The sequence below is a fragment of the Mycobacterium sp. NGS64 genome, assembly GCF_059812245.1.
On record NZ_JCALCI010000003.1, the window covers coordinates 1 to 55103 of the forward strand.

General features: G+C 70.4%; 58 protein-coding genes and 2 pseudogenes (1 of these 60 running past the window's edge). 20 read left to right on the forward strand and 40 right to left on the reverse strand.

Translation table 11 applies throughout. The features are described from left to right. Positions 1-705 precede the first annotated feature (705 nt). Positions 706-1986 (reverse strand): annotated as a pseudogene (locus tag AC5Y4S_RS13840) (DUF7159 family protein); the annotation flags it as partial. Positions 1987-2277: 291 nt separating this feature from the next. On the opposite strand from AC5Y4S_RS13840, the gene AC5Y4S_RS13845 reads away from it, so the two are divergent. Continuing rightward, complete coding sequence (locus AC5Y4S_RS13845; protein ID WP_500033331.1) at positions 2278-3921, forward strand: DUF7937 domain-containing protein; 1644 nt, start codon at positions 2278-2280, stop codon at positions 3919-3921. Here AC5Y4S_RS13845 and AC5Y4S_RS13850 read toward each other — a convergent pair. Both AC5Y4S_RS13850 and AC5Y4S_RS13855 read right to left on the reverse strand, forming a co-directional pair. Further along, on the reverse strand, positions 3918-4949 hold the full coding sequence (locus tag AC5Y4S_RS13850) for an NAD-dependent epimerase/dehydratase family protein (protein ID WP_500033332.1): 1032 nt from the start codon (positions 4947-4949) through the stop codon (positions 3918-3920). The genes AC5Y4S_RS13845 and AC5Y4S_RS13850 overlap by 4 nt on opposite strands. Further along, on the reverse strand, positions 4946-5722 hold the full coding sequence (locus tag AC5Y4S_RS13855) for an S-methyl-5'-thioadenosine phosphorylase (RefSeq protein ID WP_500033333.1): 777 nt from the start codon (positions 5720-5722) through the stop codon (positions 4946-4948). The genes AC5Y4S_RS13850 and AC5Y4S_RS13855 overlap by 4 nt, the downstream gene beginning before the upstream one ends. Before the next feature lie 34 nt (positions 5723-5756). Here AC5Y4S_RS13855 and AC5Y4S_RS13860 point away from each other — a divergent pair, with 34 nt between their 5' ends. Beyond that, positions 5757-6629 carry a 1,4-dihydroxy-2-naphthoate polyprenyltransferase gene (locus tag AC5Y4S_RS13860; RefSeq protein ID WP_500033334.1) on the forward strand — a complete coding sequence of 291 codons (873 nt, stop codon included), beginning with the start codon at positions 5757-5759 and terminating at the stop codon, positions 6627-6629. A gap of 105 nt (positions 6630-6734) precedes the next feature. Here AC5Y4S_RS13860 and AC5Y4S_RS13865 read toward each other — a convergent pair whose 3' ends face one another. Further along, positions 6735-7079: a DUF4229 domain-containing protein gene (locus tag AC5Y4S_RS13865; protein WP_500033335.1), complete on the reverse strand. Its 345-nt coding sequence runs from the start codon at positions 7077-7079 to the stop codon at positions 6735-6737. 46 nt (positions 7080-7125) lie between these two features. Between AC5Y4S_RS13865 and AC5Y4S_RS13870 the strand changes: the two genes are divergently transcribed. Continuing rightward, positions 7126-7281, forward strand: coding sequence for a hypothetical protein (locus tag AC5Y4S_RS13870; protein ID WP_500033336.1), 156 nt, complete (start codon positions 7126-7128; stop codon positions 7279-7281). Positions 7282-7287: 6 nt separating this feature from the next. Here AC5Y4S_RS13870 and AC5Y4S_RS13875 read toward each other — a convergent pair whose 3' ends face one another. The 8 genes from AC5Y4S_RS13875 to AC5Y4S_RS13910 all read right to left on the reverse strand — a co-directional run bounded on the left by AC5Y4S_RS13875 (position 7288) and on the right by AC5Y4S_RS13910 (position 14938). Continuing rightward, on the reverse strand, positions 7288-8574 hold the full coding sequence (locus AC5Y4S_RS13875) for a MinD/ParA family ATP-binding protein (protein WP_500033337.1): 1287 nt from the start codon (positions 8572-8574) through the stop codon (positions 7288-7290). 44 nt (positions 8575-8618) lie between these two features. Further along, a complete protein-coding gene (gene ccsB / locus AC5Y4S_RS13880) occupies positions 8619-9605 on the reverse strand; it encodes a c-type cytochrome biogenesis protein CcsB (RefSeq protein WP_500033338.1) in 987 nt (328 codons plus the stop codon). After that, a complete protein-coding gene (locus tag AC5Y4S_RS13885; RefSeq protein WP_500034008.1) occupies positions 9602-11161 on the reverse strand; it encodes a cytochrome c biogenesis protein ResB in 1560 nt (519 codons plus the stop codon). Before AC5Y4S_RS13885 ends, ccsB begins: the two co-directional genes overlap by 4 nt. Before the next feature lie 47 nt (positions 11162-11208). Further along, positions 11209-12000 carry a cytochrome c biogenesis CcdA family protein gene (locus AC5Y4S_RS13890; RefSeq protein WP_500033339.1) on the reverse strand — a complete coding sequence of 264 codons (792 nt, stop codon included), beginning with the start codon at positions 11998-12000 and terminating at the stop codon, positions 11209-11211. Beyond that, positions 11997-12587: a TlpA disulfide reductase family protein gene (locus AC5Y4S_RS13895; protein ID WP_500033340.1), complete on the reverse strand. Its 591-nt coding sequence runs from the start codon at positions 12585-12587 to the stop codon at positions 11997-11999. The genes AC5Y4S_RS13890 and AC5Y4S_RS13895 overlap by 4 nt, the downstream gene beginning before the upstream one ends. Continuing rightward, positions 12584-13192 (reverse strand): histidine phosphatase family protein, encoded by a 609-nt coding sequence (locus AC5Y4S_RS13900; protein ID WP_500033341.1) that lies wholly within the window; start codon positions 13190-13192, stop codon positions 12584-12586. Before AC5Y4S_RS13900 ends, AC5Y4S_RS13895 begins: the two co-directional genes overlap by 4 nt. After that, positions 13192-14535 (reverse strand): glutamate-1-semialdehyde 2,1-aminomutase, encoded by a 1344-nt coding sequence (gene hemL / locus AC5Y4S_RS13905; protein ID WP_500033342.1) that lies wholly within the window; start codon positions 14533-14535, stop codon positions 13192-13194. Before hemL ends, AC5Y4S_RS13900 begins: the two co-directional genes overlap by 1 nt. A gap of 61 nt (positions 14536-14596) precedes the next feature. Further along, positions 14597-14938 (reverse strand): hypothetical protein, encoded by a 342-nt coding sequence (locus tag AC5Y4S_RS13910; protein ID WP_500033343.1) that lies wholly within the window; start codon positions 14936-14938, stop codon positions 14597-14599. A gap of 23 nt (positions 14939-14961) precedes the next feature. Here AC5Y4S_RS13910 and AC5Y4S_RS13915 point away from each other — a divergent pair, with 23 nt between their 5' ends. Beyond that, a complete protein-coding gene (locus tag AC5Y4S_RS13915) occupies positions 14962-15837 on the forward strand; it encodes a hypothetical protein (protein WP_500033344.1) in 876 nt (291 codons plus the stop codon). A 33-nt stretch (positions 15838-15870) separates the two neighbouring features. Continuing rightward, positions 15871-16266 (forward strand): nitroreductase family deazaflavin-dependent oxidoreductase, encoded by a 396-nt coding sequence (locus AC5Y4S_RS13920; protein ID WP_500033345.1) that lies wholly within the window; start codon positions 15871-15873, stop codon positions 16264-16266. On the opposite strand, the gene AC5Y4S_RS13925 is transcribed toward AC5Y4S_RS13920, so the two are convergent. The 4 genes from AC5Y4S_RS13925 to AC5Y4S_RS13940 all read right to left on the reverse strand — a co-directional run bounded on the left by AC5Y4S_RS13925 (position 16250) and on the right by AC5Y4S_RS13940 (position 21996). Further along, positions 16250-17605, reverse strand: coding sequence for an amino acid permease (locus AC5Y4S_RS13925; protein WP_500033346.1), 1356 nt, complete (start codon positions 17603-17605; stop codon positions 16250-16252). The genes AC5Y4S_RS13920 and AC5Y4S_RS13925 overlap by 17 nt on opposite strands. A 136-nt stretch (positions 17606-17741) precedes the next feature. Continuing rightward, positions 17742-19082 (reverse strand): MFS transporter, encoded by a 1341-nt coding sequence (locus AC5Y4S_RS13930; protein ID WP_500033347.1) that lies wholly within the window; start codon positions 19080-19082, stop codon positions 17742-17744. Positions 19083-19085: 3 nt separating this feature from the next. Next, a complete protein-coding gene (locus tag AC5Y4S_RS13935) occupies positions 19086-20231 on the reverse strand; it encodes an LLM class flavin-dependent oxidoreductase (protein WP_068181626.1) in 1146 nt (381 codons plus the stop codon). A gap of 91 nt (positions 20232-20322) precedes the next feature. Beyond that, positions 20323-21996, reverse strand: coding sequence for a phospholipase C (locus AC5Y4S_RS13940; RefSeq protein WP_500033348.1), 1674 nt, complete (start codon positions 21994-21996; stop codon positions 20323-20325). A gap of 107 nt (positions 21997-22103) precedes the next feature. Here AC5Y4S_RS13940 and AC5Y4S_RS13945 point away from each other — a divergent pair, with 107 nt between their 5' ends. Together AC5Y4S_RS13945 and AC5Y4S_RS13950 are read left to right on the forward strand one after the other, a co-directional pair. Then, entirely contained in the window at positions 22104-22952 is an 849-nt protein-coding gene (locus AC5Y4S_RS13945) for an alpha/beta hydrolase (protein ID WP_500033349.1), read from the forward strand. Between the two features lie 51 nt (positions 22953-23003). Then, entirely contained in the window at positions 23004-25121 is a 2118-nt protein-coding gene (locus tag AC5Y4S_RS13950) for an acyltransferase family protein (RefSeq protein ID WP_500034009.1), read from the forward strand. A gap of 226 nt (positions 25122-25347) precedes the next feature. Here AC5Y4S_RS13950 and AC5Y4S_RS13955 read toward each other — a convergent pair whose 3' ends face one another. Next, positions 25348-26043 (reverse strand): Rv0518 family GDSL lipase, encoded by a 696-nt coding sequence (locus AC5Y4S_RS13955; protein WP_500033350.1) that lies wholly within the window; start codon positions 26041-26043, stop codon positions 25348-25350. A gap of 168 nt (positions 26044-26211) precedes the next feature. Then, on the reverse strand, positions 26212-27450 hold the full coding sequence (locus AC5Y4S_RS13960) for an acyltransferase family protein (protein ID WP_500033351.1): 1239 nt from the start codon (positions 27448-27450) through the stop codon (positions 26212-26214). A 316-nt stretch (positions 27451-27766) separates the two neighbouring features. On the opposite strand from AC5Y4S_RS13960, the gene AC5Y4S_RS13965 reads away from it, so the two are divergent. Beyond that, a complete protein-coding gene (locus AC5Y4S_RS13965) occupies positions 27767-28198 on the forward strand; it encodes an STAS domain-containing protein (protein ID WP_500033352.1) in 432 nt (143 codons plus the stop codon). Here the strand turns inward: AC5Y4S_RS13965 and AC5Y4S_RS13970 are convergent. Next, entirely contained in the window at positions 28195-29148 is a 954-nt protein-coding gene (locus AC5Y4S_RS13970; protein WP_500033353.1) for a GlxA family transcriptional regulator, read from the reverse strand. The genes AC5Y4S_RS13965 and AC5Y4S_RS13970 overlap by 4 nt on opposite strands. Positions 29149-29222: 74 nt before the next feature. On the opposite strand from AC5Y4S_RS13970, the gene AC5Y4S_RS13975 reads away from it, so the two are divergent. Both AC5Y4S_RS13975 and AC5Y4S_RS13980 read left to right on the forward strand, forming a co-directional pair. Next, a complete protein-coding gene (locus AC5Y4S_RS13975; protein WP_500033354.1) occupies positions 29223-29879 on the forward strand; it encodes a DJ-1/PfpI family protein in 657 nt (218 codons plus the stop codon). Then, entirely contained in the window at positions 29880-30188 is a 309-nt protein-coding gene (locus tag AC5Y4S_RS13980) for a hypothetical protein (RefSeq protein WP_500033355.1), read from the forward strand. Between the two features lie 3 nt (positions 30189-30191). On the opposite strand, the gene AC5Y4S_RS13985 is transcribed toward AC5Y4S_RS13980, so the two are convergent. The 7 genes from AC5Y4S_RS13985 to AC5Y4S_RS14015 form a co-directional block, all read right to left on the reverse strand. Further along, positions 30192-30437, reverse strand: coding sequence for a hypothetical protein (locus tag AC5Y4S_RS13985; RefSeq protein ID WP_500033356.1), 246 nt, complete (start codon positions 30435-30437; stop codon positions 30192-30194). Further along, complete coding sequence (mce1N, locus tag AC5Y4S_RS13990; RefSeq protein WP_500033357.1) at positions 30434-30988, reverse strand: transport-regulating membrane protein Mce1N; 555 nt, start codon at positions 30986-30988, stop codon at positions 30434-30436. Before mce1N ends, AC5Y4S_RS13985 begins: the two co-directional genes overlap by 4 nt. A gap of 13 nt (positions 30989-31001) precedes the next feature. Next, positions 31002-31985 (reverse strand): porphobilinogen synthase, encoded by a 984-nt coding sequence (gene hemB, locus AC5Y4S_RS13995; RefSeq protein WP_500033358.1) that lies wholly within the window; start codon positions 31983-31985, stop codon positions 31002-31004. A 103-nt stretch (positions 31986-32088) separates the two neighbouring features. Then, positions 32089-33762 carry a bifunctional uroporphyrinogen-III C-methyltransferase/uroporphyrinogen-III synthase gene (locus tag AC5Y4S_RS14000; RefSeq protein WP_500033359.1) on the reverse strand — a complete coding sequence of 558 codons (1674 nt, stop codon included), beginning with the start codon at positions 33760-33762 and terminating at the stop codon, positions 32089-32091. A 22-nt stretch (positions 33763-33784) separates the two neighbouring features. Beyond that, entirely contained in the window at positions 33785-34729 is a 945-nt protein-coding gene (gene hemC, locus AC5Y4S_RS14005) for a hydroxymethylbilane synthase (protein ID WP_068126600.1), read from the reverse strand. Positions 34730-34742: 13 nt separating this feature from the next. After that, positions 34743-36113, reverse strand: a complete 1371-nt coding sequence (locus AC5Y4S_RS14010; protein WP_500033360.1) for a glutamyl-tRNA reductase — start codon at positions 36111-36113, stop codon at positions 34743-34745. A gap of 100 nt (positions 36114-36213) precedes the next feature. Further along, a complete protein-coding gene (locus AC5Y4S_RS14015) occupies positions 36214-36471 on the reverse strand; it encodes a glutaredoxin family protein (RefSeq protein WP_500033361.1) in 258 nt (85 codons plus the stop codon). A 57-nt stretch (positions 36472-36528) separates the two neighbouring features. Between AC5Y4S_RS14015 and AC5Y4S_RS14020 the strand changes: the two genes are divergently transcribed. The 5 genes from AC5Y4S_RS14020 (at position 36529) to cmaA2 (ending at position 39643) form a co-directional block, all read left to right on the forward strand. Further along, positions 36529-36840, forward strand: coding sequence for a WXG100 family type VII secretion target (locus AC5Y4S_RS14020; RefSeq protein WP_500033362.1), 312 nt, complete (start codon positions 36529-36531; stop codon positions 36838-36840). Continuing rightward, the gene (locus tag AC5Y4S_RS14025) at positions 36833-37123 is read left to right on the forward strand and encodes a WXG100 family type VII secretion target (protein ID WP_500033363.1); all 291 of its coding nucleotides are present in this window, start codon (positions 36833-36835) and stop codon (positions 37121-37123) included. The genes AC5Y4S_RS14020 and AC5Y4S_RS14025 overlap by 8 nt, the downstream gene beginning before the upstream one ends. A 118-nt stretch (positions 37124-37241) precedes the next feature. Next, positions 37242-38153 (forward strand): HAD family hydrolase, encoded by a 912-nt coding sequence (locus AC5Y4S_RS14030; RefSeq protein ID WP_500033364.1) that lies wholly within the window; start codon positions 37242-37244, stop codon positions 38151-38153. 42 nt (positions 38154-38195) lie between these two features. Further along, complete coding sequence (locus AC5Y4S_RS14035) at positions 38196-38711, forward strand: FAS1-like dehydratase domain-containing protein (RefSeq protein WP_500033365.1); 516 nt, start codon at positions 38196-38198, stop codon at positions 38709-38711. Positions 38712-38722: 11 nt separating this feature from the next. Then, a complete protein-coding gene (gene cmaA2, locus AC5Y4S_RS14040) occupies positions 38723-39643 on the forward strand; it encodes a cyclopropane mycolic acid synthase CmaA2 (protein ID WP_068114101.1) in 921 nt (306 codons plus the stop codon). Between the two features lie 13 nt (positions 39644-39656). On the opposite strand, the gene AC5Y4S_RS14045 is transcribed toward cmaA2, so the two are convergent. The 9 genes and pseudogenes from AC5Y4S_RS14045 to AC5Y4S_RS14085 form a co-directional block, all read right to left on the reverse strand. Continuing rightward, positions 39657-40748: a lysophospholipid acyltransferase family protein gene (locus tag AC5Y4S_RS14045; protein ID WP_068114098.1), complete on the reverse strand. Its 1092-nt coding sequence runs from the start codon at positions 40746-40748 to the stop codon at positions 39657-39659. Beyond that, positions 40730-41845, reverse strand: coding sequence for an SDR family oxidoreductase (locus tag AC5Y4S_RS14050; RefSeq protein WP_500033366.1), 1116 nt, complete (start codon positions 41843-41845; stop codon positions 40730-40732). The genes AC5Y4S_RS14045 and AC5Y4S_RS14050 overlap by 19 nt, the downstream gene beginning before the upstream one ends. A 71-nt stretch (positions 41846-41916) precedes the next feature. Further along, positions 41917-42018 carry a 30S ribosomal protein bS22 gene (locus tag AC5Y4S_RS14055; protein WP_003402602.1) on the reverse strand — a complete coding sequence of 34 codons (102 nt, stop codon included), beginning with the start codon at positions 42016-42018 and terminating at the stop codon, positions 41917-41919. A 127-nt stretch (positions 42019-42145) separates the two neighbouring features. Continuing rightward, positions 42146-42403: a cell division/environmental response transcriptional regulator gene (locus tag AC5Y4S_RS14060; RefSeq protein WP_067152205.1), complete on the reverse strand. Its 258-nt coding sequence runs from the start codon at positions 42401-42403 to the stop codon at positions 42146-42148. A gap of 140 nt (positions 42404-42543) precedes the next feature. Continuing rightward, on the reverse strand, positions 42544-43416 hold the full coding sequence (gene proC, locus AC5Y4S_RS14065; protein WP_500033367.1) for a pyrroline-5-carboxylate reductase: 873 nt from the start codon (positions 43414-43416) through the stop codon (positions 42544-42546). Positions 43417-43443: 27 nt separating this feature from the next. Further along, on the reverse strand, positions 43444-44283 hold the full coding sequence (locus AC5Y4S_RS14070; protein WP_500033368.1) for a thioesterase family protein: 840 nt from the start codon (positions 44281-44283) through the stop codon (positions 43444-43446). Between the two features lie 25 nt (positions 44284-44308). Further along, the gene (locus AC5Y4S_RS14075) at positions 44309-45151 is read right to left on the reverse strand and encodes a sugar phosphate isomerase/epimerase family protein (protein WP_500033369.1); all 843 of its coding nucleotides are present in this window, start codon (positions 45149-45151) and stop codon (positions 44309-44311) included. A gap of 16 nt (positions 45152-45167) precedes the next feature. Continuing rightward, positions 45168-45884, reverse strand: a pseudogene (locus tag AC5Y4S_RS14080) (Rv0497 family membrane protein); the annotation flags it as partial. 218 nt (positions 45885-46102) lie between these two features. Continuing rightward, positions 46103-47119 carry a Ppx/GppA family phosphatase gene (locus tag AC5Y4S_RS14085; RefSeq protein WP_068126571.1) on the reverse strand — a complete coding sequence of 339 codons (1017 nt, stop codon included), beginning with the start codon at positions 47117-47119 and terminating at the stop codon, positions 46103-46105. A gap of 23 nt (positions 47120-47142) precedes the next feature. Here AC5Y4S_RS14085 and AC5Y4S_RS14090 point away from each other — a divergent pair, with 23 nt between their 5' ends. Both AC5Y4S_RS14090 and AC5Y4S_RS14095 read left to right on the forward strand, forming a co-directional pair. Continuing rightward, positions 47143-47388 (forward strand): hypothetical protein, encoded by a 246-nt coding sequence (locus tag AC5Y4S_RS14090; RefSeq protein ID WP_500033370.1) that lies wholly within the window; start codon positions 47143-47145, stop codon positions 47386-47388. Continuing rightward, positions 47385-48170: a DUF3109 family protein gene (locus AC5Y4S_RS14095; protein ID WP_085186176.1), complete on the forward strand. Its 786-nt coding sequence runs from the start codon at positions 47385-47387 to the stop codon at positions 48168-48170. Before AC5Y4S_RS14090 ends, AC5Y4S_RS14095 begins: the two co-directional genes overlap by 4 nt. A 14-nt stretch (positions 48171-48184) precedes the next feature. On the opposite strand, the gene AC5Y4S_RS14100 is transcribed toward AC5Y4S_RS14095, so the two are convergent. Then, on the reverse strand, positions 48185-48907 hold the full coding sequence (locus tag AC5Y4S_RS14100; protein WP_500033371.1) for a FadR/GntR family transcriptional regulator: 723 nt from the start codon (positions 48905-48907) through the stop codon (positions 48185-48187). Between the two features lie 76 nt (positions 48908-48983). On the opposite strand from AC5Y4S_RS14100, the gene AC5Y4S_RS14105 reads away from it, so the two are divergent. From AC5Y4S_RS14105 to AC5Y4S_RS14115, 3 genes are read left to right on the forward strand one after another with little or no spacing between them, the layout of a single operon-like run. Continuing rightward, on the forward strand, positions 48984-49940 hold the full coding sequence (locus tag AC5Y4S_RS14105; protein WP_500033372.1) for a tocopherol cyclase family protein: 957 nt from the start codon (positions 48984-48986) through the stop codon (positions 49938-49940). Then, positions 49937-50266: a hypothetical protein gene (locus AC5Y4S_RS14110; protein WP_500033373.1), complete on the forward strand. Its 330-nt coding sequence runs from the start codon at positions 49937-49939 to the stop codon at positions 50264-50266. The genes AC5Y4S_RS14105 and AC5Y4S_RS14110 overlap by 4 nt, the downstream gene beginning before the upstream one ends. After that, entirely contained in the window at positions 50263-52119 is a 1857-nt protein-coding gene (locus tag AC5Y4S_RS14115; RefSeq protein WP_500033374.1) for a GMC family oxidoreductase N-terminal domain-containing protein, read from the forward strand. The genes AC5Y4S_RS14110 and AC5Y4S_RS14115 overlap by 4 nt, the downstream gene beginning before the upstream one ends. 103 nt (positions 52120-52222) lie before the next feature. On the opposite strand, the gene regX is transcribed toward AC5Y4S_RS14115, so the two are convergent. From regX to AC5Y4S_RS14135, 4 genes are all read right to left on the reverse strand, one after another. After that, entirely contained in the window at positions 52223-52906 is a 684-nt protein-coding gene (gene regX, locus AC5Y4S_RS14120; protein WP_046187060.1) for a two-component sensory transduction protein RegX, read from the reverse strand. Then, positions 52903-54123, reverse strand: coding sequence for a sensor histidine kinase (locus AC5Y4S_RS14125; protein ID WP_142282078.1), 1221 nt, complete (start codon positions 54121-54123; stop codon positions 52903-52905). The genes regX and AC5Y4S_RS14125 overlap by 4 nt, the downstream gene beginning before the upstream one ends. A gap of 149 nt (positions 54124-54272) precedes the next feature. Beyond that, the gene (locus tag AC5Y4S_RS14130; RefSeq protein WP_500033375.1) at positions 54273-55022 is read right to left on the reverse strand and encodes a phosphoglyceromutase; all 750 of its coding nucleotides are present in this window, start codon (positions 55020-55022) and stop codon (positions 54273-54275) included. 26 nt (positions 55023-55048) lie between these two features. Then, positions 55049-55103, reverse strand: the 3' end of a protein-coding gene (locus tag AC5Y4S_RS14135) for a type III secretion system chaperone family protein (protein ID WP_066930865.1). It continues 461 nt past the right edge of the window; only the last 55 of its 516 coding nucleotides appear in the window; its start codon lies beyond the right edge, outside the window; it ends in the stop codon at positions 55049-55051.

Consider the following 55103-nt stretch of genomic DNA (forward strand, 5'->3'; position numbering starts at 1 on the left):
CGTCGTGGTCGTCGTCGGGGGCGTGTACGTCGGGGGCGTGTAGGGCGGGTACGGGTTGTACGGGGGGCGCCAGCCCGGATACGGAACGATGACCGGGTACGGGATCGGTCCGTCCGGGTTGGGCATCAAACCGGGAACGGGCGCCGGGGCAACCGGGGCCGAACCGGGGGACGCCAGCTGCGGCGGGATGTAGCCGTTGGCGTCGGGGATAACGCCGCCCTGGAACCCCGCGTTGGGCTGATCGATCGGCGGCGGCGGCACCGGCGCCTGCTGCTGAGTCGGCAACAGCGGCATGAACTTGCCCGGGGCGGCATTCTGGTGGCCGATCACCGGCTGCGCGCTCGCGGTCGGCCGGATCGCGATGGCCACGGCGGCGGCCAGTGTCGCGAATCCGACCACGGCGAAGGCGATGACGGCGTTGCCGAGCACCAGCGACCGTCGGCTCAGCGGCATCCGACCGGTCTGTTCCGGATCCGCGGCGTCTTCGTCGAAGCCGCCGTACTCGTCTAACTCGCCGGCGAACGGGTCGGCGTCCTCGGCCTGCGAGTACGCCAGCTGCGGTTCCTCTCCGCCGGAGCCCGCCAGCTCGGAAGTCGGGGCGACCGCGGTCGCGGGGGCCATCGCCGTCGCGTCCCCGAGCACCCCGAGCGCGGGCGCCATCGCGGTCGCCGCGCCCGCGGTGACCGGCGGCTGGGGCGTGGTGGGCGCCAACCCGGCGGCGAGCGCCGCACCGCGCGCAAACGCGAACTCGGGCCGCTCGAGCACCTCCACCCGCAGGGCCGATCGGGCGCGAATCCGTTCGGCGAGGCTGGTCAGGTTTTCCAAAGTGCCCAGCACGTACGCGGCGCTCACGGCGAACGGCGCGGTCTGCAGCCAGTCCAGCAGCATGTCCGCCGCCGCGGCGACGGCGTCAACGCCCTGCAGGGCCGCGGTGGCCAGGATCTCGGCCGCACCGGCGGCGCCCAGCGCGACCAACGTCGCCGCCTCGGCGGTGACCACGAGTGCGACGGCGCCGGGCAGCGTGACGCCCCGGAAAACCGTGCGCAGCAGCGCCGCCACCGAGTCGGGCTGCGAAACCACCCCGACGTCGGGAATCCCGGAGTCGGCCAGCGCCTGGCGAAACGCCTCCGCCTGCGCGGGATCCGGCGAATACAGCCGAGTCGCGACCAGATGGCGGCCCTCGGCGGCCAGCGCCTGCTGCGCGCCGGTCACCGTCTGGATCAACGTTTCGAACGGCTCGATGGGCAGCTCGACCACCAGGTGCTTGATCGCCGCGTAGCCGCCCCCGACGGGCCCGACGAGCGCCAACCGGGCGATGGAACCGGCCACTGCGACGCCGAGCACCGCGTCCATCGCCCCCAGCCGTCGCGAGGTAAGGCCCACCGGGCCGGTTTGGGCGTCGTCGTCCTCGGGCTCGGTCAGCCATTCCATCGGGAGCAGGTCGGATTCCCCGGCCATCGAGTACGCCAGGTCGGCTCCCACCTGGCCGGCCGGGGGCATTCCCCCGACCGCGGGCGCCATCGCCGTCGCGTCCCCGGCCGACCCGACAACGGGGGCCATCGCCGTCGCGTCCCCGGCCGACCCGACCGCGGGGGCCATCGCCGTCGCGTCCCCGGCGGGCCCAGCCGCCATGGCCGCGCCGCGGGCCAGCGCGACGGTGGGGTCCTCGTCGGGCCGCGGCTGCGCGCCCGCCCCGGACAGCGCCTGCGCTTCCGACAGCACGGCGACGTTGTGGACGCCGGAGTCCTCCAACGCCCGCCGCAGCCGCTCGGCCCACTGGCGATCCGACCAGCACAGCCGGGTGGCGAGCAGCCGGTGGTTTTCCTCGGCCAGCAACCGATTCGTCCCGACGACCGTCTCGGTCAGTTTCTCGATCGGGCGATCGGCGAGGTCTACGACGGACTCGTCGATCAGGCCGGCGCCCGAACCGACAAGGGCCAACCGGGCACGAGGACCTGTGACCGCGACCCCCAGCACGACGTCCATCCCGACTCTCCTTCGGCGGCTACCCCACAGCCAGCATGTCCCGGCATCATTACACTGCGATACCGTCGGCGGTAACAGTCATTCGGGCGACGAGGTTTCGGTGTTCGCCTGTGAGCGCAGCGTAACCGCGTGGCGGCCACCCCGGAAACGCACACGTCCTCACCACTGCCGCGTCGCCCGAACGGAGATTATGTTTCCAAGTAAGCAACGCAGTCGATGCGGCAGGGGGTTCCCCCGCCGCGCCGCCAAAGTTGCGCCGCCAAAAGCCGTCCTCGACACCCGGGGGGAACCGTGAGTCAGAGCAGCGACGACGCCCCTACCGGGCCGATCCGCGGGCGGACGCAGCAGACGCGGCCGGCACCGCCGGGCGCGCAGCCTCGCCGGCGTTCGGACGTCGCGGTCGATCTGACCGCGGCCGCCATGCTCGTCGTGGCGCTGCTGTTGCCGTGGAATTTGTATTTCGGCTTGGGAATCGACGGCAGCAACAAGCCGCTGTTGGCGGTGCTGTTCGTCGCGACGCTGCTGTCGCTGGCATCGATCGTGCTGGCCGGTTCCTGGCGATCGGCAAATCCAAAGTTCAATCCCGCGCGGGCGGGCCGCCTTCGGCTGGCGCTCAACGTTCCCTACGTGTTGCTGGTCATCGGCTTCGTCGCGTTCGACGTGTTCGAGACCGTGCGGTTCGGTGGCAGCGTGAACGTGCCCGGCGGTGTCGGGCCGGGAGCGTGGCTGGGCATCGCCGGCTCGCTGCTGAGCGCGCGGCCGGTCGCGGCCGACTCAAATGACAACCCCAGGCCGGTGCGGATCATCGGTTACGCGTCGATGGTGGGCGCGGCACTGAGCTTTTGCTTCAACCTGTTCTGGCGGCTGAAATACGCGCTGCACGACGCGAGCGGCTCGTCCGGCTTCGGCAAGCAGAACATCGCGGTGATCGCGACGGCGCTGGTGTACGGCACGGTGGCGCTGCTCGCCGTGCTGGTCGGATCGAGGTGGGTGCTGCGCAGCACCAGGGCCTCCCGGCTGGCGACCGTGGCCCTGGGGGTCTCGACGCTGGTCGCCGGGGTTCTGGTGTGGATTCTTCCGGTCGGCCGCGACATCGACGCGTTCCACGGCATAGCGCAGAACACCTCGACGGCGGGGGTGGGCTTCGAGGGGTATTTGGCGTGGGCGGCGGCCGCGGCCATTTTCGCGCCCGCGGCGTTGGCGGCCCGCCGTGACGCGTCGGCGACGGAGGAGAACGCGTGGCGCGCGGCGGCCCGAAACGGGTTGCTGCTCATCATCGTTTGGTGCCTGGGGTCGATGGTCATGCGCATCACCGACCTGGCCGTCGCGGTGACTCTGAACTACCCGTTCTCGCGCTACGACAGCATGGTGCTGGCGGCCTTCGACCTGGCGACCGCGGTGCTGGCGATCTGGCTGCGCATCAACCTGGGCAACGACGCCGTCTCCCCCAGGCTGATCTCGTCGCTGTGCGGACTCGTTGCGACACTGGGCATTTCCCGCGTCGTGCTGGGCGTCGCGCTGGCGCCGCGGTTCGAGGAGGCGCCCAACGCGCCCGCGCCGAATCCGGTGTACGGCAACAACCTCGCCCAACAGATCACCAGCACCTTCGACGTCGTCCTGTGCGTGCTGGCGCTGTGCATCCTCGCGGCGGCCATCATCACCGGTCAGCTCGCCGCGCGGCGCGCGCGACGCCAGCGCCGCCGCCCCGCGCACACGCGTGGCGGCCCGGCCGGCACCCACCCCGGCCCCGGTGCGCCGACGACGCGCATCCCCGTGGGCCACGCGGCCCCGTCGGCCGCGGCGACGACGCGCATCCCGGCCGGCGGCGCGACGCGCCAGCTCGCCGGTTCGCCGCGGATCTTCCGGGGCGACGACTCGGCCACCCGGCAGATCCCCGTCCAAAAGCCCCGGATCTTCCGCCCGCCAGAGGGTTAACGCAAAGGCGCGAAAGCGAATTCGCGCAAGCCCTCGCGCGGGTCGATGGCCGCGCGGAACCCCAACACCTCGGCCGCCCGCGAGGGATCGGCGACGATGTGGCGCACGTCGCCGCTGCGGTACTGCCCCGTGACCACCGGGGAGACCGAACCGTCCCGCGCCTCGCACAGCGCGGTGGCGACATCAAGGATCGAGATGGGCCGCCCAGAGCAGACGTTGACGGCGGTGAAGCCGTCGCGGTCGGCCTCCGCGGCGGCCACGTTCGCGGCGGCGACGTCGTCGACGTGGACGAAATCCCGCATCTGCCTGCCGTCCTCGAAAACCCTTGGCGGCTCGCCCTTTTCCAGCGACGAGCGGAAGATCGCCGCCACCCCGGAGTACGGGGTGTCGCGCGGCATGCCCGGCCCGTAGACGTTGTGGTAGCGCAGCGCCACCACCGAGCCGCCCGTCGCCTCCGACCACGCCAGCGCGTAATGCTCCTGCGCGGTCTTGCTGGCCGCGTACAGGCTGCGCGGACGCAACGCGGCGTCCTCGTCGACCAGTCGCCACGTCACCTCGAGCCCGCATGCCGGGCAATGGTTTTCGAAGATCCCGGCGTCGAGGTCGGCGCGCCGGCGCGGCGGCGGGTCGACGAGCCCGTGCTCGGGGCAGGCGTAGTGGCCCTGCCCGTAGACCACCATCGACGAGGCCAGCACCAGGCGGCGCACGCCCGCGGCGAACATCCTCGCCAGCAACACCGTGGTGGCGAAATCGTTGTGGCCGCCGTAGGCCGGCGCGTCGGCCGCGTCCACGCCCGCACCGACCATCGCGGCCTGATGACACACGAGGTCCACGCCGTCCAGCAGCGGGGCCAGCGCGTCGCCGTCGCGCACGTCGACGCGTCGACAGCCTTGCGGCAGCACGGGATTCGGGCCGTGCGCCGCGGGCAGCATCGCGTCGACGCCGATCACCTCGTGACCGGCCGCCCGCAGCGCCGCGTCCACCCGCGACCCGATGAATCCGGCCGCCCCGGTCAGCAGCACCCTCACGGCAACTCCACCGGCAGGGTCACGCCGGCGTGCGGCTGGCAGTGCGTGCAGTCGCGCTCGACGGCGACCCGGCCGATCGCGGCGCGCACCAGCTCCTTGAACGGCCCGATGTTCTTCTCGAACTGGGCGAACACCTCGACGGCCTTCACGCCCTCACCCGCCCGGACGCCGGCATCCAGGTCGGTCACCAACGCGATTGCCGCATAACATATTTCGAGTTCGCGCGCCAGCACCGCCTCCGGATAGCCGGTCATGTTGACCAGGCTGAAGCCGGCCGAGGCGAACCAGCGGCTCTCCGCCCGGGTGGAAAACCGCGGCCCCTGGATCACCACCATGGTGCCGCCGTCGACGACGTCGGGCAGGCCCGTGGCCGCGGCCCGCAGCGTCGGGCAGTACGGGTCGGCGAAGTCGACGTGGACGGCGCCGGAGTCGAAGTAGGTGTCGGGGCGGCCGGTGGTGCGGTCCACCAGCTGGTCGGGCACCACCACCGCGCCCGGGCCGTTGTCGGGGTTCAGGCTGCCGACCGCGCAGGGGCCGAAAACCCGCCGCACGCCGAGCTTGCGCAGCGCCCACATGTTGGCGCGATACGGCACGGTGTGCGCCGAGAACTGGTGGGTCGCACCGTGCCGGGGCAGGAAGGCGACCTCGTGGTCGCCGACGGCGCCCACCGTGACCGGGGCGCTGGGCGGGCCGTAGGGGGTGTCGACGTCGATGTTGCGGGTGTCGGAGTCGAAGAACGTGTAGAAGCCGCTGCCGCCGATGACTCCGAGCATCCGCCCATTGTGGTGCATGAGGCAGGATGGCTTGGTGGCCAGTCTCGCGCAGTGGGTCTCGGGTGCCCGGCCCCGCACGCTGCCCAACGCGGTGGCGCCGGTGGCGGCGGGCACGGGCGCCGCGGCGTGGCTGGGATCCGCGGTGTGGTGGAAGGCGCTGCTGGCGCTGGCCGTCGCGCTGGCGCTGATCGTCGGTGTCAACTACGCCAACGACTACTCCGACGGCATCCGCGGCACCGACGACGAGCGGGCCGGCCCGGTCCGGTTGGTGGGCTCGCGGCTGGCCGCCCCGCGCGCGGTGCTGACCGCGGCGGTGACGAGCCTGTCGCTGGGCGCGGTCGCCGGGCTCGTGCTGGCGCTGCTGAGCGCGCCGTGGCTGATCGCGGTCGGCGCGGCCTGCATCGCCGGCGCGTGGCTGTACACCGGCGGCTCAAAGCCGTACGGCTACGCCGGTTTTGGCGAGGTCGCGGTGTTCGTGTTCTTCGGCCTGGTTGCCGTGCTGGGCACCGAGTACACCCAGGCGTTGCGGGTGGACTGGGTCGGGGCGGTGCTGGCGGTGTCGATCGGGGCGATGTCGTCGTCGGTGCTGGTGGCCAACAACCTGCGCGACATCCCCACCGACGCACAGTCCGGCAAGATCACCCTGGCGGTGCGCCTGGGCGATGCCCGCACCCGGATCCTCTACCAGGCGCTGATGGCGACCGCGGGGGTCGGAACGCTGGTGCTCATGGCGGCGACGCCGTGGTGCGCCGTGGGATTGGTCGCCACGCCGCTCGCGCTGCGCGCGCTCGCCCCGGTGCGCTCCGGCCGCGGCGGGCGCGAGCTGATTCCGGTGCTGCGGGACACCGGGCTGGCGATGGTGGTCTGGGCCTTCGCGGTGGCGGGCGCGTTGGCCCTCGCGCACTGAGTGTGTATTCAGGGTTTTGAGTGTGAGCTGGCGGCGGGATCCGGGCGATTTTTTCGCCCTGGATGCACGCGCAACGCCGTCGATGCACACGCAAACCAGGGGAGGCTAAGCGTCCGGCTCCGGACGCGGTGCCTCTTCGCCGCGCAGCCGGGCCTGCAGCTGTTCGCGTTCGCGGCGCCGGCGTTCGCCGGCTATCGCGAGCGACGCGGTAGCGCGGCGGCGCAGCGGGCCGAACACCCAGATGCCCAATGGCATCGCGATGATCAGAGCGAACAACACCGCGACCACGACCGGGAACTGGGCGATCCCCAGCAATCGCGCGAGCCCGTAGATCGCGCCGCTCAGCGCGGCGACCAGCGCCAGCCGCGCCGCGGCATAGAGCAACACGTCGACGACGACCCGATTGCGCGGGCGCTCCCCGGTGCTGCTGTCGCCGGGCCGTTCTGACACACCCCGAGCCTACGGCCCGCGTATATTCGCTCGGAGGAGGTGTTGAGTGCTCTACCTGCTACTCGTTGTGATCCTGGGAACGCTGATCTACGTCGGCTGGCGCGCGGCGCGGTCACAGGCCCGGCCGAAGACCCGTGTCATCGGGCCCGACGACGATCCTGACTTTTTGCGGCGGTTAGGCCACGGGGATAACCCCCGCTAGTCCCTCCTAAACCAGACCCGGGTTGCGCTGGTCACCGGGGAACCCGTCGGCCACGACGGCGGCCAGCTCGGTGAGCGCTTCGCGGGTGCCGCGCCGCAGCCGGTCCAGCTCGATCTCGGCGCCCTCCTCGAGGTGCGGGTCGAACGGGATCAGCCGCACCGCCCGGCAGCGGCGCGAGAAGTGGTCGACCACCTTGTTCATGTCGACCTTGCCGGTGCGCGGGCGCACCGCGTTGATGACCGCGATCGAATTGCGGACCAGCTCCTCGTGCCCGTGGGCGTCCAGCCAGTCCAGCGTCGCCGAGGCGCTGCGCGCGCCGTCGATGGACCCCGACGCGACGACCAGCAACACGTCGGCCTTCTCCAGCACCGAGGACATCACCGAGTGGAGCAGCCCGGGGCCGCAGTCGGTGAGCACCAGGCCGTAGAACCGCTCCAGGATCTCGAGCACCCGGCTGTAGTCCTCGGCGCCGAAGGCGTCGGAGATCGCGGGGTCGGTTTCCGACGCCAGCACCTCCAGGCCGCTCGGGCCCTTCGAGGTGTACCGGCGGACGTCGCTGTAGCGCTCGATCGCTCCGGCGTCGTGCAGCAGCTGGCGCACCGTCGCCGCCGTCTCCAGCGGGATCTTCTGGCTCAGCGTGCCCCGGTCGGGGTTGGCGTCGACGGCCACCACGCGGTCCCCGCGGATGGTCGCGAACGTCGACCCCAGCGTCGCGGTGATCGTGGTCTTGCCGACGCCGCCCTTCAGCGACAGCAGCGCGATCCGGTAGCAACCCCGCAGGGGCCGGTTGACCTGCGCCACCAGGTTGTTGTGGCGCTGGGCCCGGGGGCTCTCGCCCAGGTTGATCAGGTGACCGGACAGGTCGTAGATCACCCGGCGCCAACCCTCGGATGGCGGCGGTTTGACCGGGCGCAACAGCATGCCGGTGGACAGCTCCGGATACGGCGTGTGCGGCAGGTGCTCGGGCCGGTACGGGGGCGCCTGCGCCTCGGCCGGGGGCGCCTCAGATGGCCCGTTGTAATAGGCCCCGAACGCGGTCGGGTCGACGCGCGGGATCCCGGTCACCGGTGTCGGATCCCAGGGCGGCATCCCGCCGGGCGCCGGGCCGGGCGCGGTGGGGGCCGCAGCTTGCCGCCGCTCGGGTCCGGGGACCCGCCGCTCGGTGCGGAATCCGGCGAAGGCGCGGGTGGGCGCCTCGTCGCCCGGTCCCGCCTGCTGCGGCGGCGCTTCGGGGGGCTGCTGCGTGGTCGGCGGCTCGGGCGCACCCACGCCGGTGGTTGGATGGTCGGACACGTGCACTCCCCCTGTTGCGTGTTACTCGGGTCGGTTGCTGACTGTCATCCCACGCCCGCATACGAATGCAGGCCCACGGTCACCAGGTTAACGAAGAACAGATTGAAGATCATGGCGACGAAACCCGCGACGTTGATCCAGGCCGCCTTCCTGTCCCGCCATCCGGCCGTCGACCGTGCATGCAGATAGGCCGCATATACCACCCACGCGACGAACGAAACCGTCTCCTTGGGGTCCCAGCCCCAATACCTTCCCCAGGCCTCTTCCGCCCAGATGGCGCCGAAGATGACCCCGAAACCGAACACCGGGAACGCGAAGATCGTGGTGCGGTAGGCGACGCGGTCCAGGGTCTGGGCGTCGGGGAGCCGCCGAACCATGCGGGCCAGCGCGCCGTCGGCCCGTTCGTTTTCGGGATCACCGAGCCGCGACGTGCGCAGCAGGAACAGGATGCTGGCGATGCCCGCGACCATGAACACCCCGGAGCCCAGGCTGACCACCGACACGTGGATGGGCAACCAGTAGGACTGCAGCGCGGGCATCACCGGCGCGGCGTTGGTGTAGAGCCAGCGCCCGGACACGGTCAGCAGGATCAGGATCGGCAGCAGCAGGAAGACCCACAGCGGGCGATACTGCGGCCGGCGCAACACGACCGCCCCGGCGACCAGGCCGCAGAAGCACGTCAGGTTGATGAACTCGTACATGTTGCCCCACGGCACCCGCACGGTGGCCAGGCCGCGCAGCACGATGCAGGCCAGCAACAGCCCGATGCCGAGGTAGACCACGGCCAGCCCGGCCCGCCCGACGCGTTCGTCGAACGGCCGCCCCTCGGCGTCCTCCACGATGCCGGGGACCGAGCTGTCGGCGGCGACCGAGCCGGCCAGTACCGACGCGCGCTGATCGGCGCGCCGGGCGCCGACGTAGGCCAGCTCCACGGCCAGCAGCAGCAGCGCGACGACCAGGGCCACGATCGCCGAGGTGAACGCCCAGTCGGAGTAGCGCGCCAGCGTGACGTTGACGTGCAGCGTGTTCATTTGACGTCCACCTGAGAACTCCTTCTGGACGCGGCGGTGTCGGGCTCGCCCAGCCCGTGCAGCAACCGCTCGGTCAAGCGCTCGAACTCGTCTCCCCACCCGGAGTTGTCGGTGCGCGCCAGCCCGCCCATTTCGACGTTCACCGTACCGGCCGCCGGGCTGAGCCTGACCCACACCCTGCGGCGGCGCACCAGCAGCGACACCACCAGCCCGCCCATCATCGTGACCGCGAAGACGAGCACCCAGGCCTGGCCGGGGTCGTGGGAGACCTGCAGGTTGACGAACGGCACGGCGCCGTCGAAGCGGACGACGGTGCCGGCCGCCGGGCCCGCGTCAAGCCGGACCTCCTGGCCGGCGCGCAGGTTGACCCGCTTCTCCTTGGTCAGCCGGCCCTGCTCGATCAGCCGGGGATCCAGCGTGAACAACGACTGCGGCCGCCCGGTGTCCAGGCCGGTGTCGCCGCGGTAGATGTCGACAGCGACGGCCGGGGCGTTCAGCGCCGGGAACCGCGACGACAACAGGGCGCCCTCGAGCTGCTCGGTCGGCGCCAGCAGGCCCTGGATGGCGATCTCGTGCTGGCGGCGCTCGGTCGCGTTGGGATAGCTGCCGGCGGGCGGGTCGATGCGCGCCACCCCCGACGACAGCAGGGTCTGCGGGTTGTCGGGTCGCCATTGCACGGTCGACGTGCGCGTCCGCCCGTCCGGGAAGGTCACGGTGAAGGTGGGCGCGTAGCCGTGGCCCTGCAGGTACACCCGGTCGCCGCCGACCCGCAGCGGGTGGTTGACCTCCAGCAGGTAGTGCCGCCAGCTGTTGGCGGCCAGGTCGCGGCCGTTCTGGTAGTCGATGTCCGCGGCGAACGAGGTGGCCTGCCCCGACGGCAGGTAGTGCGCCTGAAAGTCGTTGACCCGGATGCAGATTGGGTGCAGCGACGTGCCGTCGACGGTGTTGCCGGCGCGGAACGAATCGAACGCCGCCGGCGAGGCCGAGCAGAAGCCGGGGCCGCCGTCGGCGATGACGATGACGTTGCCCTCGTAGCCGAACAGCTTGCCGACGGCCACCGCGACCAACAGGCCCAGCAACGAGAAGTGAAAGACGATGTTGCCGAACTCGCGCAGGTAGCCCTTCTCCGCGGACACCTCGACGACCTCGCCCTCGTGGCGGATCGCCGTGCGCCAGCCGCGCAGTCGGCCGGCGATCGTGTTCGCCAGGGCGTTGAGGTCCGCCGCGTCGCCGGCGATTTCGGCGCCGGCGTGCTTGGGCAGCCGGGCCAGGTTGCGCGGGGCGGCCACCGGGGTGGCGCGCAGGCTGCGGGCGTGCTCGATCATCCGTGGGGTCAGGCAACCGACCAGGGACACGAACAGCAGCACGTAGATGGCGGTGAACCAGAAGCTGGAGAACACGTCGAAGGCCTGCAGCCGGTTCAGCCAGGGCCCGATCACGCGGTGGGTGGCCAGGTACTCGTCGACCTTGCCCGCGTTGAGGCTGCGCTGCGGCAAAAGCGCGCCGGGTATCGCGCCCAGTGCGAGCAGGAACAGCAGCACCAGCGCGGTGCCCATCGAGGTCAGCGCGCGCCATGTGTTGCGGGTCCAGGCGATGAGTTGCCTCAAATCGGCAGCCTCACGTCGGAGACGAACGCGTCGCGCAGCCAGGAGACGAAGTCGTTCCACACGCCGGTGACCAGCAGGGCGCCGACGGCAATCAGCAGCGCGCCGCCGAAGATCTGGATGGCCCGGGTGTGCCGTCGCAGCCAGCCCAGCGCCCCGACGGCCCCCGCCGAGCCGAACGCCAGCAGCACGAACGGGATGCCCAGCCCCAGGCAGTAGGCGATCACGAGCGCGACCCCGCGTGCGACGTTGGCGCCGTCGGTGGCCGACGCGACCGTGATCACCCCGGTCAGCGTGGGTCCCAGGCATGGCGTCCAGCCGAGCGCGAACACCGCGCCGAGCACCGGCGCCCCGGCGACCGTGGTCAGCTGCCGCGGGCTGAACCGGGCCTGGCGCTGCAGCGCCGGGATCAGGCCCACGAACACCAGGCCCATCACGATGGTCAGCACGCCGCCGACGCGCTGCAGCAACAGCTGGTTGGTGATCAGCGCAGTGGTCATGCCGAGGACGGCGACGGTCCCGAGCACGAACACCGTGGTGAACCCGGCGACGAACAACGCGGCGGAGCCCGCGACCCGCCACCGGGCGGAAGTCGCCAGGCGCCCAGAGGCGTAGTTGGCGCCGGGCGGCGGTTGCTCGTCGACCCCGACGACCGCGGCCAGGTAGGACAGGTAGCCGGGGACCAGCGGGACCACGCACGGCGAGGCGAACGACACCAGCCCGGCCAGCAGGCACACGCCGAGCGCCAGGAGCAGCGGCCCGGCGGCGGCGATCTGGGCGAAGCCGGTCACTGCCCGTCCACCCGCTGCACCACGGGCTGCAGATCATGGGCCAGCAGCTCCCGCAGAAAGACGGCGGCGACCCGGTGCTCGCGGTCCAGCACCAGCGTGGACGGGATGACGGTGGTCGGGTACCGGCCGCCGAACGCGATCAGGGTGCGCATCGCCGGATCGTAGATGGAGGGGTAGCTGACGTGGTGATCGTCGACGAAGTCCAGGGCCGCCTGCCGGTTGTTGTCCCGGACGTCGATGCCGAGAAAGGAGACCCCGGTGTCCCGGGTGGCTTCATACACCTGCTGCAGCTGGGCAACCTCGGCCCGGCACGGCCCGCACCACTGCCCCCAGATGTTGACGACGACGACGCGGCCGGCGAACGTCGCGTCGTCCAGCGACAGGGTGTGCGCCGGGTCGGCCAGGTCCGGCCCGGACAGCGGCCCCGGGCGGCCGCGGCTGGACGGCGGGTCGTAGTAGATGTCGGTCTTGCCGCCGGGCGAGACGAATTCGAAGGTGCCGCCCTGCGCCACGGCGTCGCGACCGGAGCAGCCGGCCAGCAAAATGGCCACCGCCGCCCCGGCCATCGCCAGCCGCCGCACACTCATGGCGCCGCGGGCTGGAAGTACTCGATGTCGACCAGGCGATCGCCGTCGTAGACCAGGGTCGTCACCGAGGCGAGCCCGCATTCGCGTCGCCGCGGGTCGTGCCAGAGCCGCCGGCCGCTCAGGCGCAGCCGCAGCGTCCACACCGGCAGCTGGTGGCTGACGCACACCACCTCCTGCCCGGTGGCGCGGGCGCGCGCCTTGTCCACGGCGGTCGTCATGCGGGCCGCAATCTCGGTGTACGGCTCGCCCCACGACGGGGTGAACGGGTTGCGCAGCCGCCACCAGAACCGCGGGTCGCGCCAGGCGCCGTCGCCCGGGCCGACGCGGCGGCCCTCGAAGAAGTTGAGCGATTCGATCAGGTCGGGGTCGGTGTCGACGGCCAGGCCGTGCTTGGCGGCGATGGGCGCGGCGGTCTCCTGGGCCCGCTGCAGCGGGGAGGCGATGACGGCGACGACGTCGCGGTCGGCCAGCGCCTCGGCGACCGCGTCGGCCTGCGCCCGTCCCCTCTCGGACAGGTGGAATCCGGGCAGCCGGCCGTAGAGGACGCCGGTGGGGTTGTGCACCTCGCCGTGGCGCACCACGTGGACTTTGGTCTGTTCGGCCATCAGGGCCTGTCCTCCTGTGCGGCCGCGCGGGCCGCGAGGGCCAGCCCGGCCGAGATCCGGTCGAATGCGTCGTCGTCCAGGGCCGTCGAGACGAACCACGCCTCGAAGGCGCTGCACGGCGGGTAGACACCCGCGTCCAGCAGGGCGTGGAAGAACGGCGGGTAACGCCAGGTGTCGCTGGCCCGCGCGGCGGCGAAGTCGGTCACCGGCGTTTCGGAGAAGAACACACTGAGCATGTTGCCGGCTCGCGGAATCTGGTGCGGCACACCGGCTTTCGTCAGCGCCTCGGACAGCAGCCCAGCCAGCCGGTCGGCGTTGGCGTCCAGCGCGGCGTAGGCCGCGTCGTCGGCGGCGCGCAGCGTGGCCAGCCCGGCGGCCACCGCCACCGGGTTCCCCGACAGGGTGCCGGCCTGATACACCGGCCCCAGCGGCGCCAGCCGCTCCATCACCTCGGCCCGCCCGCCGAACACGGCGGCCGGCAGCCCGCCGCTCATCACCTTGCCGAAGGTGAACAGGTCGGCGGCGACGGGATCGATTCCGTACCAACCGCTTCGACTGACCCGGAACCCCGTCATCACCTCGTCGACGATCAGCAGCGCCCCGTGCTCGGCGGTGATCGTGCGCAGCGCCGCGTTGTAGCCCGGCGCCGGCGGGACGACACCCATGTTGCCCGGGCTGGCCTCGGTGATCACGGCGGCGATCTGGTCGCCGAACCGGGCGAACGTCTCCGTGACGGCGTCGATGTCGTTGTAGGGCAACACGATTGTGTCGGCCGCGGCCGCGCCCGTCACCCCGGGCGAGGACGGCAAACCCAGCGTCGCGACGCCGGAGCCCGCGTCGGCGAGCAACGCGTCGACGTGGCCGTGGTAGCAGCCGGAGAACTTGACGATCTTGGCCCGGCCGGTGAACCCGCGGGCCAGCCGGACGGCGCTCATCGTGGCCTCGGTGCCGGAGTTCACCAGCCGGATCCGCTCGACCGGCGCCACCCGCCCGATGATCTCGGCGGCCAGCTGGCTCTCGGCCGGCGTCGGCGCCCCGAACGACAGGCCCGAGGCGGCGGCCGTGGCGACGGCGTCGACGACGGCGGGGTGGGCGTGGCCGAGGATCATCGGGCCCCAGGAACACACCAGGTCGACGTAGCGGTTGCCGTCGGCGTCGGTGAGCCAGTATCCCTTGGCCTCGGTGATGAAGCGCGGCGTGCCGCCCACCGCGGTGAACGCGCGCACCGGGGAGTTCACCCCGCCGGGGATGACGGCGCAGGCATCCTCGAACAGCCGCGCCGACGCCGCCACGCCGCTTCCCGAGGTCGCGGCATGGGCGGTCGCCTGGTCACTGGTACCCATGCCGACCAGTGTCCCAGCCTCGGCCGATCGTTCAACTACAGGGTGTAGCAGAGCGCCGTTATCAGGCGTCCTGCTGGTCGGCCTGCTGTGCGGCCCGCAGCTCGCGGAGGGCGGCTTCGCGTTCCTTTTCCGCCGCGCGCCGGTGGGCAGCCACGTCGCCGAGGCCCTCCTCGACCGCGAGTTCCTCGACCGCGGCGGCGCGTTCGTGGGCGGCGCCGGCCTCGTAGTGGCGCGACACCGCGCGTTCACGGGCCGCCTGGTCCCGCTCGTGGGCACGGTCGGCGCGCTCGGCGGCGCGCTTCGCGTCGTCTTCGGTGACGGCCTTGCGGGCGGCGAGTTCGGCCTCCCTGCGCAGCAGCTCCTGGGCGCGCTCGGCGGCCTCGTCACCCGGGGAGTCGGCCATGACGCGACACTACGCTTGCGCTGGTGACACGGCACACGGCCGTCGAGGTCGCCCGGGCCCGGGTGGAAGGCGTCCGCGACGATCCGCACGCTCGCCTCGCGCTGATGCGAGAGCTCTACGAAGTCCCGGCGCGCGTGGACCGCGGACACCTGCCGTATCGGCAGGCGGCGTCGGCCTTCATGGGGTGGCAGCTGCGGCGCGGGCTGCTCAACCCGGCCGAGGGGCCGTCCCCGGGGAGCCCGTGGTGGCGCGCGATCAACGAGCGCCTACTCCGTGACGGATGGGAGGCGCGCGCCCTGGCCTTCGGCCATCCCGGCGCGCCGAGCTCTCCGGCCGTCGCCGCGACGCTCGAGTTCATCCGGCGGCCCTCCGCCCAGCGCTGGTACCGGGCGCACAATGTCAGCGTCGTGAGCGCGTACCTGGAGAACCTGCACCTCGCCGCGCGCGAGTCCCGCGTCGAGCGTTTCTTCATCAACCTCGTGCTGATGCGGGTCCTCTACGCCCACGCCCTGGTCGCCTCCCCGCGCCTCGCGCTCGGCTGGCTGGCCGTCGCCGGCCGGCCGCTCGGTGACCCGCGCCTGGGCATGACCGGGATATTCCTGTCGCTTTCCCGGGTGCTGCCGGATCGCTACCCGCTCGGCGAGGACCTCGCGCCGTACCTGCGGGCCGAGCACGGAGTAGGGCACCTGCTCGATGTCGGGGTCATCCAACCGCGACTCGAACTGCTCTACGACTGGTCCGCACGCGAGCTGGCCATCCCCGGCCTGCGCCGGCTGCTGGACGGCCAAACCCCTTGTTACGCATGGCCGGCACACGATCAGCAGCCCTGGCGGCCGCCCCCGTCCCGCCCGGCCCGGCTGGCGCGCGCGCTGCTGCCCGCGACACGCCGCATGCCTTGATGCCGGGCGGGGTGGGCGGGTTGGATGGAAAGCATGCAACTTCCACAGGGGCTCGCCCGCTTCAACCGGCACGTCACCAACCCAATTCAGCGGCTGTGGGCCGGCTGGGCGCCTTCCTTCGCCATCATCGAGCACGTCGGCCGCCGCTCCGGAAAGCCTTATCGCACACCGGTGAACGCGTTCAATGCCACCGTCGATGGCAAACCCGGCGTGGCGGTCCTGCTGAGCTACGGCCCCGACCGCGACTGGTTGAAGAACCTCAAAGCCGCGGGGGGCGGGCGGATGCGCCGCCACGGCAAAACCTTCGGTATCGCCGACCCGCAGGTGGTGACCAAGGCCGAGGCCGCCACGCACGTGACGAGCAGGGCGCGGCCGATCTTCTCCCGTATACCGTTCGAGGAAGCGGTGTTGTTCACGAAGACTGACTGACCCGGCCGCGCGCCCGGGCCGCGAAGTACAGCGCGATCACCACCGCCCACGACAGCAGGCTGAGCCAGAGCTGGCTGCGCGTCGAGCGGTCGAACGCCATTTGCACCAGCACGGCGGTGATCCCGGCGAGCGTGAGGATCGACAGCACCGGGAAGAACCACATCTTGATGCGCAGCTTTTCCTCGGGCGTCCGGCGCCGCAGGACGATCTGCGACAGCGCGATCAACCAGTAGACGAACAGGATGACGGCGCCCGACGAGTTGAGCAGGAAGAGGAACACCGTGCCGGGCGCGATCCAGGCCATCAGGACGCAGCCGAAGCCGATCGCCGACGAGCACAGGATCGCGATGTGGGGCACGCCGCGCCGGCTGAGCCTGACCAGCCGGGCCGGGGCCTCGCGCCGGTCGGCGAGCACGAACAGCATCCGTGACGCCGTGTACAGGCCCGAGTTCAGGCAGGACAGCACCGCGGTGAGCACGACGGCGTTCATCACCTGATCCGCGCCGCGCAGGCCCATGTGTTTGAGCGCCGCGACGTACGGGGAGGCGCCCAGCTCCACCGAATTCCACGGCAGGATCACCACGAGCAGGAAGACCGAGCCGACGAAGAAGATCCCGATGCGCGCCACCACCGACCTCGTCGCCCGCTGCACCGCCAGCTCGGGGTCGCGGCTCTCGGCGGCGGCGACGGTGACGATCTCGGCGCCGACCATGGAGAAGATCACCACCACGATGGCCGCGAAGACCGCCGCGACGCCCTTCGGGAAGAACCCGCCGTGCGCCGTGAGGTTGGAGAAATCGGGGTGGTGATGGCCGGGCAGCAGGCCCAGCACGAACACCGTTCCGACGGCGAGAAAGATCGCGATCGTGGCGACTTTGATTCCGGCGAACCAGAATTCGAATTCACCGAACGACGACACCGAGAACAGGTTGGTCGCGGTCATCAGCACCATCAGGCACAGCGAGAGCAGCCACAGCGGCGCGTGGAACCAGTAGCCCAGGACCTTGCCGCCGGCGACCGCCTCGAACCCGACCACGATCACCCAGAAGTACCAGTACAGCCAGGCCACCGAGAACCCCGCCCAGCCGCCCAGGGCCTGCGCCGCGTAGTCGGCGAACGACCCCGTCGACGGGTTGGCGGCGGCCATCTCGCCCAGCATCCGCATCACCAGCACGATCAGCAGGCCGCACAGCGCGTAGGTCAGGAACGCGGCGGGCCCGGTGTCCTTGATCACCACGCCCGAACCGACGAACAACCCGGCGCCGATCACGCCGCCCAGGGCGATCATGCTGAGCTGCCGCTGCGATAGCCCTTGGCGCAGTTGGGTGGTGCCGGCCACGGTTAACCACATCACATCGGCGGACGGGCCGCGACCGGTTGCGGCGCCGAGACTGCGCACGGATCGCGAATTTCGCGAAAATCACGCGCTCACCGCAGTCTCGATGGCGGTGTTTAGGCGCCCCGAGCCGGTCAGCTCACAGGTACAGATCCCGCTCGCGGATCCTGGACGTGGCGATCACGCTGATGACGGCCGTGGCCACCAAATACCCGCACGCCAGCCACGGCGCCTTCCTGTCGGCGGCGATCAGCGCGGTCAGGATCATCGGGGTGACGCCGGAGGCGTACACGCCGGAGAACTGGTAGACGAACGACAGCCCGGTGTAGCGGGTGGCGGTGGGATACAGCGCCGAATACAGCGTGCCCTGCGCGCCGTAGAACAGCGCGTGCACGACACCGAATACGACGACCATCGCCAGCCCGAACAGCAGCAGGTTCCTGGTGCCGAACAGCGCGAACGCGGGGAACGCCAACAGGCCGTAGCACGCCACGCCGACCAGATACACCCGCCGCGGCCCGAACCGGTCGGTCAGGATGCCCGACACCGGCAGCAGCACCGCCATCAGCAGGGCGGCGACGGTCACGACGACCAGGACTGACACCTTGTTGAACCCCAACGCGCCGGTGGCGTAGCTGATCGCGAAGACACCCCAGGTGTTGAAGGCCGAGCCCTCGGCCCACCGCGACAGCAGCCCCAGCACGGTGTTGCGCCGGGATCGGGGTTCGCGGACGACCTCGCGGATGGGCACGGTGGACGTGGCCTCGAGGTCGGCCAGCTCGCGAAACGCCGGCGTCTCCTCCACCCGCAACCGGACCACGATGCCGATCGCCACCAGCAGCAGGCTCAGCAGGAACCCGATCCGCCAGCCGTAGGCCAGGAACCGGCTGGGGCCCAACGCGATCTGTAGAAACGCGAAAATGCCGGTGCCCAAGGCCAATCCGAGCGCCAGGCCGACCTGCGGAATTGCGCCGAAGCGGCCGCGGCGGTCCGCGGGGCTGTGCTCGACGGCGAGCAGCACCGCGCCGGCCCACTCGCCGCCGAGCGCGAACCCCTGCAGGATGCGCAGGGTCAGCAGCAGCACCGGCGCCCAGGCCCCGATCTGGGCGGCGGTCGGCAGCACCCCGATCAGCGCCGTGGCGACGCCCATGATCAGCATCGTCAGCGCCAGGCTGCGCTTGCGGCCGATCCGGTCCCCGATGTGCCCGAACACCAGGCCACCGATCGGCCGCATGACGAACCCGACCGCGAACGTCGCGAACGCCAAAAGCGTTCCCACCAACGAGGTTTCGTTGGGGAAGAACACCTTGCTGAACACCAGGCCCGCCGCGGTGGCGTACAGGAAGAAGTCGTACCACTCCACCGTTGTGCCCAGCAGGCTGGCGGCGACCACGATGCGCAGCCGGCGGCGGCGTTCGACGTCGGATTCCTCGTGACCTTGCGGCGCGGCGACGCCCGCGTCGGGCAGCGTGGTTGCCATGGCCTACTGCGCGGACGCGATCGCGAACGGCGTCGACGGCGCCGGGTGTGATTGGCGGTTGGGGTGCTGCCACAAGCCCTTTCGTTCGAGCAGCGGCAGCACACCCTCACCGAACCAGTACGCCTCCTCCAGGTGGGGGTAGCCCGACAGGATGAAGTGGCTGATGCCCAGTCGCGAGTATTCGGCCAGCCGTTCGGCCACCTCGGCGTGCGACCCGACCAGCGCGGTGCCCGCGCCGCCGCGCACCAGGCCCACCCCGGCCCACAGGTTGGGGCCGACCACGAGGCGGCCGCTGTCGCCGCCGTGCAGGTCCAGCATGCGGCGCTGGCCCTCGGACTCGCTGCGCGCCAGGCTGGCCTGCACCCGCTCGACGTCGGCCGGGTCGACCGCGGCGAGCAGCCGGTCGGCCTCGGCCCACGCCTGCTCGGAGGTGTCGCGGCTGATCACGTGAATCCGCAAGCCGTACTGCAGGATTCGCCCCGCATCGGCCGCCCGCCCCCGGATCCAGTCGAGCTTCTTGGCGACGGCCGCCCGCGGCTCGCCCCAGGTGAGGTAGACGTCGGAGTATTTGGCCGCGACCGGCCCCGCTGCGGCCGACGACCCGCCGAAGAACACCGCGGGGATCGGGTCGGGCGGGTTGTTCAGCTGCGCGCCGTCGATGCGGATGTGGTCACCGGCGAAGGTGACCGGCTCCCGCGAGGTCCACAGTTGCCGCACCACGTGCAGGAACTCGGCGGTGCGGGCATAGCGCGATTCCTTGTCCAGGAAATCCCCGTAGGCGCGCTGCTCGTGCGGTTCGCCGCCGGTGACGACGTTGAGCAGCAGCCGACCGCCCGAGTGCCGCTGGAACGTCCCGGCCATCTGCGCAGCCAGGGTGGGGCTGAGCAGCCCGGGGCGGAACGCGACCAGGAACTTCAGCGTCTCGGTGCCCTCGATCAGCATCGCCGTCGTCAACCACGCGTCCTCGCACCATAATCCGGTCGGCGTGAGCACGGCCTCGAAGCCGTTGTCCTCGGCGGCCGCGCAGATCTGGTGCAGATACCGCAACGTCGCGGGCCGGTCACCGTGCATCGCGGTGCCGTGCCCGCCGGCGACCAGGTTTCGCGAATCCCCGTACGTCGGCAGGAACCAATGAAACGCCAGGCTCATTCACCCTCCCTCGTGTCCAACCCCCGATCGTGCGGGACATCGGCGGGACGCGCGAGGGTTGAAAACTGCGAGATTGGATTCCGGGCCGACGCTATTGCGGGTTGCCGGTACGGGGGTCGAGGGCCAGCGCCGGTTGGGTGGGACCGGTGAAATCCAGCATCCCGGTGAGCGCGCCGGCGCGCTCGTCGAAGGAGTGGTCGCCGATGCGGCCGGTGCTCCAGTTGTCCTCGATGAACCGCAGGATCGACGTCTGGTCGGTCAACGCGTGGTCGACGAAATTCGTTCTGGCGTAAGGGGATATCACCAGCAGCGGCAGGCGCGGGCCGTACCCGCAGCGGCCCTGATACGCGGCGGGCGCGGCGGCGGGATCACCGCATCGGCCGGGACCGCTCAGCGCGTCCTCGGGCGTGGCCGAGGAGGTCACGATCGGCGAGGGTTTGTGATCGTACCAGCCGTCGGAGTCGTCATAGGCGACGACGATCGCGGTATCGCGCCATTGCGGGAGCCGCTGCAGGCGGTTGACCGTCTCGACGAGGAACCGCTGCTCGTCGAGCGGATCGGAGTAGCCGGCGTGCCCGTTTTGGTAGGCGGGCGGTTTGAGGAAGCTCACCGCCGGCAGGTGACCGCCGTCGGCGGCGGCCCAGAAATCGGACAGGTCGTATTGATGGTTGGCCTGGTCACCGCGCCCGATCTGGTCGGTCGCGCTCGGCGGCAGGTGGTGCGGGTTGGCGGTGGACGGGTAGTACTGGAACGGCTCGTGGTGCGGGACGTAGTCGGGCTTGGTGCCGAACGGCAGCGGCCCGATTTTGCCGGTCCCGCCGAGGGTTTCGCCGATGTTGTGGGTGGCGCCGCACTCGGCGGTGCCGTCGGGCCTGCGGTTGGTGGGCCGGAAGCCGCCCTGGAACCAGCCCCAGGTGACGCCCTTCGCGGTCAGCAGGTCACCGATGTTCTTGTTGTCGGCGCTGAACTGCACCTGGTCGCGTGACGAGCAGTCGTCGCCGTAGGGTTGCGAGTCGTTGATCAGGGTGCCCTGGCCGTTGCCGGTGTCGTCGATCACCATGTGCGGCGGGAACGGCTGGCCGCCGGGCATGAATTTCTTTGTCACACCGTGCGTTTGGCCCGAGACCAGGTTGATGTGGCCGGGCGACGACGGGCCGAAGGTGGTGTTGTAGAAGTTGTCGCTCATCGAGTAGTGCTGCGCGTAGTTCCACAGCGCGGTCACCGTGTTGCCGTCGTAGTAGCCCATCACCAGGCCGGGTGCGTTGAAGGACGGCGCCGGGCACGGGTCGCCCTCGGTGTGCTCGACGAACCGATCCATCGCGCCGCCGTTGAAGGCCAGTTGTTCGGCCTGGTATTCGTGGTCCTGGTCGCAGGTCACGATCTGACCCGGTCCGCCCAACCGCATCGGCTGCACCGAATTGGGATTGTGCGTCAACAACTCTGGGGTCAGGCCGTCCACCGCGGGGGTGCCCGGCTTGGCAGTGAACGGTTGGCCGTCGACGCCCGCGGCGTGGGGATACGTGCCGAAGTAGTGGTCGAACGAGACGTTCTCTTCGAAGATCACCACCAGGTGGTGGATCGGCGTGGCGGTCGCCGGCTCCGCGCTCGGGCTCGTGGGTCGATGCCCGCACGCGGCGACGAGGACGAGTACCGCCAGCACCGCGGCGAAACGCTGCAATCCCATGCCGCCGAGGCGTACCGGCTCCAGGTCTTCAGCCGGGGCCCATCGGGTGAACGGCGCCTCAACACCAGGCGTACGGACCATTCAAAGATCTCCTCTTCGTGACCAACAGATCACGCCAGATCACGCAATGCTTCCAATACGGCGTGGCTCGGCCGGGAATGTCGGCTCGGCGCGGCATCATTGCGATCATGCCTGACCTGACACGCCGGGCGGTGCTCCGGATGGGTGCCGGCGCCAGCCTCGGCGCCGCCGGCGTGTTCGCCTTGAGCGGCCTGCTGGATCCGATCAAGCCGCAAGCGGCGCCGGCGCCGTACGAACCCCCGACCGCGGGCGCCGCGCTGCCGAGCAAGATCACCGGGTCGTTCGTGTCGGCGGCGCGCGGGGGCGTCAAGACCAACTACGTGATCGCCGTGCCGCCGGGCCAGACCGGGATGCTGCGCCCGGTGATCGCGCTGCACGGCGTGGACGGCGACGCCAACCAGATGCTGGAGATGGGGGTCCCGGAGGGGCTGGCCCGGCTGGTGAAGGAGGGCAAGCCCGCGTTCGCCGTCGTGAGCGTCGACGGGGGCAACACCTATTGGCACAAACGGGCTTCCGGCGAGGACTCGGGCGCGATGGTGCTCGAGGAGCTGCTGCCCATGCTGTCGTCGATGGGCATGGACACCTCACGGGTCGGTTTCATGGGGTGGTCGATGGGCGGCTACGGGGCGCTGCACCTGGGCGCCAAGCTGGGGCCGTCGCGGACGGCCGGGATCTGCGCGGTCAGCCCGGCGCTGTACACCTCGTTCGCCGGCAGCGCTCCGGGAGCGTTCGACAGCTACGACGACTGGGTGCAGAACAGCGTCCTTGGTGTGCCCGCGCTGAACTCGATTCCCCTGCGCGTCGACTGCGGCACCTTCGACCGCTTCTATTTCGCCACAAGACAATTCGTCGGCCAACTGAAGACCCCGCCGGCGGGCAGCTTCTCGCTGGGGGGACACGACGTTGGTTACTGGCGCACGCAACTGCCAGGTGAACTGGCCTGGATGGCGACCTAGCCCACGCAGATGACAGTCCGGCAGGAAGTGCTCCCCAGCGGCCCACGTCGAGTGGAGCGGCGGACCTCCCGGAACGGATTCCGGCCCGACATCGAGGGATTGCGCGCCGTCGCGGTCATCGCGGTCGTGCTCTACCACGCGGGCATCCCGGGCGTCGCCGGCGGCTACATCGGTGTGGACGTCTTCTTCGTCATCTCCGGCTTCCTCATCACCGGCCTGCTGTGGCGCGAGGTCACCACCACCGGCACCGTCCGGCTGGGCCGCTTCTACGGCGCGCGCGCCCGGCGCCTGCTGCCCGCGGCCGCCACCGTCGGCGTCGTCACCACCGCGGCGGCCGCCGCGGTGCTCCCGCCCCTGCAGGCGCGCAGCGTCTTCCTCGACGGCATCGCCAGCGCCCTGTACGTCGGCAATTACCGGTTCGCCCGCCAGGGCACCGACTACCTGTCCTCCGACGCCCCCTCGCCGTTCCAGCACTATTGGTCGCTGGGCGTCGAGGAGCAGTTCTATCTGGTGTGGCCGGTGCTCATCATCGGCACCGCGTGGCTGGTCCGCCGCGCGAAGGGCGGTGCCGGCAAGGGGGCGACGCCCTATGTGGTGGTGCTCGCGGTGGTGGGTGCCGCGTCGCTCGCGGCGGGCGTGGTGTGGACCCGCACGTCGCCCGCCTTCGCGTTCTTCTCGCTGCCGACCCGCGCCTGGGAGCTGGCGGCGGGCGGCCTGGTGGCCCTGTCGATCCCGGTGTGGCGCAGGCTGCCCCTGCTGCCCGCGTCCATCGCGGGGTGGGGCGGCCTGGGGCTGATCGCGCTCACCTGCACCCAGCTGGGTCCGGGCACCCCCTACCCCGGCACCGCCGCGCTGCTGCCCGTGCTGGGCACCGCGCTGGTGATCGGCGCGGGTTGCGTGACGGGCGGGTTGGGCGCCGGGCGCCTGCTGTGCAAGCCGCCGATGCGGGCGATCGGCCGGGTCTCCTACTCCTGGTACCTGTGGCACTGGCCGGTGCTGTTGCTCATGCCGCCGTTGCTGGGCGAGCCCGCCGGGCTGCCGGCCCGGCTGACCGCGACCGCCGTGTCGGCGGGCCTGGCCGTGATCACACTGCATCTGGTCGAGGACCCCGGCCGGTTCGCCGCCGCCCTGCGCCAATCGGCGAAGGCCAGCCTCGCGGTGGCCGGCGCCGCCAGCGCGGCGGCGGCCTGCGCGTGCGTGCTGTTGCTGACGTTGACGCCGGTGCCGGCGGGTCACGGGGTGGCGGCGCCGAAGGCCAACATCGTCGCGGTGCCCCCACCCGGCGTCGCCGCCGTCAGCGCGACCGAAGCGGCGCTGCGCCAGGCCTTCGCGCAGGTGCGCGATGCCGTCGCGGCGTCCGCGGCGCTGCGCGCCGTCCCGTCCAACCTCGACCCGCCGCTCGCCAAGGCGCCGGCCGACAAGGCCCCCGTCTTCGTGAACGGGTGCGTGCGATCGTGGCGCGACGTGGGCCAAAGCGACTGCGCGACAGGTGATTTGGCGTCGCCGACGAGGGTGGCCCTGGTCGGCGACTCGCACGCCGCCATGTGGGAGCCGGCCTTCCAGCGGGTGGCCGAGCAGCGGCACTGGCGGCTGGAGGCGCTGGCCAAGGTGACGTGCCCGCTGCAGGAACTTCGCATCACCAGCCCGTACCTGGGCCGCGAGTACACCGAATGCGTCCAGTGGCGCGGCCAGATCATGGACCGGCTGAAGGCCGAGCGCCCGCGGCTGATCGTGCTGGACATGAGCCGGCGCTACGGGGCGGATTTCGGTTTCACCTCATACGACCCCGCCTGGATCGACACCCTGGGGCGCACGGTCGAACAGTTGCGGAGCACCGGCGCGAGCGTCCTGGTTCTTGGGCCCGCCCCGGATCCGCACGGGCAGGTGCCGGCCTGCCTGTCGGGTCACCTGGACAACGCCGCCGCGTGCGCGCCGACCCGATCGGACGCGCTCGACGAGGACGGCATGGGCGCCGAGCGGGCGGCGACCACCGTGGCCGGCGGGCAGTACGCCGACCTGACCGACCTGTTCTGCGCCGTCGACCGCTGCCCCGTGATCGTCGGCAACACCCTGGTTTTCCGGGACGACAACCACATCACGACCGAATACGCGCAACTGCTGACACCGGTGATCGGTGCGCTCGCGGACCGCGCCCTGGCGGACGGCTGACGCGTAATGAACTTCTCGCCATGCACGAACGTCATATCAGTGAAAGGTGTTTGGAGGTTTTCAAGATGACTCCGCTGCTGCTGATCTGCATTGCGGCCATCGCGCCCGTCGCGGGCGTCGGGCTGATGCAGTTGCAAACGCGCCTGGAGCAATGGGACTACGAGCGCCACGCGGAAGATTAGCCTAAAGCCTTGCGCGCCTAAGGCTTTGGCTGCTCACCGCGACGTCATCGAGACAGCTGCATGCCGATCAGCGGCGCGATCTTGTCCGCCAGATACTGATGCCCCGCGTCGTTGGGGTGCACACCGTCCGGGCCGATCAGGTCGGGCCTGTCGACGAACCAGCGATCACCGATCGGATCGACGAACGTCGCGCCGGCGGCCCGCGCCGCGCCGTTGAGCACGTCGCGAATCTCGAGGACGGAATCCGGCACGTCGGCGGTCGGCCACGGCGGCCCGATCACCAGCAGCCTGGCGGACGGCGACAGGCGCCGCGCGAGAGCGAAGGTGTCCCGCACCTTTCCGGCCAGCAGCTCGGGGTCCTCGGGATGGAAGCCCTGGTCGTTGCGGGAGCCGAAGAACACCACGAGGGCATCCTCGGGCTTGACCGCCCTCCCGGTCAGGTCCTCGAAGATGCTGCCGTGGTCACCCGGCACGCCGTAGCCGGCCCTACCCTCGGCCGCCACGTCGGACACGATCCGCACGCCGCGCTGGGCCAGCGTGTGCCAGGCCAGCGCGGTCCACGAATTCGGCCCGAGGCCGCCCTCGTCGGTTCCGGTGGTGTAGGAGTCGCCGACGACGGCCACGTGGTTCAGTCGGGAATCCAGGGTCAGAGGTTGGTAGGCCCGAACCGGTGCCGGGCCCGCGAGAACGACGCCCGCCACCAGGGCGAGGCCGAGCATGAGCGTGGCCAGGCGACTCATGGCTACCTCCCCCCGAAAGCTGTATCGTCGTGCGCCGCATCCGAATCAACGGAATCGTACGAGGAATCGGCGCGGGCCGGGCGTCAATCCGCCGAATGGCGGCTGACCGCTGTCGCCATGGTATCGACGGGTTCCGGGCGAGACCGGATCCGCGCGCCGAGGTAAATCTCACACCGCGCGCGCCGAAATCGCTTCCCGCGCATCCTCGATCGGTCGAACCTTGGCGCTAACCGGTTCGCTAGCCTCGGTTTTCGCGGTCGCGGGCCGGACGGAGACCATCCTGCGCATCCAGCGGCGCGCGGGCTCTTCGACGAAGTGATACAGCAGGATTGACATGCCGACGGCGATCGCGAGCAGGCCGACGACGTTCCATTTCCACGGGTTGTCCTGCGGCGTGAGCTCGAACTCCTCGACCACCCATCCCCAGGCGGTGTGCACCAGCTCGTGGACCATGTACAGGCAGAACGAGATCTGTCCGCCGTACACCATGACCCGGGTGGACAGGATCCTCGGCAGGCCCCCCACGCCGATCGCCAGCGCGATCACCAGCGGAACGAACAGCACGTCGACCACCCCGCCGCTGTCGTTCTCCACCACGCCGTTGATCGGGTGCGCGCTGAACCAATACAGAACGCCCACCATGGCCGCCAGCAGAAGCAGGGACACGTACCCGGCGACGCGGCGGCCGCGACTGGTCAACCGCAACCTGCGCACGGCGGCACAGGCCAGGGCGCCCGCGACGAACTGGGTCACGATCCGCGGCAGCCAGCTCCACGGCGTGTAGAAATGGCCACTGGCCAGCAGCATCACCACCGGCGGCAACGACGCCGCGAACGCCAGCACCATCAGGCTGCGCGCCCTGGTCGCCTGCTTCATCCGCAGGATCACCAGCACCAGCACGCCGAAGAGCAGGTAGGCCAGCCACTCCGCGCTGATCGACCAGGCCGGACCATCCCAGCTGGAGTCGTCGAAGAACGGCTGGAACCACAGCTGCACGAGCAGGATCTGGCGCACATAGCTGATCGCGGTGAGCTGGGCGGCGTCGGGCGACGGCACATGCCCGACGTGCAGCGTGAAAATCACCCACAGCGCGGCCAGGTGCATCGTGACCAGGTACACCGGCCACACCCGGGCCAGCCGCAGCCACAGGAAGTGCAGGGTGGCCCGCGTCGACCACGAGCGGCCCATGCGGTCGAGGTAGTTCCAGGTCAGCACGAACCCGCTGAGGATGAAGAAGAGGTCGACGCCCTGGGCCCCGCAATTGAGCACGGGCGCGAGGGCGTCGCGCAGGCCGGGCGACGCGTCGCCCAGCATCGGGCGGAAGTGAAACAGCACCACCCACACCGCGGCGACGATGCGGAGTCCCGTCAGGGCCTTGATCTCTCCCCGGATCTCTGCGCCGCGCACGTTGTTCTTTCCGCCTGGACTCTCGCTGTTTCGTATCCGTTGCGTACCGGCTGACCGGGCGATGTCAAGCCCCCCGACCGGCAACCGGCAGCCCTCGAAGCGTAACAGCGCGAGCGCGCCGATCGCGTGATGGGCCGTGGCGTGGCACGGGTTTCGGGGCGCGGCCCACGTCGGCCCGCGCAAGCCGCCCGCGTTGCTTCGGCCCAGGCCAGAACCCCCGAAAGTGGCTTCTTAGCAAAGAGTTAGGACCGGCTTTCGGTCTCCTTAGATTTAACGGGCACGGTTAGGAGGACAGGTTCGAAGGAATGGGGCGCTCATGACGATCACCAATGTCGCGACTCGGCATGGTTACGGCACCTTCGATTGCGGCGCCGCCCAGATTCGCGCCCACTGCCGTCACCTGGCGACCGTGGTGACCGTCCGCGGCGGCATCGACCCCGCCAACGTCGACCGGGTCAGCGAATACCTTTGGCGATTCACCCTCGGGAGCAACCCCGTGGTGCTCGATCTGAGCGACGTGAGCCATTTTGCTGCGGCCGGCGTCGCACTGGTGCACCGGTTCGACGAGGACTGCCGCGCCGCCGGCGTCGAGTGGACCTTGGTCGCCAGCCCCGCGATCACCGGACTGCTGGGCGACCGGGGCGACTTTCCGATCGCGCGGTCGGTGCACGAGGCGCTGCGCAGCCTCGCCGAGGCCATCGTCAGCCGCCGCCAGCTCGTGCTGCCGCTCATCAAGAAGACGGCCTAGTTCTTCTCGAGGGCCCGCTCCCGGAACGTGTTCCGATAACCCTGTGGCGACACCCCGGCGACTCGCCTGAATTGTTCCCGAAAGCTGGACGCTGACCGAAAGCCGACCTGGCGGGCGATGAGTTCGATGCTGTCGGGCGTCCGCTCCAACAGTTCCTGCGCGTGGCGGATCCGCACGCCGGTGACCCACTGCATGGGAGTTTGACCCGTCTCGGCCTGGAATCGACGGTTGAGGGTGCGGATGCTGCTGGACGCTTTGGCCGCGACGTCGACGAGACTGAGCTCCTCGCGAGCGTGTTCCTCGATCCATGCCAGCAGCGGGCCGAGTTCGGTATTGCCAGGGCGCCGGTTGCGGACGATGAACTGCGCTTGACCGCCGCTGCGATGCAGCGGCGCCACCGCCAGCCTCGCCGCCTCGGCGGCAACCGCGGACCCGTAGTCGCGGGCGACCATGTGCAGGCACAGGTCCAGGCCCGCCGACGCGCCGGCGGACGTGAGCACCTGCCCCTCGTCGACGTAGAGCACGTCGGCATCGAGCGTGACGGCCGGAAAGGCGGCCCGAAACTGCTCCGCGGCCACCCAATGCGTGGTCGCCCGCTTGCCGTCGAGCAGCCCCGCCGCGGCGAGCGTGAAGGCCCCGCTGCAGATGGAGGCGATCCGAATCCCCTTGGCGTACGCGGCTTTCAGCGCGGCCGTGACGTCGTCCGGGACCGGCGTCGTGACGTCATTGCGGCCGGGCACGACGACGGTATCCGCCTCGGCGAGCGCGTCGATGCCCAGCTCGGTCGCGATACGCATCGGCCCCGCGGTCACCACGGGCTCGGCGCCGCACACGCGGACGTCGTATCCGGGCGAGCCGTCGGGCAGGCGGATCCGGCCGAAGACCTCGACGGGGGTGGCCAGGTCGAAGGCGACGGTGTCCGGCAGCGCCACGACCACAACGCGGTGCACGTTGGCAATATACCGGCGAAACGTGGCTGTTTGGCCACTGGCCGACGGCGCCCGCGTCGGCGAACCTCGTACGGGTGTATGCGCAGATCGTGTTGTTCGACGGGTTCGACCCGCTCGACGTCATCGCCCCGTTCGAGGTGCTTGCCGCCGGCGGCGACGCGGTGGGCGGAGACCTCGTCGTGGAGCTCGTTTCGGCCGAGGGCGCGCGGCAGGTCGTCAGCGGCACCCGACGCCTGGCGCTGACGGCGGGCGGCCCGCTGGATCCGGGCAAGCCCGGATACGTCGTGGTTCCGGGCGCGAATGGGCCGATAGCCGGCGACCCGGACGACGGGGTCGAGACGATCCCGGTGCTGCTGGCCCGGGCGACCGAGACCGCACTGACACCCCTGATGCGCGAGGCGTTCGACAATCCCGCGGTCACCGTGGCGACCGTCTGCGGCGGGTCGATCGTGTTGGCGATGAGCGGGCTGATCGAGGGCCGCTACGCCGTCACCCATCACCTTGGCATGGACCTGCTCGAAGCGGCGGGGGTGCATCCGGTGCGGGCGCGGGTCGTCGACGACGGCGACCTGATCAGCGCCGGGGGAGTCACCTCCGGCCTGGATCTGGCGCTGTATCTGCTGGAGCGCTCCTACGGGCCGCGCATCGCGCGGGCGGTCGAGGAGATGTTCGAGTACGAGCGCCGCGGCACGGTGTGGACGCCGGCCGGGCGCGAACCGATGGAGGTGTGAATGAGCGTGTTCGGTGATTGGGACGTCACCATCAAGACGCCGATCGGCTCTCTGGCGGTGTCCTACACCTTCGAGCAGGCCGTCGATGGCCCTGTCGGTACGGCGACCTACAAGGGCGACACCGTTGCGCTGCAGGACATTTCGATCAATGGGGACCGAGTGACCTGGCGGCAGTCGGTGACCAAGCCGATGCGGCTGAATCTGACTTTCGACGTCGTCGTCGACGGCGACTCGCTCGCCGGCTATTCGCGGGCCGGTCGGCTGCCGCGGTCGGCCGTGACGGGCACGCGCGGCCGACGATCCCCCTGACCCTTAGCGCCGCCGCAGCCGCGCGATGCCCAGCACCGCCAGCACACCCGCGGTCGTCACCAGCACCAGGGCCAGCAACAGCAGCTGGGGGTTGTACACCAGCGACGTGGTGAACGGCTGGCCGTCCGCGATGGGCGCGACGCGGACCGTGTGGCGCGCGTGCACCCAGCTCACCCCCGCGCCCGCCAGCGCCGCGCAGGCCAGGGCCAGCAAGAGCAGGGCCCGCAAGCTGCCGTAGCGGGCGGTCACGACGTCGGCCCGCCTTCGAAATCGTCGTCGGCGACATCGGATCCGGCGGGCTCCACCCGCTCCTGGACCAGCGGGGTCAGCGCCGCCCGAAGGTGACGGTGGCGGCGCGCCCACGCCTGGGCGGTGCGATCGTTGGTGAGCTTGAGGCCGATCCCGATCCGGCCGCGCGGCACCCCCACCAATTCGCCGAGCGCCCGCGCGGACTGCCACCTCGCCAGCTCCTTGCCGGAGGCCTGGTGATGCTCGGGCGAAGGGTAAACCTTGAGGATCTCCCGCACCAGGATGGTCTCGGTGCCCTGCCGCAGCGCGTCCTCGGTGAGCTCGACGGAGACGTGGATCCGCGCCGCCTTCACTTGCAGCCCCACGAACGCCGACACCAGCACCAAAAAGATCGCCGGGACGACCAGCGACACCTTGGCGCCGCTCCAGATTTCGATCAGGACCATCGCGCCGGCGGACGCCGGGCCCAGCGCCACCCACCACCAGCTCGCGCCGGGCTCGTAGAACAGCGGCTGTGGCTCGCCGCCGCCCGCCCTGGTCTCCGATGTCAAAGCGCGCCCCGTCTCACGAAAGCCATTCCGCCGCGTCCGCGGCCCAGTAGGTGAGCACGATGTCGGCCCCGGCGCGCCGGATGCTCGTCAGCGACTCCAGCGCGGCGGCGCGTTCGTCGATCCAGCCGTTGGCGGCCGCCGCGCAGATCATCGCGTATTCCCCCGACACCTGGTAGGCGGCCACCGGCACCGGTGAGATCGAGGCCGCCGCGGACACCACATCCAGGTAGCCCATCGCGGGCTTGACCATCAGGATGTCGGCGCCCTCGTCGAGGTCCAGCCGGATCTCGCGCAGCGCCTCGCGGAAGTTGCCCGACTCCTGCTGGTAGGTGCGCCGGTCCCCGGACAGGCTGGAGCTCACCGCCTCGCGGAAGGGGCCGTAGAAGGCCGAGGCGAACTTCGCCGCGTAGGCCAGGATCACCACGTCGGCGTAGCCGGCGGCGTCCAGGCCGTCGCGGATCGCGGCCACCTGGCCGTCCATCATCCCGCTCGGCCCGACCACGTGGGCGCCCGATTCCGCTTGTGCCACAGCCAGTTTGACGTAGCGAGCCAGGGTGGCGTCGTTGTCCACCCGGCCGCGCGCGTCCAGCACCCCGCAGTGGCCGTGATCGGTGAACTCGTCCAGGCAGGTGTCGGCCATCAGCACGGTGGCGTCGCCGAGGTCCTTGGCCAGGTCGCGCAGCGCGACGTTGAGGATGCCGTCGGGGTCGGTGCCGGCCGAGCCGGTCGGGTCCTTGTCCTGCTCGCGGGGCACGCCGAACAGCATCAGCCCGCCCACCCCCGCGGCGACGGCGGCTTCCGCGGCCGCACGCAGCGAATCCCGGTCGTGCTGAACCACGTTCGGCATCGACGCGATGGGCCGCGGTTCGTCGATCCCGTCGGCGACGAACATAGGCAGCACCAAATGCCTTGGCTCCAGCGACGTTTGCGCCACCAGGCGGCGCAACGCGGGGGTCGAGCGGAGCCGGCGCGGGCGCTGCCGCGGGTAGGCGCTCATCCTCGCGGCGCGGTTACGCAGCCGCGAGGGTCCGCAAAATGCCGGCCCCGACGGCGTGTCGGCGTACAAACACGGACTCTCGCGCGTCCGGCGGCGATCGCCACTAGCGCCTGCGGCTCTTCTTGCGCGGCGGTGGCAGCGCGCCCTCGGCGCGCAACCGCGCGGCGTGTTCGGCCAGGGCGTCGACCAGGGGGCCGACGGCGGCGGTGTCGGGTTGGACGTCGACCCGCAGGCCGAACTCGGCGGCGGTCTCGGCCGTCTTGGGCCCGATGCAGGCGATGATCGTCCGGGCGTGCGGCTTGCCGGCGATGCCGACCAGGTTGCGCACCGTCGAGCTGGACGTGAAGCACACCGCGTCGAACCCGCCGGTCTTGATCATTTCGCGGGTGGCCGCCGGCGGCGGCGCGGCGCGCACCGTCCGGTAGGCCGTCACGTCCTCGATCTCCCAGCCGCGCTCGCGCAGGCCCTCGGCCAGCGTCTCGGTGGCGATGTCGGCCCGCGGCAGCAGGACACGGTTCACCGGGTCGAAAATGCTGTCATAGGGCGGGAAGTCGTCGAGCAAACCGAGCGAGGACTGCTCGCCGGCCGGCACCAGCTCGGGGCTGATCCCGAAGGCGCGCACCCGGTCGGCCGTCGACTCGCCGACGCAGGCGATCTTCACGCCGGAGAACGCGCGGGCGTCCAGGCCGAACTCACCGAACTTCTCCCACACCGCGCGCACCGCGTTGGTGGAGGTGAACACCACCCACTGGAAGCGGCCGTCGACCAGGCCCTTGACCGCCCGTTCCATCTGGGCGGGGCTGCGCGGTGGCTCGACGGCGATGGTCGGCACCTCGACCGGCAGCGCGCCGTAGGAGGTCAGCCGCTCGCTCATCTCGCCGGCCTGGTCCTTGGTGCGGGGCACCAGCACGGTCCAGCCGTACAGCGCGCGGCTTTCCCACCAGTTCAGCTTCGCCCGGCTGGCCACGGTCTTGCCGATGGTCACCACGAGCGGGCCGGTCAGCGGGCCCGCCGGGTCGCTGCCGCCCAGGACGGCCGGATCGGTCAGGCCGCTCAGCGTGGTCTCGACCGAACGCTGCTGGCAGGTGGTGCCCTGCGCGGTCACCACGCAGGGGGTGGCCTCGGCCAGCTCGTGCTCGATCAGCGCGCGGGCCGCGTCGGCCAGGTGCGACGCGGTGGCCTGCAGGATCAGCGGGCCGGGCGCCGCGGCCAGCGCATCCCAGTCCACGTCACCGCGCACGTCGGCGACGGTGTGCGACGAGCCCAGCGGCAGGCCGGCGTAGGTCGGGACGGCGCTGGTGGCGGCCAGGCCGGGCACGATCTCGATGTGCAGGTGGCTGCGCGCGACGGCGTTCACCTCGGTGATGACGGCGTCGAGCGTCAGCGGGTCGCCGGCCACCAGCCGCACCACGTCGACGCCGGCACGGGCCTCGGCGACCAGCGTCTTGGCCACCTCCGCCGGTTCGCCCAACGCCGGCCGCACATCGGGCCCGGCGGAGATCACCGCGGGCGCCGCCTGGCTCTGATCGTCCGGGGATCCTTGGCTGTCGCCTTCGGCGGTCGGGACGGCCGGGCCGGCCGGCGCCGGCCCGGAGACCGGCGGCAGGTCCTTGCCGATCAGCGCGAGCACGGGTTCGGGCACGTCCGGGTCGGTGAACACCAGGGCGGCGTTGGCCAGCACCGCGGCGGCCCGCGTCGTCAACAGTCCCGGGTCGCCGGGGCCGGAGCCCACGAACGTGATGTGGCCCGGTCTCGGCTTACGCCCTCGCGTCGTCATTGTCGCTCCCAAGTGACTCTCTTCAGTTTCCTTGCGCGGGGTCTTGCCGCGCCCCCCCAATCAGCTCCCGCGCGCCCAGCTCGAACAGCTCCGCGGCGACCGAAAGCCCCAGCTCTCGTGCCCGGCCGGGAGTGCCGACTCCGGACGCTCGGATCACATCCGACCCGTCCAGCGCCGCCACACAGCCACGCAACGACAGCTCTTCGAAGACCCGGCCGTCCTCATCGATGGACTCGACCACCTCGGCGATCGCGCCCACCGGTGCGGAGCAACCCGCCTCCAGTTCGGCCAGCAGGGCTCGCTCCGCGGTGACCGCCGCGCGCGTGTCGGCGTCGTCCAGCTCCGCCAGCACCGCCGCCAACTCGTCACCGGCGCGGCACTCGACGGCGAGCGCGCCCTGAGCCGGTGCTGGCAACATCTGCACCGGCTCTAGCGTCTCGGTGACATCGTCGAGGCGGCCCAGCCGGGCGAGACCGGCCCGGGCCACCACGATCGCGTCAAGATCACCACTGCTTACCCTGTTCAACCTGGTATCTAGGTTGCCTCGTAGGGGGCGGATTTCCAAACCGAGACCCAATGCTCTAAGCTGTGCGGCCCGCCGCGGCGAAGAGGTGCCCACCAGCGAACCCGCCGGCAACTCCCCCAGCACCAACCCGTCCCGGGCGACGAGCGCGTCGCGGGGGTCGTTGCGCGGCGGGATCGCCGCGATGGTGAACCTCGGGTCGTCGGCGGTGGGCAAATCCTTGTGCGAATGCACCGCGGCGTCGACGCGGCCGTCGTCGATGGCCTCCCGCAGCGCGGTGGTGAACGCCCCCACGCCGAGGCTCTGGATGGGCGCCGACGACCGGTCGCCCGCGGTCGCGATGGTGACCAGTTCCGCGGGGTGGCCGTTGGCGATCAAGGCGTCCCTGACGACGCCGGCCTGGGTGGTAGCCAACAGGCTACCCCGCGTGCCTATCCGGATCACGTGCGCCAATCGGCTACTCGGCGGACTGTGTCGGCATGCCGCCGTCGAAACCGCTTGATACAGCGGGCAATTCGCCCGCGGCAACAGCGTCCACGGCGGTCTGGTCGAGTTCGAAGAGTTCGCGCAGGGCCTCGGCGTAGCTGTCGCCGCCGGGGGCGCTGGCGAGCTGCTTGATCCGCACGGTCGGGGCGTGCAGCAGCTTGTCCACCACCCGCCGCACGGTGCGGGCCACCTCCTCGCGATGGGCGCTCTCCAGGCCGGGCAGCCGGTTGTCGAGGCGCAGCAGTTCGGCTTCGACGACGTCGGCGGCGCGCTGACGCAGCGCCGTAACCGTCGGGGTGACCTCGGCCATCCGCTGTCCGGCCAGGTAGGTGGCGACTTCGGCCGCCACGATGTGGCGCGCGGCGTCGACGTCGGAGGCCGCGGCATGCGCCGACGGCTCGTGCTGCACGCGTTCCACGTCGACGACCCAGACGCCGGGCAGTCCGGCCACCGCCGGATCGACGTCGCGCGGCATGCCCAGGTCACAGATCACCAGGGGATGGGTGGTCTCGTCCCGGCGGGCGGTGGCCAGCGCGTGGTGCACGTCGGCCAGCGACACCACGGGGCTGACCGCGCCCGTGCAGCTGACCACCACGTCGGCGTTCGCCAGCGCGTCGGCCAGCCGGTCGAGGGTCAGCGCCTCGGCGCGCACCCCGGACTCGCGGATCTTGCGGGCCAGCCGCTGCCCGCGGGAGGCCGACCGGTTGAGCACCAGAACATGGTCGATGCCGGCCCGGGTGAGGTGGGCGGACGACAGCGCGCCCATCGCCCCGGCGCCGATGACCGCGGCGGTCTTGCCCGCCAGCCCGCCCAGCCTGCGTTCGGCCATCGCGAGCGCGACCGACACCACCGAGGCGCCGGCGGCGTCGATGGCGGTTTCGGAATGCACCCGCTTGCCCACCGACAGCGCCCGCTGGGCCAGCTCGTGCAGCACCCGGCCGACGGTGCGGTTGGCCTCGGCGGCGGCGTAGGCGCGACGCACCTGGCCCAGCACCTGCTGCTCGCCGATCACCGCCGAATCCAGGCCGCTCGCGACGGCAAAGAGGTGTTCGACGGCTGCCTCGCTGTAGCGCACGTAGGCGTACTTGGTCAGATCACCCATCGACATGCCGGAGTGTTCCGACAGCACCTGCCCGACCACCGCCAACCCGCCGTGGAACGCGTCGACGACGGCGTACACCTCGACGCGGTTGCACGTCGAGAGCACCATCGCCTCGGTCACCAGCGGCGACTGCAACACCCGATCGACGATCTTGACCTGATCGGCCTCGTCGATGCTGAGTTGTTCCAGGACGGAGACCGGCGCACTGCGGTGCGAAACCCCGAAGAGCAAGACGCTCACGGCAGCATCACCTGGCCAGCTCCCTTGCTTCCTCCAGTAACTGAACTGGTGTCCACGGTAAACGTTAATCAGCTGGGCTACCAAATGAATGGTCGCCGGGCTACCCAGCCAGATCGGCCCGCAGCCGGGGCTCGTCGACCTCCCAATAGCTGTGCTCGCGCCCGTCCAGCAGGATCACCGGCAGGCGGTCGCCGAACTCCGCGCGCAACGCCGGGTTGCCCGCCGCCGCGGCGGCGTCGACGTCGGTCGCCGCCAGCTCGAAGCCGAGCTCGCCCGCCAGTTCCTGCAGCCGCGCGTGCACCCGCTCACAGATGGTGCAGCCGTCGCGGGTCAGCAGCTCCACACGTCGCCCGCTCATGGTGACCAGTGTGCCTAGTGAATTGTGGGGCCGCGACGCAGCGGTTACGTTGCCGCTGTGGCCGCTGACGAGACGCTGAGCGCCGACCCGCAGGCGATGCGGGGGTTCGCCGAAGCGTTGGCGAGCCGCGCCGAGGATCTCAAAAGCCAGCTGGCCGACCTCGACAATCAGGTGGGCGAGATGCTGGGCGGCTGGCGCGGAGCGTCGGGCAGCGCGTACGCCTCGGCGTGGGAGCTGTGGCACCGCGGCGCGGGCGAGGTGGAGGTGGGCTTGTCGATGCTGGCGCGGTTGGTGGCCCAGGCCGGCGGGCTCTACCAGGCCAACGAGGCCGCCTCCGCGCACGAGATGCGCGAGGTGGGCCGTGGCTGAGGCGTTTCGGGTCGACCCGCAGGGGTTGGCCGACGCGGTGCAACGAATGACGGAGTTTCAGCGCTATGCCGAACACACGCTCGGCGAAATCGATGCTCTGGTAAGCAATTTGCATTCGACTTGGACGGGACGCGGCGCCGAGGCGCACGCCGAGGCGCATCGGCACTGGGCTCGCGGCGAGGAGATGATGCGCGAGGCGCTGGCCCAGCTGCGCGCCGCGGGCGCGACCGCGCACCGCAACTACACCGGCGCCATGTCAACGAATTTGGGCATGTGGCCCTGACCTGACCGCGCCCCCATCCAGCTCAGGCGCAGAAAACCGTCCCTAACATCCGCCGGATAGGGTTGATAGCGGTCGCCCCGCGGACAGCGGGCGGCACGGCGATCTAGGAGGTTTGGCGATGACTTCCTCTGAGTCGGGCGGCGCCGAGCACACCGGGCGCCCCGACCTGGATTCGCTGGTCGACAACGCGAGCGCCGAACGCGCGCTCGAGGACCTGCAGGCCGCGAGCGAAGCCGACGAGGGCCGCCCGCAGCCGCCGATCGACCTGACCGCGGCCGCGTTCTTCGACGTGGACAACACCCTGGTCCAGGGCTCGTCGGCCGTACATTTCGGCCGCGGGTTGGCCGCCCGCAACTACTTCACCTACCGCGATGTGCTCGGATTCATCTACGCGCAGGCCAAGTTTCAGTGGCTGGGCAAGGAGAACAGCAACGACGTCGCCGCCGGCCGGCGCAAGGCGCTCACCTTCATCGAGGGCCGCTCCGTCGAGCAGCTGGTCGCTCTCGGCGAGGAGATCTACGACGAGATCATCGCCGACAAGATCTGGCCGGGCACCCGCGAGCTCACCCAGATGCACCTCGACGCCGGCCAGCAGGTGTGGCTGATCACCGCCACGCCGTACGAGCTCGCGGCGACCATCGCCCGCCGGCTCGGCCTGACCGGCGCGCTGGGGACCGTCGCCGAATCGGTCGACGGCGTCTTCACCGGCCGGCTGGTCGGCGAAATCCTGCACGGTCCCGGCAAGGCCCACGCCGTGCGTTCGCTGGCGATCCGCGAGGGCCTCAACCTCAAGCGCTGCACCGCGTATTCGGACAGCTACAACGACGTGCCGATGTTGTCGCTGGTGGGCACTGCGGTGGCGATCAATCCCGATGCGCGGCTGCGGGCCCTGGCCCGTGAACGGGGCTGGGAGATCCGCGACTTCCGGACCGCTCGCAAGGCGGCCCGGATCGGGGTGCCGTCGGCGCTGGCCCTGGGCGCGGCCGGCGGCGCGCTGGCGGCAGTGGCATCCCGGCGCCAATCGCGCTGATAGGCTGCGCCGCTAGATGTAATCGAGCGGAGAGCAAGCGGCATGTCAGTACTCCCCCAAGGCACCCAAGACCTCATCGGTAGCCATTACCGGGCACCGGACTACTTCGAGGTCGGACGCGAGAAGGTCCGCGAGTTCGCGGCCGCGGTGAAGGACGACCACCCGACGCACTTCAGCGAGACGGACGCGGCGAACGCCGGTTACGACGCGCTGGTGGCTCCCCTGACCTTCCTGGCCGTTGCGGGGCGCCGTGTGCAGCTGGAGATCTTCACCAAGTTCGACATCCCGATCAACATCGCCCGGGTCATGCACCGCGACCAGAAGTTTCGGTTTCACCGCCCGATCCTTGCGAACGACAGGCTGTATTTCGACACCTATTTGGACTCGGTGATCGAATCCCACGGCGCCGTCGTCGTCGAGATCCGCAGCGAAGTCACAGACGCCAACGGTGATCCCGTCGTCACTAGCATCGTTACGATGCTGGGGGAAGCCTCACACGAAGACGCGCGCGCTGAAGAAACCGTCGCCGCGGTCGCATCCATATCAGCCGGAAAGTAGGGTCGATTCCCATGTCACAGGATGAATCGCGTGGCACACAGCTGAAGCCGCCGGTCGAAGCAGTCCGATCCCACTACGACAAATCCAACGAGTTCTTCAAGCTTTGGCTTGACCCGTCGATGACCTACAGCTGCGCCTACTTCGACGAGAACCCTGACCCCAAGAACCTGACCAAGACGCTCGAAGAGGCGCAGTACGCCAAGCGCAAGCTCGCGCTGGACAAGCTCAACCTCGAGCCCGGCATGACGCTGCTCGACATCGGCTGCGGCTGGGGATCCACCATGCGCCACGCGGTCGCCGAGTACGACGTCAACGTGATCGGGTTGACGCTCAGCGAAAACCAGTACGCCCACGACAAGGCCAAGTTCGAGGAGATGGACAGCCCGCGCCGCAAGGAGGTGCGCATCCAGGGCTGGGAGGAATTCGACGAGCCGGTGGACCGCATCGTGTCACTGGGCGCCTTCGAGCACTTCGCCGACGGCGCCGGTGACGCCGGATTCGAGCGCTACGACACGTTTTTCAAGAAGTTCTACAGCCTGACGCCCGACGACGGCCGGATGCTGCTGCACACGATCATCGTGCCCAGCCCCGAGGAGGCCAAGGAGCTCGGGCTGACGGCGCCGATGAGCCTGCTGCGCTTCATCAGGTTCATCCTGACCGAGATCTTCCCGGGTGGCCGGCTGCCGCAGATCCCGCAGATCGACCACTACTCGTCCAACGCGGGCTGGAAGGTCGAGCGCTACCACCGGATCGGCAAGAACTACGTGCCCACCCTGAACACCTGGGCCGATGCGCTCGAGGCACACAAAGAAGAGGCCATTGCCCTGAAGGGGCAGGAGACCTACGACATCTACATGCACTACCTGAGGGGCTGCTCGGACCTGTTCCGCGACCACTACACGGACGTCTGCCAGTTCACCCTGGTCAAGTAGGCGGCGACGGGCGCTAGCCGAAGAAGATGTTGCGGCGGCCGGCGAGTAGGCGGTACAGCGTCTGCTGGATCGTCTCGCGCACCTGGTCGGTCAGCTCGAAGGTGACCATCGGGTCCTCGGCGTCGGAGGCGGCGTAGTCGTTCGTGTAGATCGGTTCGCCGAACGCGATGCGCCACTTCGACGGCAGGGGCACCAGGCCCGCGGGTCCGGCCAACGGGAACAGCGGGGTGATCGGGAAATAGGGCAGCCCGAACAGCCGCGCCAGCAGCTTGACGTCGGTGAGCATCGGGTAGATCTCTTCGGACCCGACGATCGAGCACGGGATGATCGGGGCCTTGGTGCGCAGCGCCGCGGTCACGAAGCCGCCGCGGCCGAACCGCTGCAGGCGGTAACGGTCCTCGAAGCGCTTGCCCAGCCCCTTGTAACCCTCCGGGAACACGGCGGTCAGCTCTCCCGCGGCCAGCAGGCGGTGCGCGTCCGTCGTGCAGGCCATGGTGTGGCCCGCCTTGCGGGCGGCTTCGCCGACCACGGGCAGGTCGAACACCATGTCGGCGGCCAGCAGCCGCAGGTCCCGCTGCGCGGGGTGTTCGTCGTGCACCGCCACCGACAGCATCAGCCCGTCGAACGGCAACACCCCGGCGTGATTGGCCACCACCAGCGCGGCGCCCTCGCTCGGCAGGTTCTCGATGCCGCTGACCTCGACCCGGAACCAGGACCGGAAGAAGAACCTCAGCAAAGGCCGAACGATGGCGCTGTTGAAGTGCGGATCGAAGCCGAACTCGTCGACGGTGTAGTCACCGGTGAGCCGCTGCCGCAGGAAGCCGGCGACCGCGGCGACCCGTTGCGCAAGATCGTTGAGCGGCGCCTCTGCGGTTGACGTCGCGCTCGCCGCGCGGCGATGTTCGTCGATTTCGCGGACGACCGCGGCGATTTGTTCGGCAGATGCGCGGCCCCGCGGGTCGGCGAGCATTGACGGGTGTTGACGGGACGAGTCCGCCCGCTGATCGGCTCTCCGGCGAGCCGCTACCCGACCCCTATTCGTATGCAGTGGAATGACGTTCGCTCTGGTTTCGCCCGCCACGATACCTACCTGCCCCCACCCCATGGAATTGCATTTCGGCTTCCCCAGCGCTGCGCTAACGCTATGGCGCGACCCTCCAGGGAGCGTACCCGATCGGGGTCGATTATGGGAGTCAAGCCACGGCCGCGGACGTAGTCGTCAAACGCCTCGGCCGTCGTCCATTTCGGGTGGAAGCCGAGCTCCGTGCGCATTCGCGTGGTGTCCATGACGCGGCCGTAACTCAGATAATTGAATTGATCCCGAGTGATTTCGGTATAGCGATTAGCCCGTCTCAGCGAATCCAGCGCCCATACCCCAAAACCGGGGACTGGCACCGGGATTCGGCCGGCCCGGCGGATGGCCTGCGACAGCATGATGATGCCGTCCGCGCCGATGTTGAACGTGCCGGCCTTGCCCGCCATCGCGGCGCGCTCCAGCGCGCCCAGCGCGTCCTGCTCGTGCAGCAGCTGCAACCGCGCGTCCCGGCCGAACATCGTCGGGACCAACGGGCCGGCCAGATACCGCGACAGCGTCGTGTCCATCGCGGGGCCGATCATGTTGGCCAGCCGCAGAATCGTCACCGCGATGTCGGGCCGGCGCCGGCCCAGCCCGCGCACGTAGCCCTCGATGTCGAGGCTGTCCTTGGCGAATCCGTCGCGGAAGGGCCGGCGGCTGCTGCTGTCCTCGGTGAACATCACCGGGTCGTGCGCCGTGGACCCGTACACCTCGGAGGTCGACTTCAGCACCACGCGGCGCACCGAGGGCGCCTTCTGGCAGGCCGCGAAAAGTTGCATCGCGCCCATCACGTTGATTTCCTTCAGCGCCGCGCTGCCGCCGGCTCGGGGTGCGTAGGACGCCGCCGCGGCGTGCACCACCGTGTCGACGTCGCCGTTGCGAATCACCTTGGCAATGAAGGGATTGCGAATGTCGGCACGGACGAATTCGGCGCGCCCCATGCGGCGCAGCATGTCCTTGCTGGGGGCGATCGCGTCCACCGCGATGACCCCTTTGATCAACGGGTTCTGGGCGAGCCGCGCGGTCAGGTAGCCGCCCAGAAACCGGCACGCACCGGTAACCAGCACAACTTTGGGGTAGTGCACGGTGCCGCTGGTGCCGGCACCTTCCCCGCTCGACTGATCCACTCAAACAGCCTAACGGGCTGGCGAGACGACGGCGTTAAGGCGGCGTGACGGTGACCTGGGCCGGCTGGCGCTTACTTGCCGAGTTTTCTGCGCTGCACCCGGGTGCGACGCAGCAGCTTGCGGTGCTTCTTCTTCGACATTCGCTTGCGCCGCTTCTTGATTACTGAACCCATGAACTCCGCTATCTGACCGGGGACTGCTCACATGACCAAAAGACCCCGCCACTTTACCCGGCCCGCAGCACCGAACACCAAACCGGCGACCGCGTGACGTCTCGACGGCCCGCGCGGCAGTCCCAGCTCAGCCCGCGTCGAAGTACGAAGTCTCCAGCATGTCGTGGACGGCCTTGGCGTGCACGCGGAAGGACCGGCCCACCCGGACCGCCGGCAACTCGCCGTTGTGCACCAGGCGGTAGACCGTCATCTTGGAGACGCGCATCAGCGCTGCCACCTCGGCGACGGTAAGGAACTGTGTCCTGGCCTGCTGGCCATCAGCGGAACCGGAGTCCCGCCCCTTAGCAGCGGAATCTCGCGCCGATGGCCCGTTCGTAGACGTCATCGCAACCCAATCGTGTCAGGCTCGCGCAATGCCAGCGGCTTCCCCTCCGCTGGCACCCACACGTGCATACAAAGAGGAGAATAGCGGGACTAGTGGGGTTAATGGTACTGGTGAGGGACAATCAATCCGGAAATCTCAAATTATTCCGATGTAATTCTTAGCTGCTCAGAGCGCCTTTTCGCGGCCTGGACGGCGGCGTCGACGGCCACCCGCAATCCGCCTCGCTCCAGTTCGCGCAGCGCAGCGGCGGTCGTGCCGCCGGGCGAGGTGACCGTCGCGCGCAACTGCGCCGCCGACGCGTCCGCCCGCATGCCCGGCGGCTCGCCCTCGATGGCGCGCTCGGCATCCATCCGCTCGAGCAGCATCGCCGCCGAGCCGGCCATCGTCTGCGCGGTCAGGTCGGTGGCGACCTGGCGGCTCAGGCCCGCCGCGACGCCCGCGTCCACCAGGGCCTCGACCATCAGGAAGAAGTACGCCGGACCGGAGCCGGACAGCGCCGTCACGGCGTCCATCTGGGACTCCGGAACGGTCAGCACCCCGCCGACGGAGTCGAACAGCGCCGACACCTCCTCGAGCTGGGGTTCGGTGACGAAGCGGCCCCTGGCCAGCGCCGTCACCCCCGCGCCCACCAACGCCGCGGCGTTCGGCATCGCGCGGACCACCGGCGTCCCGGCCGGCAGCTTGGATTCGAAGTAGGTGATCGTGATGCCGGCGGCGACGGTGACGAACACCTGCTCGGCACTGTCCGTCTCGGCCGCGCCAGCCGCCCGGACCAGCTCCTCGAGCACCGTCTCGACGTCGGCCGGCTTGACCGCGACGACGACGAAGGTCGCGTAGTCCACCGCCTCCGCGACCGACGCCAGCCGCACCGAATAGGTGTCCGCCAGGTACTTGGCGCGCTCGGGCACTCGCTCGGCCACCACCAGGTCCTTGACCTGCCGGCCGGCCCGCAGCAGGCCCGACAGCAGCGCCTCGCCGATGCTGCCGCCGCCGATGATCGCGATTCTCGCCATGGGAGAAAGCATTCCAGACAGCAAGCGCTAGCGAGCGGCAGGGACCAACGCCAGCTGGCGCGCCTGCACCACCAGGCGGCCAAGCTGGTCGACGACGATGTGGTCCTCGTCGAACCAGTCGTGCCCGATCTCCACGCAGGTGGCGATGATTCGCAGCCAGCCGTCGGCGGGCAGGGCGCGCAGGAAGGCGGTCAGCTGGATGGTGGGCGCCCAGCCGGTGCGGTCCACGGCGAACGTCACCGGCGCCGACAGATCCCCGCACATCAGCGCGAACAGCGCGTCCGGGGCGACGTCGCGGGGGCGCGCCCACATCTGGATCACCGGCGGGTGGCCGTCGCGGGGGCGCATCGTCGAGAGCAGCGGCCGCACGTCGCAGCCCTCGCCCAGGTGCACCAGGCCGGCCAGCGGGTGGCCGGGGCCGATCGGCTCGGCGTCGTCGGGCGGCTCGGGTGCCATCAGGTCCAGCACCGGGTTGGCCGACAGCAGCGGCGCGTGCGACCCGTCGGGGGGATAGTGCTCGGGCTGGCCGAGGTTGACCACGGCGTGCACCGCGGTGCGCTCGCCCTGCATGAGCTCGACGTCGACGACGCTGATCCGCCGGCCGCGCTTGCGGAAGGAGGTCAGCAGCCGCATGGGCCCCGGGTCCGGCGCCCGCAGGAAGCTCGCGGACACGGCCACGGGTTGCATGGCCCGTTCAGGGCCGTCGGGGTCCCGGCCCCACGCGGTCCGCGCGGCGTTGGCGCACAGCGCCAGCATCGCGCCGCCGTGCACCTTGGGCCCGATGGTCCAGTGCTTGTCGAGCTCGCCCTCGTACACGCCGGGGCCGGCCTCCCGCAACGTCATCGCGGTGGTGAATAAGGCGGTCATGTTCTCCTGGGTGGTCTGTCGCGGATCACCGCATCAGGTGGGTGCGCGCGAACTGCAGCGACTCGAGAAGCATCGCTTCCCGCTCGTGCGCCGAACGCGCGCTGGACGTCGACACCTCCAGGATCACGTGGCCGGCGAAGTGGCCGCCGGCCAGCATCTGGCACACCTCGGCGGTGGGTTGCGTGCCGTGCCCGGGCACCAGGTGCTCGTCGGCGGGCAGGCCGCTGCCGTCGCACAGGTGCAGGTGGGTCAGGCCCTCGCCCATCCGCTGGGCCATGTCCAGCGAATCGGTGCCCGCGGTCGCCGTGTGGGACAGGTCGAGCGTGTAATTCGCGTGGTTGCCGTCCAGCGGGTCGTAGGACGGCGCGAACGCCGAGATCGCCGGGCCGGGTCCGCCGCCCCGCCGGCGCATCCGTTCCAGCGACTGGCCGGCGCCGAAGAACCGGTCGGCCCGGAACGGGAACATGTTCTCCACGGCGACCTTGACGTCGCTGGACGCCTCCAGCGACGCGACCTGGTCGCTGAACCCCTCGGCGTAACGCCGCTGCCAGCGGAACGGCGGATGCACGACGACGGTCTGGGCGCCGAGCTGTTCGGCGGCCCGCACACTCCGGTCCAGCTTGGGGATCGGGTTGGCGCCCCACACCCGCTGCGAGATCAGCAGGCAGGGCGCGTGCACGGACAGCACCGGCACGCGGTAGCGCTGGGACAGCTTCTTGACCGCGGCGATGTCCTGGCTGACCGATTCGCTCCAGACCATCAGCTCGACGCCGTCGTACCCCAGCCTGTCCGCGTATTCGAAGGCGGCCTCGGCCCGCAACGGATAGACCGAGGCCGTCGATAGGCCGACTTTGATGGCTGGGCGCACTGTCGGTGGGTGGCGCCTAGCCCGACTGCAACGACAGCGCCAACGGTCCCAGGGTGATCAGCACCCCGACCGCGATGGCGATCAGGCTGCTGGCGATGTCCTCCGTCTTGCGGACCACCCGGACCCCCACCACCAGGCCGAGAATGACCAGGACCGTCAGTACCAAAGCCACGATGCTGTTCCAGCGCCACAGCTCGTCGAACGCGACGAACAGCCCGGCGCCGAACGCGACGGCCAACATCGACTGCAACACGATCAGCGTTCCGCGCCACAACGCCTGCAGCCTGCCGGGCGCCTCGTGCGCGCGCTCGGCCTCGATGCCCAGGTGGTCGTCGTCGCGTTCTTCTTCGGCGTGCGCGTCCGCGCCCCGCTCGGCGCCGCGGCGCCGGGCGACCTCGTCGGCCAGCGTCTGCCCGCCGAACAGCGTGGAATCCGACTGCAGGTAGGAGCGCACGTAGGCGGAATCCTCGGACGCAGGCTCGGCCTCGCGCACCTCGGAGTCCATCACGTCCACCGGGATGTCGGGGTAATGGTCGACCGGGTCGGGGCTCATGCCCTCGGCGCCGGACTGGCCGGTCCGGTCGGCGGGCACGTCGGCGTGCCGCAGGGGTCGGGGGTATTCGCTGCGCTCGGGCCCCGTCAGCCGTTGCGGCTGCGGCGGCGACTTGGGCCACCGCGGCTCGGGTTCGGACCAGTACGGGGCTTTGGGCTGCTCCTCGGTGACCGGCTCGGCGGTCTGGACCGTTGCGTTGGCCGGAGGTTCGAGGTGGTCGTCACGGATGACGGGGATCTCGCCGGTCAGTTCGGCGACGGTGACCGCGTCACTGTCGCCGCGCCGACGGCGGCGCCGCCGGGTGACCGACGGTTCGCCGATCGTTCCATTCCTGGCCAGGAGTTCGGCCACCGAGATCGGCCGAGTGCCAGGGCTCTCGGTCTCGGAGTGTGGTCCGCTCATGATTTGTCGCCCTTCGATCGGTTGGCGTTCCGATCAGCTTTCTGACCTCCAGCATCGCGCACCGAAGTCTCGACGAGTGCAGTTCCGTCGGCCTCGCTGTCGAGTTTTCGCAAGATGAGACCCTCCCGCAACGCCCACGGGCAAATGTCCACCTCGTCGATCGACAGCACTCGCATACTCGCCTCGGCCACCAGGGCGCCCGCCACGATCTGGGGCGCCCGCTCGGCGCTCACTCCTTCCAATTCAGCCCGGTCAGCGGTCGTCATCCTAGAGATGAAAGATATGAGTTGTCTGAGGCCGTTTGCTGTCAGCGTCCGCTTCACCCGCGGCCCGGCCGCCGACGGCGCCGCCCCGGTGAGGCGTGCCAGCGAACGAAACGTCTTCGACGTGGCGACCGCGAGATCGGGAGCGCCGGCGTCCAGCACCGTCTCGCAGGCTTCCGCGAGCTCGGCGTCCAGCCAGTCGCGCAGCATCGCCACGCGGCGCCGCCCGGGCGGGTCGTCGGGCAGCCATTCGCGGGTCAACCGCCCCGCGCCCAGCGGCAACGACAGCGCGACCTCGGGCTCCTCGTCGACACCGCTGGACAACTCCAGCGAGCCCCCGCCGATGTCGAGGTTGATGATTCGCCCGGCGCTCCAGCCGTACCAGCGGCGCACCGCCAGGAACGTCAGCCGCGACTCGTCGACGCCGCGCAGCACCTCCAGCTCGACGCCGGCCTCCTTGCGCACCCGGGACAGCACGTCGTCGGAATTCTCGGCGTCGCGGACCGCCGATGTGGCGAAGGCCATCAGCTCCTCGCAGCCGGAACTGTCCGCGATCTTGGCGAACTCCTCGATCGTCGAGACCAACTTGTCGGCGCCGCGCTTGGTGATCTTTCCCGAGCTGTCGATGGACTCGGAGAGCCGCAGGGTGGCCTTCGTCGAACTCATGGGTGTCGGATGCCCACCGCGGTGGGCGTCAACCACCAACAGATGGACTGTGTTGCTGCCCACGTCGAGCACACCTAACCGCACAGAAACAACCTAGTCGGGCGACGATGCACGCCGCGCAGCGGCGCGAGGAGGAGGCCGACAATTCAGCACAGCGGGCGACGATGCACGCCGCGCAGCGGCGCGAGGAGGAGGCCGACAATTCAGCACAGTGGGCGACGATGCGCGCCGCGCAGCGGCGCGAGGAGGAGGCCGACAATTCAGCACAGTGGGCGACGATGCACGCCGCGCAGCGGCAGCCGTGTGTCAGCGGCGTCACCAGGCGGAATCGTGGACTAACGTTGACCAAATGACGAATTCGCACCCGCAACCGGGTCAAGAGGTCGAATTGGACTTCGCCCGTGAATGGGTGGAGTTCTACGACCCGGACAATCCCGAGCACCTGATCGCGGCCGACCTGACCTGGCTGCTGTCGCGCTGGACGTGTGTGTTCGGCACCCCGGCCTGCCGCGGCACGGTCGAGGGCCGCCCCGACGACGGGTGCTGCTCGCACGGCGCGTTCTTGTCCGACGACGACGACCGCGCGCGGCTCGACGATGCGGTCAAGACGCTGACCGACGACGATTGGCAGTTCCGCGAAAAGGGCTTGGGGCGCAAGGGTTATCTGGAGCTCGACGAGCACGACGGCCAGCCCCAGTACCGCACCCGCAAGCACAAGGACGCCTGCATCTTCCTGAACCGGCCGGGCTTCGCCGGCGGCGCGGGATGCGCGCTGCACACCAAGGCCCTCAAGCTGGGCGTGGCGCCGCTGACCATGAAGCCCGACGTCTGCTGGCAGCTGCCCATCCGGCGCAGCCAGGAGTGGGTGACCCTGCCCGACGGCACCGAAATCCTCAAAACCTGGGTCACCGAATACGATCGCCGCGGCTGGGGCTCCGGCGGCGCGGACCTGCACTGGTATTGCACCGGCGATCCGGGCGCCCACGTCGGCGCCAAGCAGGTCTGGGAAAGCATGGCCGACGAGCTCAGGGAGCTGCTCGGAGACAAGGCCTACGCCGAGCTGGCGGCAATGTGCAAGCGCCGCAGCAAGTTAGGGCTCATCGCGGTGCACCCGGCCACCCGGGTCGCCGAATAGCCCGAGGCCCCGGCTCAGGCCTCATGAGTTTTCCTGTACGCCAACACCATTCGCAGCGCACTCGCGTTTAAGTAGCCCTCGACCGCCGCGGCGGCCGCCTCGGCGTCGCGCGCCAGCACCGCGTCGGTGATCGCCCTCAGGTCGGCCACGACCGGGGCCGCGTCCTCATAGGCGGCGGTGAGTTCGTGTTCGCGGCCGCCGAACGCGTGCTCGACCCAGCGATACATCAAACCCAGCGCGCGGTTGCGGCTGCCGTGGATGAGCACCCGGAAATAGGCGACATCGGCGGCCTGCAGGGCCGCGGGACCGTCGGCGTCGGCCACCGCCGCCAGCGCGGCGCGCAGCGCCTCGGCATCCTCCGGCGCCCCCCGCTGCGCGGCCAGCCGGCCGATCAGCGGGCCCAGCGCCGCCCGGATCTCCAGCAGTTCGGCCAGGAACTCCGGTCCGAGCCTGCGGACCAGCGCCTCCACCACCGCGGGGTGGGTGAGCGCCTCGGGGTCGCGCACCACGTTGCCGCTGCCGTGCCGCGCCTCGATGAGCCCCATCTGCTGCAAACGGGCCAGGCCCAACCGCAGCGAGGTGCGGTTCACGTTGAGCTGCTCGGCCAGCTCCCGCTCGGGCGGCAGCGTAGATCCGGGCGGAAAGGCGCCGTCGAGGATGGCATCGGCGATCGACGCGGCGATCTGTTCGTCGACCCGCTGTCGATCCGGCGGCTGCAGCGCACTTGACTGGTTCATTGGCTCAACCAATATAGTGGACGAACCGGGTGCGGGGCATCAAGCTCGCCCACGCGTCCCGATCGGAGGTGAGCACATGGACGACGAGATGCGATCGGCCACGGCCCCGCGCTGGCGGGGCAAGGCCGGCCGCCTGGAAGTCTGGTACGCCACCCTGTCGGACCCGGCGACCCACGCCGGGCTGTGGATCCACTGCGAGACGGTGGCCCCGCGGCACGCGGCGGACGCCCCCTACGCGCACGGCTGGGCGACCTGGTTCGCGCCCGACGGGCCGCCGCGCACCGAGCGGTTCGGCCCCGAACCCACGTCGCCCGCGGCGGGAGCCGCCTGGTTCGACGCGGCCGGAGTGCGCGCGTCCCACGAAAGGCTGGCCGGCAGCGCCGGATCGCTGGCGTGGCAGCTGTCGTGGAAGGACGCCGGCACGCCGCTGTGGACGTTCCCGCGCGCGGCCTGGGATCGCGAGCTGTTGCCGGGCGCACAGGTGGTCCTGGCGCCGACCGCCGAGTTCGCCGGGTCATTGACGGTCGCCGACGCCGCGGTGCAGGTCGACGGTTGGCGCGGCGGCGTCGCCCACATCTACGGGCACGGCAACGCCCGGCGCTGGGGATGGATTCACGCCGACCTCGGCAACGGCGACGTCATGGAAGCGGTTACGGCCGTCTCCCACAAACCGGGGCTGCGCAGGCTCGCGCCGATGGCGTTCGTCCGCTTCCGCATCGACGGAAAAGATTGGCCCACAAGCCCTTTGCCGTCGCTGCGGATGCGCTCGACGCTGGGCGTGCGGCACTGGCAACTGGAGGGGCGCATCGGCGGTCGCCGGGTGCTCATCCGGGTCGACCAACCCCCCGAGAGGTGCGTGAGCCTGGGCTACACGGACCCCGACGGCGGCCGCGCGGTGTGCACGAACACCGAGCAGGCCGACATCCACATCGAGGTCGACGATCGGCACTGGTTGGTGCTGGGAACCGGGCATGCCGAGGTCGGGCTGCGCGGCGCCGACGCACCGGAGATCAACGAAAGGATCCCCACGTGAGTTTTGCTCTCGACCCGCCCCTGCTCTTTGCCGCCGGAGTGCTCATCGAGCGGCAACTTCCCTCCGACCGCCGCGATCTGGCCGAGGCCGCCACCCTCGGGGTCTTCTTCGGCGGCTCGTTCGGTCTCTACAACAACGTGCCCGGCCTCGGAGTGCTGTGGCGGCCCTTCCGCGCCCGCAACGGGCGCGACTTCATGTGGAACAGCGGCGTTTTCGGCGTCGACACGGCGCGGGCGGGCTGGGCGCTGCACGCGGCGGCGGGCGCCATCTTCGCCACCTATCCGTTCTTCATCAAGTTGGGGCGCCGGCTCGGGCGCATCCTATGAGCCGTCTCGCCGCGTCGTTCGGCGCCGCGCTGCTCCCCGAGGAGTGCGGCGGCCCGGCACCGGCCCAGCTGGTCGAGCGCGTCGACCGCTACCTGAACCGGCTGCCCGCGACCTCGCGGTGGGCCGTGCGGGCCGGACTGCTCTCGGTCGCCGCGGCCAGCTACCTCACCAGCGGCCGCTCACTGTCGCGGCTCGACGCCGGCCAACGGGACCGGGTGCTGCGGCGGGTGGCGGCGCTCGGCCCCGACGCCGGCGCGGCGGTCGAGGCGATGAAGGCGGTCGTGTTGCTTGCCAACGGCGCGGAAACGTATGCGCCGGAACTGCTTTCGCGCGCCCAGCGACATGACATCGCACGTCCCGATGCGCCGCTGACCATCACCCCCTCGCCCGAGAGCCCCTCCATCGTCGCCGCCGACGCCGTCATCGTGGGGTCCGGCGCCGGCGGCGCGATGGCGGCCCGCACTCTGGCGCGGGCCGGCCTCGACACCGTCGTGCTCGAGGAAGGACGCCGCTGGACGGTCGAGGAGTTCCGCAGCACCCACCCGATCGACCGCTACGCCGGCCTGTACCGCGGCGCGGGGGCCACCGTCGCGCTGGGACGCCCGTCGGTGGTGCTGCCCATCGGTCGGGCGGTCGGTGGCACCACCGTGGTGAACTCCGGCACCTGTTACCGGCCGCCGCCCGGCGTGGTGCGGCGCTGGAGCGAGGGCTTCGGCCTGCACCTGGCCGATCCGGAGCGGCTGGCCGAGCGCCTCGACGACGTCGAGCGCACGCTGCGGGTGTCGCCGGTGCCGCTGGAGATCATGGGCCGCAACGGGCGGCTGCTGCTGGACGCCGCGACGACGCTGGGCTGGCGCGCGGCGCCGATCCCGCGCAACGCCCCGGGCTGCGAAGGCTGTTGCCAGTGCGCGATCGGCTGCCCGCGAAACGCCAAGTTCGGCGTGCACCTCAACGCGTTGCCGCAGGCGTGTGCCGCGGGGGCGCGAATCATCTCGCACGCCCGCGTCGAGCGGGTGCTGCACCGGCACGGACGCGCCCGCGGCGTGCGAGCCCGCCGGCCCGACGGCACCGCGCTGGATATCCTCGCGGACACCGTCGTCGTCGCCGCCGGGGCCACCGAGACTCCGGGCCTGTTGCGGCGCAGCGGTTTTGGCGTGCACCCCCGCCTCGGCCGAAACCTCGCGCTGCACCCGGCAATCATGCTGGCCGGGCGGTTCGACGACGACGTCGTCGCCTGGCACGGGGTGCTGCAGAGCGCGGCCGTCCACGAGTTCCACGAGTCCCACTGCGTGCTGATCGAAGCGACCTCCACGCCGCCGGGGATGGGCTCGATGGTTTATCCCGGCTACGGCGCCGAGCTGCTCGGCTGGCTGGACCGCGCGCCCCAGGTCGCGACGTTCGGGGCGATGGTGGCCGATCAGGGCGTCGGCTCGGTGGCCTCGGTGCGCGGCGAGACGCTGGTGCGCTACAACCTCACCCGGACCGACGCCGCCAAGCTGATGGTTGCGCTCGAGGCCATGGGCCGGCTGCTATTCACCGCGGGCGCGGTCGAGGTGCTCACCGGCCTGCCCGGCGCGCCGACCGTGGCGTCGCTGCCCGCGCTGCGCGACGCGCTGGCCCGAAGCGATGCCCGAAGCCTGCACCTGGCGGCCTTCCATCCCACGGGAACCGCGGCCGCGGGCGCCGACGCGCAGCTGTGCCCGGTCGACGAAACCGGGCGGCTGCGTGGAGTGGACGGCGTGTGGGTGGCCGACGCGTCGATCCTGCCCAGCTGCCCGGAGGTGAACCCGCAACTGTCAATCATGGCGCTGGCGCTGGGGGTGGCCGACGAAATCGTCGGCGCCGCACGATGATTCGATGTGAATCCTGGGCGCCCTGAACGCACAATCCCCGCCGTCAGTACACACTCGACCGCCCTGAATACGCACTCGTGGCGGTGGGCGGCGACGCGAGCGGTCAGCCCTCGAGCTTGTAACCCAACCCGCGCACCGTGACCAGGTGCACCGGGTTGGCCGGGTCGGCCTCGATCTTCGAGCGCAGGCGCTTGACGTGCACGTCGAGCGTCTTGGTGTCACCGACGTAATCCGCACCCCACACCCGATCGATCAGCTGGCCGCGGGTCAGGACCCGTCCGCTGTTGCGCATCAGGTATTCGAGCAGGTCGAATTCCTTCAACGGCAACGTGATCGTGTCACCGTTGACCGAGACGACGTGGCGCTCGACGTCCATCCGGACCGGCCCTGACTCCAGCACGCCGTCGCTGATCTCGGAGTCGTCGTCGCCGCCGCGGCGCAGCACCGCGCGGATCCGGGCGATCAGTTCGCGCGCCGAATAGGGTTTAGTGACATAGTCATCGGCGCCCAGCTCGAGGCCGACGACCTTGTCGATCTCGCTGTCGCGGGCGGTCACCATGATCACCGGCACGCTGGAACGGGCGCGCAGTTGCTTGCACACGTCGGTGCCGGACATGCCCGGCAGCATCAGGTCGAGCAGCACAATGTCGGCGCCGCCGCGATCGAACTCGGCGAGTGCTGCGGGTCCATCGGTCACGACCGTGGCCTCAAAGCCCTCCTTGCGCAGGAGGAATGCCAGAGGATCGGCCAGCGACTCCTCGTCCTCCACGATCAGCACGCTCGTCATCTACTCAATTCTTCCTCTCGTTGTGACCGGTTGGGCCGCACCTCACGACCCCGCGGTTGCTCGGGTTCCTCGTCGCCGTCCTGGTAGGCCGGAATCGACAGCGTGAACGTCGATCCGGTTCCCGGCTTGCTCCACACGCCGATGCTGCCGTTGTGGTTGGCCGCAACGTGTTTGACGATCGCGAGTCCCAGGCCGCTGCCGCCGGTGGCCCGCGAACGGGCCTTGTCGCCCCGGAAGAACCGCTCGAAGACGCGTTCCTGATCTTCCAGCGCGATCCCGATTCCGCGGTCGGTCACGGCGATCTCGATGTTGTCGCCCCGGCGCCGACGGCTGATCGAAACCGGCGAGCCCGGGGGCGAATAGGCGATCGCGTTGGACACCAGGTTGGCCAGCGCGGTCACCAGCAGCGTTTCGTCGCCCAGCACCCGCAGGCCGCTGGGCGCGTCGGTGCGAATCTCGATGTCGGCGTTCTCGGCGGCCACCTTGTGGCGTGAAATCGCCTCGGAGACAACGGTATCCACCTCGACGTCGGTGACGTTGGGCAACGGGTCGGCGCCTTGCAGCCGGGACAGCTCGATCAGCTCGGCGACCATGTCCCCCAGCCGGTTGGCTTCCACGAGCACCTTTTCGGCGAAGCGGCGAACGGTTTCGGAGTCGTCCGCGGAGGCCAGCAGAGCCTCGGCGAGCAGGGCCATGGCGCCCACCGGGGTCTTGAGCTCGTGGCTGACGTTCGCCACGAAGTCGCGCCTGGTGGCTTCCATCCGGGCGTAGTCGGACTGGTCGTGGACGAACACCACCGCGAACCGGCGGTCCTCTTCGCTGAGTAACCGCGCCTGCCCGTGCACCGAAAGCCCCGAGCGGCCCGCGGCGCGTTTGGGCGGCCGCAGGTCGAACTCGACGTCGACGCCGGTGAGCGCCTGCTGGGCGGCCTGCCAGGCCTGGTCGTCGAGCTGCCGATCACGAACCAGGCCCAATTCCCTGGCCCGGTCGTTGAGATAGACGACGTCGCGATGCGAATCCACCACCGCGGCTCCCAGCGGCATCAGCGCCACGATGCGTTGCAGCATCTGCGCGACGGTGATGCCCGTCCATTCGGTGGTGGATTGCTGACGGCGCTCGACCGCCCGCGGCGCCAGCCGGACCCCGGCCGCAACACCCACGGCCAGTGCCAGCACTGACAAGACCCCGGCCAGCAACAGCGCCGAGAACACAGTCACAACAAAATCCTACAAATTTGGTGAACGCCGCCCTAGCGGAGCGCGGCCAAAATCGGACAAGTCACACCCTACGCAACAGGTGTTCCGCTGCCGTTTACGCGATGTTTGGCAAAGGGGCCTTTAAAAGCTGCTGGTGGGCGCGGAGAAGCTCAGCCGCGCCCCTGGCTGGCAACGGCGGCGGCGCCGGCCGCGGCCGCCTCCGGGTCCAGGTAGGTCCCGCCCGGCAGCACCGGGCGCATGTCGGCGTCCAGGTCGTAGCGCAGCGGAATCCCGGTCGGGATGTTCAGCCCGACGATCTCTTCGTCGGACATCTCGTCGAGGTATTTGACCAGGGCGCGCAGCGAGTTGCCGTGCGCGACGATCAGCACCGTCTTGCCGGTCCGCAGGTCGGGGACGATGACGTCGGTGAAGTACGGCAGGAAACGGGCCACCACGTCGGCGAGGCATTCGGTCAGCGGGCCGCCGCCGATGTTGGCGTAGCGGGGGTCGGTGTCCTGGCTGAACTTGCTGCCCCGCTCGATCGGCGGCGGCGGCGTGTCGTAGCTGCGCCGCCACGTCATGAACTGCTCCTCGCCGTAGCGCTCCTTGGTCTCGGCCTTGTTCAGGCCCTGCAGCGCGCCGTAGTGGCGTTCGTTGAGCCGCCAGCTGCGCCGCACCGGGATCCACAGCCGGTCGGCGGTGTCCAGCGCCAGGTGCGCGGTGGTGATCGCGCGGCGCAGCAGCGAGGTGTAGAGCACGTCGGGCAGCAGGCCGTGTTCGGTCATCAGCTCGCCGCTTCGGACCGCCTCTGCCCGGCCCTTCTCGGTCAGCCCGACGTCGACCCAGCCCGTGAACAGGTTGAGGGCATTCCAGTCGCTCTCGCCGTGGCGGAGCAGCACCAGCGTGGCAGTGTCTCCCATGCCGGAAAGTCTCTCACGCGGCGCTGTTAGTCGTCGGAGTCGTCGTCGTCAATCAGATGGGCGAACGCCTGCAGGTTCTTC

Excerpts from the sequence above, each read along its gene's own strand:
- AC5Y4S_RS14070 (WP_500033368.1), bottom strand. The coding sequence starts at position 44,283 with ATGACCGCCTTATTCACCACCGCGATGACGTTGCGGGAGGCCGGCCCC.
- AC5Y4S_RS13895 (WP_500033340.1), bottom strand. The coding sequence starts at position 12,587 with ATGAGTGTGCGGCGGCTGGCGATGGCCGGGGCGGCGGTGGCCATTTTG.
- AC5Y4S_RS13945 (WP_500033349.1), top strand. The coding sequence starts at position 22,104 with ATGCCTGACCTGACACGCCGGGCGGTGCTCCGGATGGGTGCCGGCGCC.
- hemB (WP_500033358.1), bottom strand. The coding sequence starts at position 31,985 with ATGAGCGCCTACCCGCGGCAGCGCCCGCGCCGGCTCCGCTCGACCCCC.
- AC5Y4S_RS13980 (WP_500033355.1), top strand. The coding sequence starts at position 29,880 with ATGAGCGTGTTCGGTGATTGGGACGTCACCATCAAGACGCCGATCGGC.
- AC5Y4S_RS14055 (WP_003402602.1), bottom strand. The coding sequence starts at position 42,018 with ATGGGTTCAGTAATCAAGAAGCGGCGCAAGCGAATGTCGAAGAAGAAG.
- AC5Y4S_RS14060 (WP_067152205.1), bottom strand. The coding sequence starts at position 42,403 with ATGACGTCTACGAACGGGCCATCGGCGCGAGATTCCGCTGCTAAGGGG.
- hemL (WP_500033342.1), bottom strand. The coding sequence starts at position 14,535 with ATGGGTACCAGTGACCAGGCGACCGCCCATGCCGCGACCTCGGGAAGC.
- AC5Y4S_RS14095 (WP_085186176.1), top strand. The coding sequence starts at position 47,385 with ATGACGAATTCGCACCCGCAACCGGGTCAAGAGGTCGAATTGGACTTC.
- AC5Y4S_RS14130 (WP_500033375.1), bottom strand. The coding sequence starts at position 55,022 with ATGGGAGACACTGCCACGCTGGTGCTGCTCCGCCACGGCGAGAGCGAC.
- AC5Y4S_RS14115 (WP_500033374.1), top strand. The coding sequence starts at position 50,263 with ATGAGCCGTCTCGCCGCGTCGTTCGGCGCCGCGCTGCTCCCCGAGGAG.
- AC5Y4S_RS13855 (WP_500033333.1), bottom strand. The coding sequence starts at position 5,722 with ATGCTCGGAGTCATCGGCGGCAGCGGCTTCTACACGTTCTTCGACTCC.
- AC5Y4S_RS14000 (WP_500033359.1), bottom strand. The coding sequence starts at position 33,762 with ATGACGACGCGAGGGCGTAAGCCGAGACCGGGCCACATCACGTTCGTG.
- AC5Y4S_RS13940 (WP_500033348.1), bottom strand. The coding sequence starts at position 21,996 with ATGGTCCGTACGCCTGGTGTTGAGGCGCCGTTCACCCGATGGGCCCCG.
- AC5Y4S_RS13885 (WP_500034008.1), bottom strand. The coding sequence starts at position 11,161 with ATGGGCACCGCGCTGGTGCTGCTGTTCCTGCTCGCACTGGGCGCGATA.
- AC5Y4S_RS14105 (WP_500033372.1), top strand. The coding sequence starts at position 48,984 with ATGGACGACGAGATGCGATCGGCCACGGCCCCGCGCTGGCGGGGCAAG.
- cmaA2 (WP_068114101.1), top strand. The coding sequence starts at position 38,723 with ATGTCACAGGATGAATCGCGTGGCACACAGCTGAAGCCGCCGGTCGAA.
- AC5Y4S_RS13920 (WP_500033345.1), top strand. The coding sequence starts at position 15,871 with ATGCAACTTCCACAGGGGCTCGCCCGCTTCAACCGGCACGTCACCAAC.
- AC5Y4S_RS13910 (WP_500033343.1), bottom strand. The coding sequence starts at position 14,938 with ATGGCCGACTCCCCGGGTGACGAGGCCGCCGAGCGCGCCCAGGAGCTG.
- AC5Y4S_RS13900 (WP_500033341.1), bottom strand. The coding sequence starts at position 13,192 with ATGGCCGAACAGACCAAAGTCCACGTGGTGCGCCACGGCGAGGTGCAC.
- regX (WP_046187060.1), bottom strand. The coding sequence starts at position 52,906 with ATGACGAGCGTGCTGATCGTGGAGGACGAGGAGTCGCTGGCCGATCCT.
- AC5Y4S_RS14035 (WP_500033365.1), top strand. The coding sequence starts at position 38,196 with ATGTCAGTACTCCCCCAAGGCACCCAAGACCTCATCGGTAGCCATTAC.
- ccsB (WP_500033338.1), bottom strand. The coding sequence starts at position 9,605 with ATGAACACGCTGCACGTCAACGTCACGCTGGCGCGCTACTCCGACTGG.
- AC5Y4S_RS14045 (WP_068114098.1), bottom strand. The coding sequence starts at position 40,748 with ATGGGGTGGGGGCAGGTAGGTATCGTGGCGGGCGAAACCAGAGCGAAC.
- AC5Y4S_RS14090 (WP_500033370.1), top strand. The coding sequence starts at position 47,143 with ATGCACGCCGCGCAGCGGCGCGAGGAGGAGGCCGACAATTCAGCACAG.
- AC5Y4S_RS14030 (WP_500033364.1), top strand. The coding sequence starts at position 37,242 with ATGACTTCCTCTGAGTCGGGCGGCGCCGAGCACACCGGGCGCCCCGAC.
- proC (WP_500033367.1), bottom strand. The coding sequence starts at position 43,416 with ATGGCGAGAATCGCGATCATCGGCGGCGGCAGCATCGGCGAGGCGCTG.
- AC5Y4S_RS13935 (WP_068181626.1), bottom strand. The coding sequence starts at position 20,231 with ATGAGCCTGGCGTTTCATTGGTTCCTGCCGACGTACGGGGATTCGCGA.
- AC5Y4S_RS13965 (WP_500033352.1), top strand. The coding sequence starts at position 27,767 with ATGACGATCACCAATGTCGCGACTCGGCATGGTTACGGCACCTTCGAT.
- AC5Y4S_RS13930 (WP_500033347.1), bottom strand. The coding sequence starts at position 19,082 with ATGGCAACCACGCTGCCCGACGCGGGCGTCGCCGCGCCGCAAGGTCAC.
- AC5Y4S_RS13955 (WP_500033350.1), bottom strand. The coding sequence starts at position 26,043 with ATGAGTCGCCTGGCCACGCTCATGCTCGGCCTCGCCCTGGTGGCGGGC.
- AC5Y4S_RS14100 (WP_500033371.1), bottom strand. The coding sequence starts at position 48,907 with ATGAACCAGTCAAGTGCGCTGCAGCCGCCGGATCGACAGCGGGTCGAC.
- AC5Y4S_RS14015 (WP_500033361.1), bottom strand. The coding sequence starts at position 36,471 with ATGAGCGGGCGACGTGTGGAGCTGCTGACCCGCGACGGCTGCACCATC.